The organism is Streptomyces sp. NBC_00536 (genome assembly GCF_036346295.1).
In the GTDB taxonomy this organism is placed as follows: domain Bacteria; phylum Actinomycetota; class Actinomycetes; order Streptomycetales; family Streptomycetaceae; genus Streptomyces.
Genome location: NZ_CP107819.1, coordinates 7,433,582 through 7,488,636, shown reverse-complemented (window position 1 = coordinate 7,488,636; position 55,055 = coordinate 7,433,582). Strand labels below are relative to the sequence as shown.

Here is a 55,055-nt window from a genome sequence, read left to right as displayed (position 1 = left end):
GTTGTTGATGTGCTTGGCCACCGCGCTCTCGCTGATGACGAGTTCGGCCGCGATGCCCGCGTTGGAGCGGCCCTCGGCCATCAGCGCGAGCACCTCGCGCTCGCGCGGGGTCAGCCGGTCGAGCGGGTCCAGTCCGCCGCCGCGGCGCAGCAGCAGCTGGGCCACGACCTGCGGGTCGAGCGCGGTGCCGCCGGCCGCGACCCGCTTGAGGGCGTCGATGAACTCCTCGACGTCCGCGACCCGTTGCTTGAGGAGGTAGCCGATGCCTCCGGTCTGTGTGGCCAGCAGGTCGGCGGCGTAGCGTTCCTCGACGTACTGCGAGAGCAGCAGCACGGAGGTCCCCGGCCACTGGCGGCGGATCATCAGGGCGGCCCGGACCCCCTCGTCGGTGAATCCCGGCGGCATCCGGACATCGACCAGCGCGAGGTCGGGGGCGTGTTCCTCGACGGCGGCGAGCAGACCCTCGGCGTCCCCGGTTTCGGCGGCCACCTCGAATCCCGCCATTTCGAGGACTTTGACCAGCCCTATTCGCAGCAGCACCGAGTCCTCGGCGATCACAGCGCGCACGGCAGCTCCACAGTCACGACGGTCGGGCCCCCGAGGGGGCTGTTGATCACGATGGTTCCGTCGACCGACCCTACGCGCTTGCGCAGGCCCACCAGTCCGGTGCCGCCCGCGGGGTCGGCGCCGCCCACCCCGTCGTCGGTGACGGTGATGCGCAGCCGGTCGCCGTGACGGCGGGCGACCACCTGACAGCGGTCGGCCCGGGCGTGTTTGGCGACGTTGGCGAGGGCTTCGGAGACGACGAAGTAGGCGACGGCCTCGACGGTGGGGCCCGGCCGGTCCGTCAGGTCCACGGTGAGTTCGACGGGCAGCGGGGCCCGGGCGGCGATGCCGGAGAGGGCCGCGTCGAGCCCGCGGTCCTCCAGGACGGCCGGGTGCAGGCCGCGCACCAGGCTGTTGAGTTCCTCGATGGCTTCCTTCGCCTCGCGGTGCGCCTCGTCGATGACGGCCTTCGCCTCGGGCGGCAGCCCGGTGAGGGTGGCGCGGGCGATGCCGAGGTTCATGGCGAGGGAGACCAGCCGTTGCTGGGCCCCGTCGTGCAGGTCCCGTTCGATGCGGCGGCGTTCGAGGTCGGCGGCGTCGAGGACACCGGCCCGGCTCTCGGCGAGGTCCTCGACCCTGCGCTCCAGTTCCCGGGCGCGGTTCGGGCCCAGGAGCCTGCGCGCGAGGCCGGTGTCCAGCCGGGCGAGGCCCGCGGCGAACCAGGGCATGAGGAGCAGCAGCAGCGCGCCGAGCACGGTGAGGAGGACCTGGTCGTCGGTCCAGCCCATGGCGCGTTCGCTGACGGGCCGCATCCACGACCAGGCGAACACGCTCGCTCCCGCGACCCCGCCCGCCCAGCCCAGTACGACCAGCGCCCCGCCCAGCCCGGCGAGCGGGCTGACCAGGAGGTGGTATCCGTACTGCCGCCAGGTCGATTCGGCCCGCAGCCGCTCCAGCCGGCCGCGCGGGGACCACCAGGGCCGCTCGTGGCGGACCTCCGGCACGTCCACGGCCAACAGGGACCACAGGCGGCTGCGTTGGAGCCCGGTGAGCAGGGGCTGGAGGACCAGCAGGAGGAGCAGCACGGCCGGGGCGCGGCCCGGGGCCACGAAGAGGGTGGCGATCGCGGCCGTGGCGGGCAGGGCCGTCGGGACGGCGGCGACGGTGAAGACGGTGTTGCGCCGGGCCCATGCCGACCCCGGCGTGTGCCCGGCGATCCAGGTGTACGTACGCCGCAGCGCGCCGGAAGGTGCCATGCGCATACGGTAATCGCACTGGTCAGGGACCTGCCACCACCCTGGTGCCCGCTCGGGGGTGTAGCTGGTGCCACCCCCCTTTCGGACAGTGCCGCTACTGACCGCGGGCCCCCCTGGCCAGCAGAGTTGTCACCGTGCCCGGGGGACGGACCGCCGGGCCGGAGGGAGTTCCACCGCCATGACGCTCGTCGCCCCGCAGTTCCGGACCCGCGGCGCCGCCCGGCCCGCCACCGTGCTCGCGGCCGTGCTCGTGGCCGCCGGGATGGCGCTGGTGCCGTGGATAGCGGTGCTCTCGAACACCCTGCCGCACACCGCCGAGGTCGCGAACTGGTCCACCGCGTGGATCGGTCTGGACGTCATGCTGGCCGCCGCCCTGTCCGGTACGGGGCTGCTCCTCAAGCGGGGCGACGCCCGGGCCGGGGCGCTGGCCGCGGCGACCGCCGCCCTACTGGTGCTGGACGCCTGGTTCGACGTGACGACCTCGGCGGCGGGTGACGCGCGGATGACGGCGGTGGTGCTGGCGGTGTGCGCGGAACTCCCGCTGGCCGCGCTGTGCGCCTCGGTCGCGGCCCGTCGCCCGGCCGCGACCCGGACTGCCTAAGCCGGAAGCGGGTGGCCGTCCTGGTCGGTCGCGTCCGCCTGGGTGGAGAAGCGGGACAGGAACGCGTCGTACCGGCCGTCCGGGCGCCGGACGAGGGTGGCGCCGTCCTGCCAGGTGCCGTTGTCGGCCCACCACTGGGAGCCGTAGGGGTCGCCCTGGTTCTGGTGGACGTTGTGCATACCGAGCCCCTCGTCGAAGGGCTCGCCGAAGACCAGTACCTCGCGGCCGGGCACGAGGAGCGGTTCCAGCGCCTGCGAGGCCTCCAGGTAGGAGCCCGAGTTCCACGGCCGCGGCGGACGGCGACGGAAGAGGCCGCGCGGCCGGTCCGCGAGCGCCGGATGGCGGAGGTAGTCGAGCGCGCCGGACCCGGAGGCGGGTGACAGGTCGTGGTAGCCGGGCGTCGGCGCGTCCACCGGTTCGAGCACCGACGGGTACAGGGTGAGGACCTTCCACCGCACGCCGGTGCTGGAGTGCTTGCTGTCGACGTCGATCGCGCACGCGTACCGGCCCGCCGGGGTGTCGACCTCCAGGTGGACGTGGAACCAGCGTCCCTGATCGTCGGGATCGTCGCGGAAGTGCCGGAACAGGGTCCCGGCCAGTACTCCGTAGTTCGCCAATGGCATGGCCCCAGTCAACCACCGGTGGCCGCGCGGGCGCCGGAAAAGAATCTTCCGGCGTGTGTCGATCCCGGCGAGCGCCGTTCGACGTATGAGTGAGGGGCGGGGAAGGACCCCCGCCCCCGTACGGAACGGCACAAGGAGTACGTCATGCCCCGCTACCTTTCGATGATCCGCCTCGACGAGGCCAACGCCCCGGCCGAGGGCCCCAGCGACGCGCTGATGGAGCGGATGGGCCTGCTCATCGAGGAGATGACGAAGGCCGGGGTCCTGCTGGACACCGCCGGTCTCACGCCCACAGCGCAGGGCGCCCGGGTGACCTGGGAGGGCGGCCGGACCTCGGTCGTGGACGGCCCGTTCACCGAGGCCAAGGAGGTCATCGGCGGCTACGCGATGCTGCAGGCCAAGGACCTGGCCGAGGCGATCGAGTGGACGAAGCGCTTCCTGGCCGTCCACGAGGACTACTGGACGATCACCTGCGAGGTCCGCGAGGTCGCCGAGGGCTAGGGGGTGTCTGATGGATCTCCGCGGCGTCGCGACGCCCGGCACGCGCTCTCGCCGCACCGGCCGAAAGCCCACGTACAACCAGTACGCGAGCTTCCGGCCGGCACGCCGAGAGCACGCACCGGACGCCGCTCCTTACCCACGGAGATCCACCAGACACCCCCTAGGCCGGACCCCGCAGACCCCGCGGTCCGGCCCGGCTTCGTTGCCGGGCCGGGCCGCGGGGTGCTCTGATGGGTCGCCGTGAGCAAAGACAGCACGGCCGGCCCGGTCACCACGGCCCGCACGGTGGAAACCGTCTTCCGGATCGAGTCCGCGCGGATCATCGCCGCGGCCGCGCGGATCGTGCGGGACGTCGGGCTCGCCGAGGAGATCGCCCAGGACGCCCTCGTCGAGGCCCTGGAGCAGTGGCCGCGCACGGGGGTCCCGGACCATCCGGCGGCCTGGCTGACGACCACCGCCCGCCGCCGGGCCGTCGATCTGGTGCGCAGGCGCGAGACCTACGCCCGCAAGCTCGCCGAGCTGGGCCGCGACCTGGACGAGGCGGCGTACGATCCCGAACCGGCCGGCCCGGACGACATCGACGACGACGTGCTCCGGCTGATCTTCACCGCCTGCCACCCGGTGCTCCCGCCGGACGCCCGGATCGCGCTGACCCTGCGGCTGCTGGGCGGGCTGACCACGGACGAGATCGCCCGGGCGTTCCTCGCCCCGGAGGCCACCGTCGCCCAGCGCATCGTGCGGGCGAAGCGGGCCCTGGCGAAGGCGGGCGTGCCCTTCGAGGTGCCGTACGGGCCCGAGCGCACCCAGCGGCTCGCGGGGGTGCTGGAGGTCATCTACCTGATCTTCAACGAGGGCTACTCGGCCACCGTCGGCGAGGACCTGATCCGCCCGGCGCTGTGCGAGGACGCGCTGCGGCTGGCCCGGCGGCTGGCCGCGCTGATGCCCGCGGAGGCCGAGGCGCACGCGCTGGCGGCGCTGCTGGAGATCCAGGCCTCGCGGACGGCGGCCCGCACCGATCCGCAGGGCCGCCCGGTCCTCCTGGCCGACCAGCGGCGCGGCCGCTGGGACCGGCTGCTGATCCGGCGCGGGTTCGCGGCGCTGGCGGCGGCGGGCGAGCTGGGGGGTGCGCCCGGGCCGTACGCGCTGCAGGCCGCCATCGCGGCCTGCCACGCCCGGGCCCGTAGCTACGAGGAGACCGACTGGACGGCCATCGCCGCGCTGTACGGGCGGCTCGCGGCGCTCGTCCCCTCCCCGGTGGTCGAGCTGAACCGTGCGGTCGCCGTCTCGATGGCCGAGGGGCCGGAGGCGGGCCTGGCGGTGGTGGACGCGGTGGCCGGGGCGCCCGTACTGAAGGCCTACCACCTGCTGCCCAGCGTCCGGGGCGAACTGCTGGCCCGGCTCGGGCGGCCCGCGGAGGCGCGGGCGGAGTTCGCCCGCGCCGCGGAGCTGACCCGCAACGCGCGGGAGCGGACCCTGCTGCTGCGCCGGGCCGAGGCGGTCGGCCGGGCCGGGGCGCCGGACCCCGCGGACGCTCCGGTCAGAGAGCCGCGTCCAGGAACTCCTTGAGCCCGGCCCGGTCCAGCGGCCCCTCCCGGGTGGCGACCACCTCGCCCGCCGTGACGAGCACGAACCAGGGCGCGCTGGTGACCCCGTAGCGGGCCGTCGGGCCCGGGCAGCGGGTCATGTCGGCCTTGACGGCGGTCAGCCGCCCGCCGTACGCGTCGGCCGCTTCCCGGACCAGGGCGTCCATTTCCTTGCACACGGCGGCGACCTTGGGCCAGGTCCCGGTGAAGTACGCGAGGACCGGGCCGGGGACGTGTCCGAGGATGAAGTCGAACTCCTCGTTCTCCAGCGGTTGGTGGACCCGGCTCGCCATCGGTGCTCCTGGGGTGGTGATCAGTGCGGCAGCACCATCATGCGAGCACGGGCCCCGCCCCCGCCAACCGGGGGCCCCGCCTCAGGCGGGCCGTACGGCGATGGCGCCCACCGGGCAGGCCCGGGCCGCCTCGCGCACCAGGGCGCTGCCGCCGCCGTCCTCCTTGCCGGGCAGCAGTTCGCTGAGCCCGTCGTCGTCCTGCGTGAACACTCCCGGTGCGGTCAGGGCGCACTGTCCGGCGCCGATGCAGATGTCCTTGTCGATGTCGATGCGCTGGGTCACGGCGGGGCTCACCAGGTCACGGGGAGTTCGAGCATCCCCTGGATGGTGTCCCCCGGTTTGAAGGGGATCCGTTCGGCCGGCGCGGCGAGGCGCAGCCCCGGGAGCCGCTCGAAGAGGGCGCCCAGCGCGATCTCCATCTCCGCGCGGGCCAGGTTCTGCCCCAGGCACTGGTGGATGCCGAAGCCGAAGGCGACGTGGTGGCGGGCGGGCCGGCGCCAGTCCAGGGCGTCGGGTGCGGGGTAGGCGGACTCGTCGCGGTTGATGACCGAGGTGGAGAAGACCACCCCGTCGTCCTTGCGGATGGTCGCTCCCGCGATGTCGATGTCGACGGAGGCGACCCGGAGCATGCCGTCCGCGATGGAGAGGAACCGGAGCAGCTCCTCCACGGCCGCGGGCATCAGTTCCGGCTCGGCGCGCAGTTCGGCCAGCTGCTCGGGATGGCGCAGCAGGGTGAAGGTGCCGAGCGAGATCATGTTGGCGGTGGTCTCGTGTCCGGCGATCAGCAGGATCGTGGCGAGGTCGACGAGTTCCGTACGGTCCACCTCGCCCGTGGCCAGCCGCTGCTCGATCAGCTCGTCGAGCAGTCCGTCCCCGCCGGGCTCCGCGCGCTTGCGGTCGATCAGTTCGCCCAGGTAGCCATTGAGTTCGTCGCGGGCGTCCTCGACCTCGGCAGCGTCCTTCCCGCGCAGCAGGCGGCGCGACTGGGCCTCGAAGAACTCGTGGTCGGCGTACGGCACCCCGAGCAGGGCGCAGATCACCATCGACGGCACGGGCAGGGCGAAGGCGCTGACGAGTTCGGCGGTCGGCCCGTTCTCGATCATGGCGTCGATCAGCCGGTCCACGGTCTCGCGGATCTGCGGCCGCAGGGCCGCCGTGCGCTTGAGGGAGAAGCTGGGGATCAGCATCCGGCGCTGGACGTTGTGCTCGGGGTCGTCGAACCCGAGCAGCGCGACCCGGCGGTTCTGAAGGCCCTTCAGCCGGGCCACGGTGTTGGGGAACGCCTCTTTCGTCCGGTCGGAAGAGAGACGGGAATCGGTCAGCAGGGCCCGCGCCTCGGCGTGGCCGGTGACCACCCACACGGAGCGGCCGTCGTAGAGGGTGACCCGGGAAAGGGGCCGCGCGTCGCGCAGCGGCTGGTAGGCGGCCGGCGGGTGGTAGGGGCAGGTGCGGTCCTGGGGAAAGGCAACGGCGGGTTCTGTCATGAGTTGACCTCACAAGCGATCGATCGGTCGTGTGCCGCTCCCATTAGATGCCTCAGGCACCTATTGATGCCATGTGAAGTTCGGCCAAATCACCCGGCCACATCACCCGGCCGGCAGCGAGGCCGGATCAGCCGCGCTCACCCGGGTCCGGTCCCGGGTCCGGCGGCGGCCATCCCTGCGCCGGCCGTCCCGGTACGAGGCTGTCCACCAGCTCGGCCATGTCCAGGCACGCCTGCTCGATCTTCTCCCGGATGTTCTGCTGCTCGGTGACCAGCGCCGACAGCAGCAGCCCGGTCAGCGCCACGGAACCGTTGAGGGCCTGGAGGTTGACCATCACCTGGAAGAGGGTCTGGTCCGCGAACGGCCCGACCCGGTCGTTCGCCGCCGAGATCGCCAGCACGGACACCAGCAGCACGCAGGGCGCGGCCCCCGGGAGCCGGAACCGCAGGGCGGCCCAGATCAGCAGCGGGAAGACCAGGAAGAGCAGGGCGATCGAGCTGCGGGTCACGAACAGCGACACGAGGACGACGCCGACGGCCAGCGCCCCCGCCTCCGCCCAGCGCAGCGGGTCCCGGGACAGCCCGTACGGCCGGCGCAGCACGAGCAGCAGCGGCGTGAGCACGAGGACCCCCATGGCGTCACCGGCCCACCACGCCGACCAGAACGACCAGAACCCGCTCAGCGGCAGGCTGCCGCTGAGGACCACCACCACGGACCCGACGGTGGCGCTGATCAGCATCGGCACCATGCCGCCCAGGAAGACCAGCGCCACCCCGTCGCCGAGCCGGTCCAGCTCGGCGCGGAAGCCCACCCTGCGCAGCAGCAGGAAGGCGCAGACGGGCGCCAGGGTGTTCCCGGCGAGGATCGCCAGCCCCGAGAGATGGAAGGGGCCGATGGTCTCGATCACGAGGTAGCTGCCGAGGGCGATTCCCGGCCACACCCGCAGTCCCATCCGCAGCAGGCAGCTCAGCGCGACGCCGGTCGGCAGGAACAGGGGCGTGACGACGGCGCCGTCGATCGCGACCCGCTGCAGCAGGCCGATCCGTCCCGTCACGTAGTACGCGACGGCCACGGCGAGGATCCGGAGAACCGCTCCGCAGAGACGTCGCCACCCCTCGTTGCGCACCGCACCATCAGAACACCGTCCCCGCGCCCCGGCGGGGCGTGACACGCGCCCGGACGCCTCCCCCGGGCCGGGGGCCCCACCCGGGACGGGGCCGGCTCACGCGGGGCGGGGCGGGCTCACGCGGGGCGGGCTCAGGCGGGGCTCCCGGCCTCCGCTTCGTGGCACAGGACGAGCACCGCGGCGTCGTCGGCGTGACCGGTGGAGTCCGCCACCTCCATCACCGCGGCGGCCAGCTCCCCCGGATCGGCGCCCGCGCCCTCCCTGACCACGCGCGCCACCCGCGCCAGCCCCTCGTCGATCGGGAAGGTCGGCCCCTCCACCACCCCGTCGGTGAGCAGGACGAACGCCCCCGCCTTGGTCAGCCGGCGGCGGGTCACCGGGTACACGGCGCCCGCCAGCATCCCCAGGGGCACCCCGCCCGCATCGAGGGAGATCCCGTACTCCCCGTCGACGGTCGCCCAGACCGCGGGGACGTGGCCCGCGCGGGCGCTCTCCAGGGCCCAGCTCCGCGGGTCGAAACGCAGGAAAGTGCAGGTCGCGAAGAGATCGGTGTCCACCGACAGGAGCAGGTCATTGGCCCGGCTCAGCACCTCGCCCGGGTCGGCCGCCGAGGCGGCCACCGCGCGCAGCCCGATCCGGACCTGCCCCATGAAGGCGGCCGCCTCGACGTCGTGGCCCTGGACGTCACCGAGGGAGAAGCCCAGCGCGCCGCCCGGCAGCGTGAAGCCGTCGTACCAGTCGCCGCCTATGTCCAGGCCGTGCCGGGCGGGCGCGTAGCGGGCGGCGGTCCGCAGCCCGGGGACGGTCGGCAGCGCGGCCGGGAGCATGCTGCGCTGCAGGGCCTCCGCCAGCTCCACCCTGGCCTGCTGGAACTCCGCCCGCTCGCGCGCCTGTGCGGTGAGCCGCCCGAGCCGGTTGAGCAGGTCGTCGGCGCTCGTCGGCCGCGGGGCACGTGGCGGGGCCATGGACCGCTCCCAGGTGTGAGGACTGCGCGCACATCATATTTCGGGGTGGCCCCCGGCGCCCGCCGGGAGCCGCCCCGAGGCGCCCTCAGCGGACGCGGCCCCGGGGCTTGAGCGGGACCGGGGGGAGTTCCGGCGCCGGGATCGGCGGGCCGTCGTAGCCCTTCACCTCGCCGTAGCGGGTGCCGCCCATCCACTCCGAACGGGCCTGCTGGATCTCCTCGTTGGTGCGGGCCACGAAGTTCCACCACATGAGGATCTCCTCCTCGAACGGCTCGCCGCCCAGCAGCATCAGGCTCGCGTCCGAGGCGGCCCGCAGCGGGAGTTCGGTGCGCCCGCAGCCCAGGTACAGCATCGATCCGGGCAGCACCGGTACGCCGTCCACCACGGCCTCGCCGGACATCGACAGGACCGCGTACTCGAAGTCGGGCTCCAGCGGCAGCCGCGCCCCGGCCCCGGCCGCGAGGCTGATGTCGGCGCCCACGAGGGGGCTGTACGTCGTCCCGGGCGAGGTCGCGGTGTCGAGGGTGCCCATGATCACCGTGGCGGTCAGCCCCGGGGCGGTGACGTGCGGCAGCTCGCCGTGGTGCTCGAAGTGCGGAGCCACACCGCGGTGCGCGTCCGGCAGCGCCACCCAGAGCTGGGCGCCGTGCAGGAAGCGGGCGTGCGGGCGGGGGCTCTCCTCGGAGTGGCTGATTCCGTGCCCCGAGGTCATCAGGCCCAGCTCACGGACCCCGACGGTCTGCAGGCTGCCCACGCTGTCGCGGTGCAGGACCTCGCCCTGGTGCAGCCAGCTGACCGTCTGCAGCCCCTGGTGGGGGTGCGGGGCCACCTGCATCCCGGGCTCGTCGGCGATGTCGTCCGGCCCGTAGTGGTCGACGAAGCACCAGGCGCCGACCATCCGGCGGCCCAGGTTCGGCAGCAGCCTGCGCACCTCGGTGCCGGTGCCGAGGGTGACCCGGCGCGGGCTGAGGAGTTCACGGACCGGTTCGGCGACGACGAAGCCGCGCCCGCCGCATGCGGACAGGGCGGGCTGGCGTTCGAGATTGCTCATGGGCACAACCTACGGTGTTCCGCGGAATGTCCGGCGGTACCTGCGTGTTGCAGCCACCGCGACCCCGCCGACCGAGTAGAGCGGGCAGACCGGCAGAGCCGGGAGGACCGATGAACACACCGACGAACACCTCCGCGACCCCCACCGCCCACGCCCCCGCCGCGTACTACGAGCAGGGCACGGCCGCCGAGCGCTGGACGCGCGCCGGACTGTTCTTCGACGCCAAGGAGTACGTCCCGGCCGCCCGTGTGCTGGAGACGCTGACCGCCGAGGCCCCCGAGCAGCTGGCTCCCCGGCTGCTGCTGGCCCGCGCCTACTACCACTCCGCCCGCCTCGCGCACGCCGAACGCGAGCTGCGCGCCGTGCTGGAACGCTGGCCGGTGGAGGACTACGCCCGACTGCTCCTCGGCCGCACCCTGCAACGCCGGGGCCGCCCCACCGAAGCCGCCCCCCACCTCCGCCTGGCCGCCGCCATGTCCGGCGACCTCCCCCAGCACTGACGGCCCCCGGAGGCGCAGGCACACCCAGCCTCCCCGGCGGGCCGGACGGCACAGCCAAACCCGGCCTCCCCGGCGGGCCGGAGGCGCAGCCACACCCGGCCCGGCGGGCGAGGCGGCGCAGCAACACCCGACCTCCCCCGCGGGCCGGAGGCGCAGCCAATCCCAGCCCGCCCGGCGATTGAGGGCCCGCCGGAGGCAGGAGCGGCTGCGCATCCGGCCGCCGCCCCGGGCTCTGCCCGGACCCGCGCCTCAAACGCCGGCGAGGCTGACAGAGCCCCTGGCGGGCCAGACGGCACAGCCGAACCCAGCCTCCCCGGCGGGCCGGAGCCGCAGCCACACCCAGCCCGGCGGGCGAGGCGGCGCAGCCACACCCGGCCTCCCCCGCGGGCCGAAGGCGCAGCCAATCCCAGCCCGCCCGGCGATTGAGGGCCCGCCGGAGGCAGATGCGCCGCACCTGGACACCACGCCCGGGCCCCGTACCCCACAGGCCCCCGCGGAGCCTCCGCGCCTCGGCACGCCGGACCGTACGCGGGTCGGCACCCGCCCCGACCCCCGCCGCGAGGACGGTCGCACGCCCCGCCGGGGCGGGCCGTGCGGGAGCGGGCCGCGCACTCGGCTAGCCTGGGTCCCATATGAACCGTCTCACCACGCCTTTCGGCTCCCACGAGCTCACCCGCTTCCCCGAGGACTCCCGCGACCGGCTCCGCGCCTGGGACGCCGCTGACGAGTACCTGCTGCGGCACCTCGCCACCGGCACCGGCGACCGCCCGCCGGTGGAGCTGGACGGGCAGGTCACCGTGCTCGGGGACCGCTGGGGGGCGCTGGTGACGGCGCTGGCCGCGCACCGGCCCGTACAGATCACCGATTCCTCGCTCACCCACGAGGCGACCCGCGCCAATCTCGAACGCGCCGGGGCGCACGACGCCGGGGTCAACCTGCTGACCACCCAGGACGCTCCGCCGGAGCGGATCGACGTCCTGCTCGTCCGGGTGCCCAAGAGCCTCGCGCTGCTGGAGGACCAGCTGCACCGGCTGGCCCCGCACCTGCACGCGGACACCGTGGTCGTCGGCACCGGCATGGTGAAGGACATCCACACCTCCACGCTGCGGCTGTTCGAGCGGATCATCGGCCCGACCCGGACCTCCCTCGCGGAGAAGAAGGCCCGGCTGATCTTCGCCACGCCCGGCCCGAAGGCCGGCCGCGAGGCCGCCGCGCCGGGGCCCTGGCCGCTGACCTACACCCTGGACGAGGACTCGGGCGTCGGCTCCGGGCTCACCGCGGTCAACCACGCCGGGGTGTTCTGCGCGGACCGGCTCGACATCGGGACCCGGTTCCTGCTCCAGCACTTCCCCACCCGCACCGGCGCCGCCCGGATCGTGGACCTGGGCTGCGGCAACGGCGTGGTCGGCACGGCCGCCGCGCTCGCCGACCCCGACGCCGAAGTGATCTTCACCGACGAGTCGTACCAGGCGGTGGCCTCGGCCGAGGCGACGTACCGGGCCAACGTCCCGGGCGACGACCGCAAGGCCGAGTTCCGGGTCGGCGACGGCCTCGCCGGGGTCCCGGACGGCTCGGTGGACCTGGTCCTGAACAACCCGCCGTTCCACTCCCACCAGGCGACGACCGAGGCCACCGCGATGCGGATGTTCGCACAGGCCCGCCAGGCCCTGCGGCCCGGCGGCGAGCTGTGGGTCGTCGGCAACCGCCACCTCGGCTACCACGTCCGGCTGCGCAGGCTCTTCGGGAACAGCCAACTCGTCGCGAGCGACCCGAAGTTCGTGGTGCTGCGCGCGGTCAAGCAGGCCCCCGCGGCCAAGGACCGGCCCGCCGGGGAGTGACCCGCCCCGGCGGCGGCCCGGGCAACCCCGGGTACCCGCCAGTACGCGCCAAGGGCGTCCTGATCACGCCCTAGACTCGCCCCGTGAGCAGCAGCCGGGTCGGGCCGACCCCATCGGCGGGCGAGGGCGCCGCGCACCCCGGCGGCGGGCACCCGGCCCGCTACCGCCGGGAGGAAGTCGCCCTCGCGGCGGGCGTGAAGGTGCGCAACCTGCGTTACTACCAAGAGCGCGGCCTGCTCCCGCCGCCGCTGCGCGAGGGCCGGATCGCCTGGTACTCCGACGACCACCTCGCCCGGCTGCGGCTGATCAGCGACCTGCTGGGCCGGGGTTACACCGTCAACGGCATCGCGGAGCTGCTGCGCGCCTGGGAAGAGGGCGGCGGGATCGGCCGACTGCTGGGCCTGGAGCGGGAGATGACCCGGGGCTGGGTGCACGAGGACCCGGTGACGATGACGCTGGCCGAGCTGCGCGCGCTGTTCGGCCCGGCTGCCACCCCGCAGGACACCCGGCGCGCGGCGGCCCTGCGGTACGTCACGATCGAGGGCGACACAGTGACCTTCCCGAGCCGCGGGCTGCTGGAGGCGACCGTGACCCTGGTGCGGCAGGGGGTGCCGCTCACGGAGATCCTGGACGCGGGGGACTTCGTACAGACTCAGGCGGCGGCGCTCGCCGACCGGTTCGTGGGGCTGTTCCGATCGTATGTGATCGGTCCGGACGGGCTGGAGCACCTTTCGGCCACCCAGGTCCAGCACATCACGGATGCGGTGGCGGCGCTGCGCCCGGTGGCGGGCGAGGTCGTGGCCGCCGAGTTCGCCCGCGCGATGGCCCGCCGGGTGGAGACCGAGGTCGCCGAACTGCTGCGTACGGAGCAGTAGGAGTCGGCCGAAACCGGGCGTTCCCGCAACCTTGCCAACCACCATTGGCACTCTTACATTCAACTCGTCGGTAACAACGGTGCACAGCCGATATTCAGGGGCAAACGGTGGAAGATTCCCAGCACTTACCTGACAACGCTGTCAACAGCCCCGACGGACGGGTCAGATGGCGCCGCTTCGCCGTCCTGACCCTCCCGGCCGTGGCGGTCACGGCGGGCCTCGGGATAGCCCTGGCGCAGGGCGCGCTCGCCGCCTCCTTCGCCGTGTCGGGCCAGCAGTTCAAGGTCTCGGCGAACAGCCTGGAGGGCGAGGGCTTCGCGCAGTACGGCAGCGTCGACGTCAACGCCCGCAACGAGCTCATCCCGGTGGCGGTCACCGCCATCAAGGAGGCCAAGCTCCACAGCCTCTGCCAGTCGGTGGTCACCACGCTCCCGCTGATCGGCGACATCTCGCTCAACCTCACGGCGGGCCAGAAGGATCCGGTCGAGGCCAGCAACCTCTTCGTGGACGCGACCCAGCTCTCCGGCGACGCGGTCTTCAGCAACATCGAGATCGGCCGGGACGCCTCCACCCTGGACAAGGGTCCGACCGAGGCCGTCGGCATGCAGGACCTCTTCGCCCAGCAGGCCGACAGCGTCACCATCAGCAACCTGCACCAGACGGCGTGGGCGACCAACGCCGGCACCTTCAAGCTCTCCGGGCTGAACATGAGCATCAGCAAGGGCAAGAAGGAATGCTTCTGACCCGGGGCGGCGGCGACCCGCGGACCGCGACCCCCGCGGGCGGCGGCCGGCGGTCCGGGAGGTTCCGCCGCTGGAGGCGGAGCAGACCCTTCTGGGGCGGAGTCTTCGCCCTGCTCGCGGGAGCCGAGATCTGCGCGCTGCCGCTGGCCCCGCTGAAGATCATGCTCCAGCAGGGCGTGGCGGGGATCCCGTCCGTCCTGATGGGCATCGTCATGATCGTGATGGGGCTCTCCGCCTGGTTCTCCCCTCAGCACCGCACCCTGGCGGGGATCCTCACGACGCTCATCGCCACCGCCGCGCTGGTCCTGTCGAACCTCGGCGGGTTCCTGATCGGCACCCTGCTCGGCATCCTCGGCGGCGGTCTGATGTTCGCCTGGCAGCCCTCCGCCGCGCCGCCCCGTACGTCCGCCACTCCCCCCACGGAGACCCCTCCTCCCGCGTCCCCAGCGCAGGACACCGATCCCCAAGGAGCGCCGTCATGACCCGTACGCGCACCCGCACCGCACTCGCCCTGACCGCCGTACTCGCGGCGGCCGGGGCCCTGACCCTGGGCGCGGTCCCCGCGACCGCGAGCCCCTTACCCCTGGCGGGCCCGACCACCGTCTCGCCCGCCGGTCACGCGTTCAAGGCCACCCTCAGCGGCAAGGCCACCCTCAAGGCCGGTTCGGTCACCGTGACCTGCTCGGTCTCCGTCTCCACGGGTTCGGTTCCGGCCGCGCCCGGCAACCACAACGCGGCCGGGGCCGTCTCCTCGCCCATCTCCCCGCCGACGTACACCTCGTGTACCTCCAGCATCCCGGGGGTGACGCCGACGGTCACCACGAGCGGCGCCTGGACCGTCTCGATGCAGGACGGCTCGCCGGTCACGGCGACGATGACCGTGCCGACCGGTGGTCTGGTCGTGCACACCACCGGCCTCGCCACCTGCACCGTCACCACCGCCCCGAGCGGCCCGGCCGCGGTCGCGGGCAGCTGGGCGAACGGCGCCCCCTCCAGCCTGACCTTCACGAACGCGACCGTGCCCGTCACGGTCACCGGCGGTTTCGGCTGCCCGACGAGCGCGACCAGCTCCACCTTCAACGCCGTGTACAAGGTGACGGACACCACGGACGCGGCGCAGCAGATCACCGTCGGCCCCTGACCGGACCGGCCCGAACGCGGCCCCGCCGTTCCCGGTGCGCACCGGGAACGGCGGGGCCTTCATGTCCCTGGTGGGTCAGCGGTGGGCCGGGAATTCCACCACCTGCTGGTACGTCGGCCGGTTCTGCCAGGTGGTCATCGGGTGGGTGAGCCCGCCCACCGGCCGCTGCACGATCCCGTCCGCGCACCACTGCTTGCCCGCGGCGCAGGTCCCGTCGGCCGGGTAGACGGCGGCCGGGGTCGCGGCCGCCGCCTGCTTGAGGGTGGCGAGCAGGACGTCACGGCAGCCGCTCAGCGAGCCGCCCCCGCAGTAGACCTTGGACGGCGGATCGGCCACCGGCCGCCCCAGGACCATCCGCAGGTCCTCGTCCGCGTAGCTCCACCAGCCGTACTGGAACGCGGACCCGGCGTGCGAACCGGTGGGCCCGTGGCCCGCGTTGGGCGCCTCGTCGATGGTCAGCGAGGCCCGCAGGACGTCGTACAGCGGCGCCCCGAGTCCGGGTTTGAACTCGGCCTCGATGAGCAGCGGCCACCAGGCGTCCATGATGCGGATCGCGTCGGCGTTCGCGTAGGTCTGCGAACCCGGGCTGGTCTCCGTGCGCTTGCTGCCGCCGTCCCGCCACGCGGTGAGCTTCTGCACGGCGGCGGCCGCCGCCGGGTCGGTGACGGCCGAGCTGTTCAGTATGTCGATCAGCTCGGGCAGCAGGTTCTCGCCGCGCAGGTCCGTGACCGCCGCGTCCTCCATGGCCCGGGTGAGCGAGGCACGGGTGACCCCGCCCGCCGCGACGAGGGGCTTGACCCGGTCGTCGAGGAGGCTGGCGCGGTGGACCGCGCCCATCCCGAACCCGGCCGCCCCGTACCCCTTGGCCTGCTTGTTGTTCCAGCTGATGTAGTAGTCCTGCCCGATGGACTGCGGATGTTCGGCGGGCGGGGTGTAGTCGGCCGTGTTCACCGCCGGGTCGAAGCCCTGCCACTCGTAGGCGGCCCGGCCGAAGACGGGGAGCGCGGGGTCGACCCCGGCGGCCCGGACGGGGTTCAGCCCGCTGTTGTAGTAGGCGGCCTCGCGGGAGTCGGCGTAGAACCAGTTGAAGGCGTAGCCGATGTGCTGCGCCGCCTGCTGGAAGGCGTGCGCGTCCGTGACGTACGCCGGGTCGTTGAGCATCTGGAAGCCGATCATCGAGTCGGCTTCGTGGCGGTAGGTCGAGCGCAGCGCGGTGTAGGCGACGGGCTTGCCCGCGACGGTCGCGCGGTGCGTGACGATGCCGTAGCCGGTGCGCCACACCTGCATCCGGTAGGAGCCCGCCGCGGTGCCGTCGGCGACGCTGGGGGTCCAGGCGTTGCTGTGCTCCAGCTTCTCCATGGGGGTGCAGGTCCCCCGGAAGAGGTAGGAGGTGGAGGCGGTGGTCGGGGTGCCCCCGCCCGGCTCGCACAGTTCGACGGCGAAGGTGTCGGTGATGTCCTGCCCGGCGGAGGTCGCGCTCCAGGCGTAGTCCTGGCCGCGCCCGAGCTGTACGTACATGCTCACGCCCGCGAAGGAGGCTCCGCGCGCGCTCAGCCCGGGCCCCTGGAGTTCCTGGAGCATCAGCAACTGGGGTGCCAGATAACCGGTTTGGGGGCCGAAGACGGCGACGGGGTGACCGCTCGCGGTCTTCGCGCCGGAGACCAGCAGCGCGTTGGACATGCTCTGCTTGATCGGCTTCGGCGGGCTGGCCGCGGCCTTCGTGGCCGCCGCGCCCGTACGGTCGTACACGAGCGGTTCGGCGACGACCGAGCCCGCGTCCGGGAGCGCCGTGCCCTGCGGGTTCGCGGGCTTCTGGGCGTAGGGGAAGCTCGTGCCGTCATGGACGGTCAACACGGCCTCGGGGTCCTCCCGTTCGCGGAAGGACTCCCAGACCCGGGTGCCCTCCTCCAGGCCGAACTTCTGCTGGGCGGCCAGGAGCGAGACCGCCGCCTGCACCTCGCCGCCGCCACCGCCGCCGAAGAGTCCGCCGACGACGGAGGCGAGAGCGATCAGGTCGGTGAGCTTGAAGGGCTGGATCTCGCCCGCGTTGGTGATCGAGTCGATGTGGCCGGTGAGCACGTACTCCCCGGGGAAGTAGCGGCCGTCCTTCGACTGCGTCCGGTAGGCGTTGATCCCGTCGACATACGCCTGCGCGTCCTCCATCGCCTGGCGGCCGCGGTCGCCCTCGGTGGTCCGGATCCGGTCCACCTGGGCCTGCAGATCGGCTTCGGTGTAGGGGGCCTGCGGCCAGAACTCCTGCTCCAGGCCCTGGTTGGCGAGGGCGCCGCCCGCGAAGGGGGTCAGGTCCCCGCGGCCGACGTGCCGGAAGAGGTCCATCTGCCACAGCCGGTCCTGGGCGGCCGCGTAGCCCGCGCCGTACTCGGTGCCGTAGCGGGTGGTGCCCTTGATGTGGGGGACGCCGGACTTCTTGTCCCGGGTGATGGTGACATCGGGGCGCGGGCTGACGGTGGATTCGACCTGCGCGGAAGGGACGCCGAAGGCGGCGTCGTTGAAGAAGTCGTTGATCTTGGCGTCGGTGAGGCCCTGGTACCCGCCCGCCAGCGAGGCGTAGCGCGCCAGTTGGTCGGAGGTGTGGGCGGGCAGGGTGCCGAAGGCCTTGTGGAGCAGGATCTGGGCCAGGGTGGCATTGCCGCTCTGGCCGGGCGGGAGGATGTCGGCGCACTGGCCGCCGCAGTAGTCCGCGACGGGGAGCGGGGCGGGGTCGGCGGCCGGTGCCGCCGTGGCGGACGCGAGGGGGGGGAGAACAGGGCGGCGCCGAGAGCGATGAGTCCGGCGGCGACCGCGGTGCGCAGCCGTGCGGTGGGGTGTCTCATACGTGCTCCTCCGGGAAGGGCGGGGAACGGTTCCCGGAGGGTACTGGCGGGGACTACCGCTCAGTAAGATGAAGGAGCGTCACTTTTTGCGGATGCAGGGAAAACCGGTTGCCGCGGACCCGGGCCCCGGGCGAGGCTGCCCCTCATGTCCGAGAACGCACCGCAGCACCCGCCCCGCACCCAGACCGCCCCTGAACAGACCCGCGCCGAACGGCGCGGGGTGGCCGACCTGTTCTCCCCCACGGGCCGCCTCAAGGCCGTCCCGCGCAAGCCCGCCCGCCGCGAACAGCTCCTGCGACACCTCGCCGAGACCCTGTTCGACCCGGACCGCGCGTACACCGAGCCCGAGGTCAACGAGGCGCTGCGCTCGGTGCACGACGACAGTGCCGCGCTGCGGCGCTACCTGGTCATCGCGGGCCACCTGACCCGCACCCGCGACGGCGGCAGCTACCAGCGGGGCACGGCCGCCGCCTAGTACCGCGGGTAGTACGCCGCGACCACGGCCCGTACCTCGTCGAGCAGCGCGGGCCCGTACTGCGGCACGGGCGGGCGGCCGCTGCCCGGCCTGATGTCGAGCAGCTGCTCGCCGGACAGCGCGAACACCACCCTTCGCAGTCCGGCCTGTTGGATGACCGCCGCGCACATGCCGCACGGCTCGCAGCTCGTGTACAGCGTGGTCGCCGCCGCCGTGGCCGCGTCCAGCTCCCGCGCGGCCCAGCGGGCCAGCTTCAGTTCCGGGTGCGCGGTGATGTCCCCGTCGGTGCGGGTGGTGTTGCGCTCCTCCGCGAGCACCGCCCCGTCCGGTCCCGCCAGCAGCGACCCGAAGGGCGGGTCGCCGCGCTCACCCGCCTCCCCCGCGAGCGCGATGGCCCGCCGCAGGAGGGCGTGGTCGGCGTGGTCGGCGTGGTGCTCGGGCATGGTGGTCATGGCTGCTCCGTTCCGGTGCGGGGTGCGTGGAGGGCGTACGCGGCCACCGTCTCCAGTGCCCGCCAGGCCAATTCCGGGTGGCGGGTCTCGCGGGGGTCGCCGCCGTAGGGGTCGAGGACGACCGCCTCCGCGCCCAACCGCCGCAGCTCTTCGAGGTCTTCGGCGATCTGGTCGATCGTGCCCTCCCCGGCGAGCCGGTCCGGTCCGGTGACCGGGGCCGCCGTGAGCCTGAGGGCGATCCTGGGCGCGAGGGCGGGCACGGGGAGCCCCTGCCCCCGCGCGTACGCCGCCAGCCGGACCGCGGCCTCGCGCAGCCACGGCACGGTGGGACGCAGCGGATGCCAGGCGTCCCCGAGCCGTACGGCCCGGCGCAGCCCCGCGTCGCTGTTGCCGCCGACCCACACCGGGATCGGCCGGTCCCCGTAGGCGGCGGTGTCCGCCCAGGCCGCGCGGACGTCCCGCAGGTGCTCCTCGGTCAGCCGGCCCCGCTGTTCGAACGGGATCCCGAGGGCGGCGAACTCCTGGCGCGCCCAGCCCACTCCGACCCCGAGGACCAGTCTGCCGCCGCTCAGTTCGTTCACGTTGGCCGCCATCCGGGCGGTGAGCAGCGGGTGCCGGTAGGGGGCGATGAGGACCGTCGTGCCGAGCCGCACCCGGGTGGTGAGGGCGGCCAGCCAGGACAGGGTGGTGAAGGGCTCGTAGAAGGGCGGCGGATAGCGCACGGCGACATCGGGCGTGATGGCCACGTGGTCCGAGACCATCAGCAGGTCGAAGCCCAGGCCTTCGACGGTCCGGGCCCAGCCGCGCAGGACCCCGGGGTCGGTGCCGGGGCCGAAATTGAGGACGTTGACTCCGATCTTCACACCGTCGAGCCTAGCCAGGCGCCACGGCCGCCAGAAGTGACTCCCGCCTGTCCAGGGAGCGTTCGGCCGTGGATCCGCCGGTAATCTGGCCCGATGACCGAGACTCTTGATGCGACGGACTGGGCGATCCTGCGGGAACTCCAGGGGGAGGGCCGGATCCCCTTCACGGAGCTGGCACGGCGGGTGAACCTGAGCGCGTCCGCGACGAAGGAGCGGGTGCGGCGGCTGGAGGAGGCCGAGGTGATCACGGGCTACCGGGCGGAGGTGGACCTGGAGCGCACCGGGTACGGAGTGCTGGCGGTGGTCCGGCTCAAGTACCCGGGCCCCGGGACCCGGCACGAGCCGCTGCGCCGCCTGCTGGCGGAGCGCCCGGAGATCCTGGAGTGCCTGCGCACCACCGGCGACGACTGCTACGTCCTCAAGGTGGCCACCTCCTCCATGGGCCACCTGGAGGCGGTGGTGGACGAACTGGCCGGCTTCGGGAGCACGACCACCAACCTCGTCCTCAGCCGACCGCTCCCGCTCCGCGGCCCGCGGGCCCCTGAGCGGTGACGCGGGTCCCCGCCCGCCTCCTCCCCCGCGTGGGGGAGGCGTTTCCCTCCGGCGGGGGACGCGGCCGGGACGGTCAGGCCCGACGCTGGGATTCCTGCTGGTGAAGGGGAAGTTCGCGGTGGAAGGGGAGTTCGGGTGGACCGCTGGGATCGGGTCGGGCGGAACGCGGCGTACGGGACGGCGCTGGCGCTGTCGCCGTACTTGCTGATCAAAGTCTCGTGGGTGATCGGCTCCCTCGTGGGGGTGCTGCCGATCGGCGAGGGGTTCGGCCTGGCGGGGTGGCTGGTGCTCAACACCGTCACGGTCGGCATGGCGGTGACGGGGATCGCCCTGGTGCTCGCGCTGGTGCGGCCCTGGGGGATGCGCATACCGGGGGCGCTCGTCACGTTCTGTTCCTGGGTGGGGTCGGGGTTCCTCGTCTCGGTGCTGCCGTTCGCCGCCTTCAGCGCGCTCCTGGGCGGCGGCGGTGAGCCGTCGGGCGGCGATGACACGGCCATGCCGGTCTGGGAGGGCGTGCTCATCGAGTTCAGCTTCGTGGGGATGGGGCTGGGGCTGGCGCTCGCCGTCCCGGCGTACCTCCGCCGCCGCTGGCCGGACGCGTTCGCCGGGCGCGTGGGGGACGGGCCGCGCGGGGCGGTACCGTGGGCGGCCGTCGTCGGCGCCGTGGTCGGGCTGGTCTGGCTCCACTGGGCGGCCGGGGGCACTCTGGGGATCGCCCACCCGGCCGAGCGGACCACCGACGGGGAGGTGCTGGCCGTCGCGTGGGGATTCTGGGCGATCGCCGGATCCGCCGCCGTCTGGACGCTCGCCCGGGCGCGCCCCGCCGGGTTGCCGCGCTGGCTCCCGCTGGTCATCGGGTGGGTCGGATCGGGCTCGCTGTTCGCGTGGAGCGCCTGGAAGGTGCCCCTGGTGCTGTACGTGGCGATGGCGCATCCGGCCGATGTCACGCCACCGGAGAACCCCGCGGTCGCGCTGGCCCTGCACCTCTGCGCCGTGGTGGCGGGCGCGGCGATGATGCGGACACTCGCCCGCACCCGGTACCGCGGATCGCGAGGAGCCGCGATCCACGACACCGGGCGCTCGACAGCTGTCAGTTGACGTTCACGCCCTTCCAGGCCGCGGCCACCTGCTGGTACTCGGCACCCGTCGTGCCGTAGAGGTCAGCCGTCGCCTGCAGGGTCGCGGTGCGCGCGCCAGCGTAGTTGGTGGTCGACGTCATGTAGGTGGAAAGCGCCTTGTACCAGATCTTGTACGCCTTGACGCGGCCGATGCCGGTGACGGTCGAGCCGTCGTAGGTCGGCGAGTTGTAGGAGACTCCGTTGACCGTCTTGGCACCGCTGCCTTCGGAGAGCAGGTAGAAGAAGTGGTTCGCGACGCCGGAGGAGTTGTGGACGTCGAGGCGGCCGACCGTCTTCGACCAGTAGTCGGCGGAGGCACCGTCCTTGCTGGGCTTGTCCATGTAGCGCAGCGGCGTGCCGTTGCCACGGATGTCGATCTTCTCGCCGATGAGGTAATCACCGGGGTCCGAGGGGTTGTTGGCGAAGAACTCCACGGAGGTGCCGAGGATGTCACTGGTGCCCTCGTTGAGACCGCCGGACTCGCGGCTGTAGTTGAGCTTCGCGGTGGCGGCGGTCAGGCCGTGGCTCATCTCGTGGCCGGCCACATCCAGCGCGGTGAGGGGCTTGAGGTTGTTGGCTCCGTCTCCGTAGGTCATGCAGAAGCAGCTGTCGGACCAGAAGGCGTTGACGTACGCATTGCCGTAGTGGACGCGGGAGTAGGCCGCCTTCCCGTCGCCGGCGATGCCGTTGCGGCCGAGTTCCGTCTGGTAGAAGTCCCAGGTCACGGCCGCCCCGTAGTGGGCGTCGACGGCGGCGGTCTGGCGGTTCGACGCGGTGCCGTCGCCCCACTTGTCGTCGGCGTCGGTGAAGAGGGTGCCGGTGGCGGTGGAGGTGGCGCCGTTCAGGTCGTAGGTCTTGTGGCCGCCGCGGGCGGCGTCGGTGAGGCTGTACGACGAGCCGCTCGGCGCGGTGCCGAGGGTGACGGTGCCGGAGTACTCGCTGGTGCCGGTGCCGGTGTCGATGGCCTCGTAGGCGTAGAGCTCGGCGCCGGTGGCGGCGTCCGTGACGACGTGGCGCTCGCTGGGCGTGCCGTCGGCCCGGGTCCCGGTGACGACGGCCTCGTAGGCGAAGACCGGCTTGCCGGTGGCCGCCCAGACGACCTCGCGGGCGCCGGCCGGCGCCGCCTTCAGGCTGCGGACTCCGGCCGGGGCCACGCGGGCCTCGGTCCCCTTGGTGGTCTTGCGACTGCCGTCCTTCTTCTGGTGGACCACCAAGTCACCGCCGAGCACGGGCAGTCCGGCGTAGGTGCGCTCGTACCGGGTGTGGACGGTGCCGTCCGCGTCCTTGATCACGTCACGGGCCACGAGGCGTTCGTCGCCGGAGAGGCCGATGGCGCGGGCGGTGTCCGCCGCCTCGGACTGGGCGGCCGATATCGCCTGGGCGCGCGCCCCGGCCGACAGCGTGACGGCGGTGGCTCCGGCCTCACGCTCGGCCGATGCGCTGGCGGAGCCGCTCTGGACGGCGATGGCGACCATCGCCGCCGAGGCGACGACGGCGGCGGTGCGCAGCGCTCGGGTCCTGCGGGGGGCGGGGGATGAGGACATGGGTCGGGTCACTCGCTCTCCTTGGTTGCCGTGGGGGAACGGCAGCGAGATTGCCAGGAAGAGGAGTGGAAATGACAGGGACGCAACAAGAATTTGACCTGTTGTTGTTCGGAGAGCGGGGTGCGATGTCCGCCCAACGGCCAAAAACGGAACATTCCGTTTCGACCAGAACCACCGGCCGGGAAGCGGCTATTGGACGCCGGGGATCTGACGGTTCTTGAAGGCGGTCCGCACCGAGTCCGCGGCGCTCGCGCCGTACATGCTCCGGGCGGTGGCGATGGTGGCGCGCGCCGCGTCCTGGAAACTGGTGTCGGGAGCGAAGGAGAACTGGGCGTTGACGATGACGCGGTCGGCCGTTCGCGCGCCCAGGGCCGCGCGGATGTCGAAGAGGGCGCGGGACCAGATCTCACCGTCCGCGTGGACCTCACCGACCCGGTCCGCGTAGACCTTGTTCCCGTCGATGCGGCGCAGGCAGTGCGGGGCGGTGCTGTAGGGGACCGAATCCCAGTCGGCCACGCACGCCAGATCCGTCCGGTGCGGCCAGCCGTGCACGGCGTCGGCGTGGTCGCCGACTTCGACGGCCAGGTAGTCGCCGAAGGCCTCGCCTATCGCCCCCGCTTCCGGGGAGGTGCCGAAACCGGGGACCTGCGCGTCGTGCACCGCGTGCCCGTACTCGTGGACGATGACCTCCGCGTCCTCGGCGTCGTCGACACCGCCCTTGCCGAAGCGGATCTCGGCCTTCTTGTCGCTGAAGAAGGAATTGTCGGCCCCCCACTGGTTGATGCGGACCGGCTGAGCGCGGTCGTTGGCGCCGGGCAATTCGCTCCCGAAGCCGAGGCCTTGCAGGTACTCCTGCGCCTCGTTGACCCAGAAGTAGGCCATGACCTGCTCGAACTGGTCGTCCGCCCTCGTGTACCGCCCGGCGTCCGAGACGGCGGCGGGAGCACCGGTCTCCGACCGGATGTACGCCCACCGGCCGGAGAGGCCTCCGCTGCCGTCGAGGTTGCGCAACGCGACCGTGGCATACGCGGAGTCGGGCACGGCGGCGGCGGAATCCTTGGCGTCGGCAAGCGTCTGATCGCCGGACGACTGCACGGGGTTGACCATGAAGACACGCCCCTGGGGCAGGCCGTCCGCGGATCCGGACGCGACGGCCGATGCCGGTACGGCCAGACCCAGCACTGCCATGGACGCGACAATGGCGGCGGTGCGGAGGCGAGAGGTGCGGCGGGGCATGGACATCCTCCTGTGATGGATGTGTGGCGCCGGAAGAAGGCCGGCGGTGAGGTGCGGACGCGATCCTTGCTCAACGCCCCCGGCTTTGACCAGCCCCAGACCGAGGGGAATCCGTCCCTGCCCTGACGCGGCACCCTAGCCCCGGTACGTCTCCAGCAGCCGGAGCCAGATCTCGCTCATCGTCGGGAACGCGGGAACCGCGTGCCACAGTCGCGCGATCGGCACCTCCCCGGCCACCGCGACCGTGGCCGCGTGCAGCAGTTCGGCGGTCCCCGGGCCCACGAAGGTGGCTCCCAGGACGACTTCGCGGTCGAGGTCCACGACCATCCGGGCCCGGCCGCGGTACCCGTCCGCGTACAGGCCCGCGCCGGAGACCTTCCCGAGGTCGTAGTCGACGGCGCGCACCCGGTGACCCGCGCGTTCGGCCTCCTCGGCGGTCAGCCCGACCGCCGCCGCCTCCGGGTCGGTGAAGACCACTTGCGGCAGGGCGGCGGTGTCCGCGGTGGCCGCGTACGGACCCCAGCGCCCCTCCTCGGCCGCGGTGGCGGTGCCCGCCGCGCGGGCGGCGATGGCGGCGCCCGCGATCCGCGCCTGGTACTTGCCCTGATGGGTGAGCAGCGCGCGGTGGTTGACGTCACCGACCGCGTACAGCCAGTCGGTTCCGGACACCCGGCAGCTCTCGTCGACCCCGATCCACCCGCCGGGCGCCAGCCCGACCGTGTCGAGACCGATGTCGTCGGTGCGCGGGACCCGGCCCGTCGCCATCAGCAGTTCGTCGCCCTCCAGGGTCTCCCCGCCGCGGAGCACGACCGTGACCGGCCCGGTCGCCCCGTCGCGCACGACGGCTTCCACGTCCACGCCCGTACGGACCTCCGCGCCCGCCTCCCGCAGCGCCTCGGCGACCAGCTCCCCCGCGAACGGCTCCATCCGGGGCAGCAGCCGCGCACCGCGCACCAGCACCGTCACCCGCGAGCCGAGCGCCTGCCAGGCGGTGGCCATCTCGGCGGCCACCACCGAACCGCCGACGATCAGCAGCCGCTCCGGGGCCTGCTGCGCCGAGGTGGCCTCGCGGCTGGTCCACGGCCGGGCATCGGCCAGTCCCGGGAGGTCCGGCAGCAGCGCCCGGGTCCCGGTGGCCACGACCACCGCGTGCCGGGCCGAGAGCACGTGGTGCTCCCCCTCGGGGCTGGAAACGGCGACCTTGCGGATCCCGTAGAGACGGCCGTGCCCCCGGTAGAGGTCGACGCCGATCGAGGCCAGCCAGTCGCGTCCGCCGTCGTCCTTCCAGTCGCTGGTCCAGTAGTCCCGGTGGGCGAACACGGCCGCCGCGTCCAGCGGCCCCCGCACGGCGCCCGCCAGTCCGGGCACCTTGCGGGCGTCCGCGCGCGCGAGCGCCGGGCGCAGCAGCGCCTTGCTGGGCACGCAGGCCCAGTACGAACACTCCCCGCCGACGAGTTCGCTCTCCACCAGCGCCGCGCTCAACCCGGCGGCCCGGACCCGGTCGACGACGTTTTCCCCCGCGGGGCCCCCGCCGAGGACCAGGACGTCGTACTCCACTGCTTCAGTCATACGGGCCAGTCTCGCCGCACCGCCGGGCCCGCGCGGCGCACTCGCACCGTCGCGGCGTGCCGCTACGCGTCTTCGCCGGCGGTCGCGGTCCCGGACGGTCCCTGGTCCGGGCCCCCGGCCTTGGCCTTCTCCTCGGCGATCTTCGTTCGGACCTCGTCCATGTCGAGCGCGCGGGCCTGGCCGATGACGTCCTCCAGCATGACCTCCGGCAGGGCGCCCGGCTGGGCGAAGATGGCCACCTGGTCCCGGATGATCATCAGGGTCGGGATCGACCGGATGTCGAAGGCCGCGGCCAGCTCCTGCTGCGCCTCCGTGTCCACCTTCGCGAAGACCAGGTCGGCGTGGGTCTCCGACGCCCTCTCGTAGACGGGGGCGAACTGACGGCAGGGTCCGCACCACGACGCCCAGAAGTCGATCAGCACGAACTCGTTCTCGCTGACCGTCCGGTCGAAGTTCTCCTTGGTGAGTTCGACTGTAGCCACGGTTTCCAGACCTCCGTATTTCGCGCTTCCTGTCCCTGGAACGAACGGAGCGCGCCCGGCATTCCGGCCCGGCCGGGCCGGGTCGGAACGCCGGTCGGAACACCAGGCGGAACGGAGGTCAGAACGGATGGCCGGCCGGGGTGCTGCGGACCGTGGTCCAGCGCAGTTCCGTGAAGGCGTCGAGGTTCGCCTCGCCGCCGAACCGGGCCCCGTTGCCGGAGGCGCCGACCCCGCCGAAGGGGGCGACCGCCTCGTCGTTCACCGTCTGGTCGTTCACGTGCACGATCCCGGTGGGGATCCGGTCGGCCAGCTCCAGCCCGCGCGCCGCGTCCCGGGTGACCACGCCGAGCGAGAGGCCGTACGGCCCGGCCGAGGCCAGCGCGACCGCCTCCTCCTCCGAGGCGAAGGACCGTACGGGTGCCACCGGGCCGAAGACCTCCTCGGCATAGGCGGGGGTGTCGTCACCGACGCCCGCGAGCACCGTCGGCCGGTAGAAGAGGTCCCGGTGGGTGCCGCCCGCGATCAGCTTCGCGCCGCGCTCGGTGCTCGCCTCGACCAGCGCGTGGACCCGTTCCAGCTGGGCGCGGTCGATGAGCGGGCCCATGTGCACCTGTTCGCGGTACGGGTCCCCCACGGCCAGCGCCTCGGCCCGCACGGCGAGCCGCTCGACGTACTCGTCGTACAGCGAGGCGTGGACGAGGTGACGGCCCGCGGTCATGCAGATCTGGCCCTGGTGGAAGAAGGTCCCCCAGGACGCCTGGGCCACGGCGGCCTCGACATCCGCGTCGGCGAGCACGATCAGCGCCGAGTTGCCGCCCAACTCCAGGTGGGCGCGCTTGAGGTGACGGCCCGCCAGTTCGGCGACGGCCCGCCCGCTCGCGGTCGACCCGGTGAACGAGACGACGCGCACCAGGGGTTCGGCCACCACCGCCGCCCCGGTCTCCGCGTCCCCGGGCAGCACGTGCAGCAGCCCGGCCGGGAGTCCGGCGGCGGCGAAGACCGCGGCGAGCGCGAAGCCTCCGCACACGGCGGTGCGCCGGTCCGGCTTGAGCAGGACGGCGTTGCCGAGGGCGAGCGCGGGCGCGACCGAGCGGATAGCCAGGATCAGCGGGGCGTTGAAGGGGGCGATCACCCCGACCACCCCGGCCGGGGAGCGCCGGGTGTACGAGAGCCGCGGCGCCTCGGTCGCCAGTACCTGCCCGGTCGGGCGCGAGGCCAGCGCCGCGGCCTCGTAGCACTCCTGGGCGGCGACGTGCAGTTCGAAGTCCGCCTTGCCGGGGATCGAACCGGATTCGCGGATCAGCCATTCGCGCAGTTCGTCGGCGTGGGCGGCGAACAGGTCGCCGGCGCGGCGGAGCACCGCGGCGCGCTCCAGGTGGGTGGCGCGCGCCCAGTCCCGCTGGGCGGCCCGGGCCCGTACGGCGGCCTCGGCGACGTCGGGCGCCGAGGCCAGGTCGAGGGTGGCGAGGGTGCGGCCGGTCGCCGGTTCGAGGACCGGCGCCGTACCCCCGGTCAGAGTCGGTCCGTCCTGCCAGAGCTGCGGATCGAGGAGCGGCATGGCGCGGGGCCTCCGGTGGGTGGGGACGGAGCGTGGGGTGGGGGGCGGCACGCGTCATCGTGCCAGAACGGAGTTGCCAATTCTGTTCACTTATTGGGCAGTTGCCAGCAGCGCATGTCCGGAATCGATCGACCACCCGTCCGGCCTGCACTGTTGATGCCCCGCCGATGCCCGCCCAGACCCCGTGCGCCGCCCCCGCGCCACCACGCTCCCGCCGACGCTCCCGTCAGCGCTCCAGGACGAGGGCGATGCCCTGGCCCACCCCGATGCAGAGCGCGGCCATGCCCGTACCCGAACCGGCCGCCGCCAGCTGGTGGGCGACCGCCCCCGCGAGCCGGGCGCCGGACGCGCCCAGCGGGTGGCCCAGCGCGATGGCCCCGCCGCGCGGGTTGACCACGCTCCGGTCCAGCTCGGGCCAGGCCTCCAGGCAGCCCAGCGCCTGCGCGGCGAAGGCCTCGTTCAGCTCCAGGGTGGTGAGGTCGGCGAAACCGCGGCCCGCCTTCTCCAGCGCTCGCCGGACCGCCTCGACCGGCCCCAGCCCGAAGAGCTGCGGCTCGATGCCGGTGACCGCGGAGGCGCGGATCCGGGCCAGCGGCTCGCGCCCTGTCTCCGCGAGCCCCGCCTCGTCGGTGAGCAGCAGGGCGGCGGCCCCGTCGTTGAGCGGGGAGGCGTTGCCCGCCGTGACGGTGCCCCGGCCGTCGGTGCGGAAGGCGGGCTTCAGCCGGGCGAGGGCCTCCATGGACGACCCCTCACGGACGCACTCGTCGCGCGTCAGCTCGGCTCCCGGGTACGGGACCACCTCGGCGTCGTACTCCCCCGCCGCCCAGGCCGCCGCGGCCTTGCGGTGGCTCTCCAGGGCGAAGGCGTCCTGCGCCTCGCGGGTCAGGGCGTACTTGTCGGCGACCAGTTCCGCGCCCTCGCCGAGCGAACCGGTCCACTCCTCGGGCATCCGGGGGTTGGTCATCCGCCAGCCCAGGGTGGTGGACCAGAGCTGCTGGTGGGCCGCGGGGAAGGCCCGCTCGGGCTTCTGCACCACCCAGGGGGCGCGGGTCATGGATTCGACCCCGCCCGCGATCGCCACGGAGGCGTCACCGAGGGCGATGGCCCGGGCGGCCTGGATCACGGCCTCCAGGCCCGATCCGCAGAGCCGGTTGACGGTGACCCCGGGGACCGTGACCGGCAGTCCGGCCAGCAGCACCGCCATGCGGGCCACGTCACGGTTGTCCTCACCGGCGCCGTTGGCGTCGCCGAAGACCACGTCGTCGATCCGCGTGGGGTCGAGTGCGGGCGTACGGTCCACCAGGGCGCGGACGACGTGGGCGGCCAGGTCGTCCGGGCGGACCCCGGCGTAGGCACCGCCGAACTTGCCGATCGGGGTGCGGACGGCGTCGACGATGTAGACGTCGCGGATGCGCATGCGGGGTCTCCTGGGCAGATCCGTGCGGGCGCGCCGGTGGGCGCGCCCGCAGTCTCCGTCCCCGGATCGCGGCCTGTCAACGCCTCCCCGGCGCCCCGGCGGACCCGCCGGCCGGGACGCGGCCCCGGGTGGGGCCCGGGTGAGGGCCCAGGTGGGGGCCCGGGTGCACGCTCAGGTGGACTCGCGGGGCACGGCCCGCGCGGCCATCAGGTCGTGCCGGGCCGGGACCTCGGACGGTTCCCGCACCGCCCGGTCCACCAGCGAGGCCAGGTGATCACCGGTGGGCATCTCGATCTGCACCGTGCTCAGCCGCGGCCGCAGCAGGCGGCCGATCAGCAGGTCGTCGGCGCCCATGACGGCCACGTCCTCGGGCACGCGCAGTCCCGCGTCCTGGAGGGCGCGCATCAGGAGCATCGCGTACTCGTCGTTGTAGGCGAAGACCGCGTCGGCCCCGGTCCCGGGCCAGCGGGCCGCGAGGGCGCGGGCGGACTCCTCGGTGTAGGCCATCGGCAGCGGGACGATCTCCGCCGCGCCGTCGGCCGCCGCCCGGGCGCCCGCCAGGCGCGGGGCGGAGAACAGCTCCATGCCCGCCTCCTCGGGGACGATCACGCCGATCCGGCGGTGGCCGCGCTCGACGAGGTGGGCGGCGGCCCGGGCACCGACCTCGGCCTGGTCCATGACGAGCGCGTGCGCCCCGGCGACGCTGACCGGGCCGAGGGTGATCACGGCGCGGGCACCGGCCCGCTTGAGGGTCTCGACGTTCTGGGCGCTCAGCACGATCTCGCCCAGCGAGATCACGGCCACCGGGCGCAGCTCGGCCCAGGCGCGGGCGGCCTGGTCCCCGGTGAGGCCGAGGCTGCCGTACTGGACCACGGTGTAGTCGAGGCGGCGCAGCGCCCACTGCAGCTCGTTGAGGAACGCGCTGTACAGCGGCCCGGCCGGGACGTGCGAGGTGGGCAGCAGCACGATGCGGGTGTGTCCGGCGCGCAGGCTGCGGGCGGCGGCGTGCGGGACGTAGCCCAGTTCCTCGGCCGCCGCGCGGACCTTGCGGCGGGTCGGCTCGCTGATGCGCACGGCTTCGGCGTTGTTCAGGACGTACGAGACCGTGGCGCGCGAGACCCCGGCCAGGCGGGCGACATCGGCGCTGGTGGCCGCGGCGGGCAGAGGCGGTGACGACTTCGGCAGCGGCTTGGGTGGTGACTTCGGTGGTGACTTCGGTGACTGAGGCATTGCCTGGGCATCTTTCCAGACCGGTTGGGCCCGGGGGCTAGCGGATGGCCGGAATCGAATGCTACACAGTGGTTACACGATTCATTGACACGTGTAACCCAGCTGTCACACCGCCTTCACCGGCCGTGCCACACCACGTGTCGCACCGTGCCGTCGCCCTGTCGTGTTCCGACGCACCCCCGCCGTCACGACAGGGCGGCGCGCACCCCCTCATCCGCTCGACATCCCTGCCCAGGAGGGCACCGTGGCCCTTTCCTCCCCCGGCACCGGCACCGCCGACGCCACCTCCGCGACCTCCGCCGACCCCGCCGCCGCGCGCCCGGAGTCCGCGCCCGCACGCGGCCTGCTCCCCCTGCTCCTCGTCGGCAACACCGCGATGTACTCGCTCTACACAGGGGTCGCCGGAATCCTGCTCGCGCTCCAGGTCGAACACATCGACCCGGCGAACAAGGTCTCCAACTTCGGCCTGATCGCGGGGGTGTCCGCGATCTTCGCCACGGTCTTCAACCCGGTCGCCGGCGCCCTCTCGGACCGCAGCGGCCGCCGCAACCCCTGGATCCTGGGCGGCGGCCTGGCCGCCGTACCCGCGATGTTCCTGCTCGGGCTGGCCGACACGATCCTGCTGATCACCATCGCCTGGTGCCTCGGCCAGGCCGTGATGAACGTCTACCAGGCCGCGCTCACCTCGGTGGTCCCCGACCGGGTCCCGGTCGGCGCGCGCGGCAAGGCCTCGGCGGCGGTCGGCCTGGGCCTCCCCTTCGGCTCGACCCTGGGCGCCCTGCTCGGCGCGGCCTTCTCCGACGACTACCGCACCGGCTACCTGCTCTTCGGCGCGATCGTGGCGGGCGCGGCCGTGCTGTTCACCGCGTGCGGCCGCGAGCAGCGCCTCCCCGTCCGGGCCCCGCTGCCGGTCCGCGCCCAGCTGGCCGCCTTCGCGGGCGCGCTCAAGGACCACGACTTCCGGTGGGCGTTCATCGGGCGCGCCCTGCTGGTCCTCGGCTACTTCGCGGTGAGCGGCTACCAGCTGTACATCATGCAGGACCACACCCGGCTGCCCGAAGGCATGGAGCCGGAAGCGGCGGTGGCCATCCTGATGCCGCTGACCAGCGTGGCGATGGTGGTCTCGACGGTGCTGGGCGGTTACCTGTCCGACCGGTTCGACCGCCGCAAGCTGTTCGTCGGCGCCTCCGCGCTACTGTCGGCGCTCGCGCTCCTCATCCCGGCCCTGTCGACGAGCTGGTCGGCGATGCTCGCCTTCGCGGTGGTCAACGGCCTGGCCTTCGGCAGTTACATGGCCGTGGACACCGCGCTGGTGACGATGGTGCTCCCGAAGGCCGAGGACGCGGCGCGGGACATGGGCGTCCTCAACATCGCCAATGCCGGTCCGCAGATCGTCGCGCCGTTCATCGCCTCGGTGATCGTGTCCGTCAGCGGCGGGTACACCGCCCTGTTCGTCATCGCGGCGGTGCTGTCCGTCGCGGGCGCGCTGGCCGTGAAGCCGATCCGCAGCGTCCGCTGACAGCCACCGGGACGACCTCGAGGGGTTCATGACCTCGCTTGAAGGATGGATATAGCAAGCTTCAAGATCCCCCCGTTACCGTCTGTATACCGATGAGTAACGGGGAGGTCCGGTTTCGATGACCACAGTTCCTGGCACGGCTCTTGGCACGGCTCCTGGCACGACGACCGTCTCGGCTCCGGGCACGACGGCCGTCCTGGCTCCCGGCTCTCCGCCGGGCGCGCCCGCCGCCCGGCCCCCGTACGCGGTGCCCGGCCTGGGCGACATGGCCCGGGCGCTCGCCGACGGCAGCGTGTCCTCGCGCTGGCTGACGGAGCAGTGCCTGGAGCGGATCGAGGCCTCGCAGCCCGAGCTGAACGCCTTCCGCATCGTGCATGCCGAAGCCGCCCTGGCGGAGGCGGACGCGGCCGACCGGCGGCTCGCCGCCGGTGAGCGGCTGCCGCTGCTCGGCGTCCCGCTCGCGGTCAAGGACGACATGGACGTGGCCGGGCTGCCGACCGCCTTCGGCTGCGCCGGGGACTTCCCGCCGAAGGCCGAGGACAGCGAGGCGGTACGCCGCCTGCGCGCCGCGGGCGCGGTCATCGTCGGCAAGACCCAGACCCCGGAACTGGGCCAGTGGCCGCACACCGAGGGCCCCGCCTTCGGCGAGACCCGCAATCCGTGGAACCCGGCGTTCACTCCCGGCGGTTCCTCCGGCGGCTCGGCGGCCGCCGTGGCCGCCGGCCTGATCCCGGCGGCGCTGGGATCGGACGGCGCCGGGTCCATCCGCATCCCGGCGGCCTGGACCCACCTGGTCGGCATCAAACCGCAGCGCGGCCGCATCTCCACCTGGCCGGAGCCGGAGGCCTTCCGCGGGCTGACCGTCAACGGCGTGCTGGCGCGTACGGTCGCGGACGCGGCCCTGCTGCTGGACGCGGCCAGCGGCTCCCACCCCGGCGACCTGCACCGGCCCGCGCCGGTCTCGGCGGCCCGGGCGGCGCGTACCGCGCCGGGGCGGCTGCGGATCGCGCTCTCCTTCGGGATGCCGTTCACGGGCACCTCCAAGTCCCTTGATCCGGCGATCCGTTACGCCGTGGAGCGGCTCGCGGGGCGGCTGGAGGCGCTGGGGCACGAGGTGGCCCTGGAGGACCCCCGGTACGGGAAGATCGGGCTGAGCTTCATACCCCGCGCGACCGGGGGCGTACACGAGTGGGCCGCCCGGGTGCCGGACCCCTCGCTGCTGGACCCGCGCACGAGCGAGGCCACGCTGATGGGCCGGATCCTGAGCGGCCTGCCGCTGCGGGCGGCCCGCCGGGCGGAGGCCCTGCACCAGCACCGGATCGGGGAGATCTTCCAGCGCTTCGACGTGGTCCTCACCCCTACGACCGCCACCGCTCCCCTGCGCGTCGGCGCCCTGGCGGGCCGCGGGGTCCTGGAGACGGACCGGGTGATCATCGCGGCCTGCCCGTACGCGTGGCCCTGGAACGTCCTCGGCTGGCCGGGTGTGAACGTCCCGGCGGGCTTCACCCCCCAGGGCCTGCCCGTGGGCGCCCAGCTCCTGGGCCCGGAGGCCTCGGAGCCCCTCCTCATCTCCCTCGCCGCCCAACTGGAGGCGGCGGAGAACTGGCAGTCCCACTGGCCCCGTTGGTCGGCCCCCCTGCGCGCGGGCACCGAGACCTCCCCGGCACACCACCCGGTGGGGGCGCGCTGAGCCGCCCCGCAGGGCGAACCGGCGCCGTACGGCGGCTGGTTCAGCCGAGGACGGTGAGCGGACCGAGCCCGCGCAGGCCCGCTTCGACGGCGTCGGCGTCCCCCACCGCGACGACGACCAGCTCGTCGAGGGGCAGGGCGGCGCGCAGTTCCCGGGTCGCCTCGTCGGTGGTGACGGCGTCGAGCCGCCGGTGGAGCGTGGACAGGTAGGCGGCGGGCAGCCGTTCCGCCTCGACGTCGGCCAGCACCCGCGCCGTGGCCGCGGACGTCAAGTACTGCATGGGGGTGATCCCCTTGAGGGTGCGCAGGGCCGTGTGGTGTTCGGACGCGGTGAGTCCGGGGGCGGCGGACCCGATCGCCGCCATGATCTCGGCGACCGCGTCGGCGGTGACCCGGGTCTCGACCGAGCCGGTGACCGAGACGTGCGCGCCGGTGCGCACGGGGGCCGCGAAGGCGCTGATCCCGTAGGTGTAGCCCTTCTCCTCGCGCAGGGTCCGGTCGAGCCGCGAGGTGAGCGGACCGCCGAGGCACTGGAGGGCGATGGCCTGGGCGGGCCAGCGGAGCGAGTGCCGGCCCGGTCCGGCCCGGCCGATCAGGAGGTGCGTCTGGACCGCGCCGGGCCGGTGGACCAGTACGGTGCCCGGGGACGCCGCCAGGACCGGGGCCGGCGGCCGGCTGGGGGCCGCGGCGGGGCGTACCCAGCGGCCCAGGGTGGATTCGAGGAGCCGGGGCAGCGCGACGCCGGTGAAGTCGCCGACCAGGACGGCGGTCGCGGTCGCGGGCCGGGCGTGGGTGTCGTGGAACGCCCGGACGGCCGCGCTGTCGATGCGCACCACGGTCTCGGCGCTGCCCTTCGCGGGGCGCGCGGCGCGCTGCCCGTCGTCGTAGAGCCGTGTGTGGAGGGTGAGGGCGGCGAGCCGTGGGGGACTGGCCTGTTCGTGGGCGATCTCGTCGAGCCGCTGGCGGACCAGCCGGGCCACGTCGTGGGGCGTGAAGGCGGGGCTGCGGAGGGTCTCGGTGAGCAGGTCCAGGAGCCGGTCGAGGCCGGAGACGGGGACTTGGACGGCGAGCCGGATCCCGTCCGGGGTGGCCTGGGCCTGCAGGGTCGCGCCACAAGTCTCGATGGCGGTGGTGAAGTCGCGGGTGTCGCGGGCGCGGGGCCCGTGGCCCAGGGCGCGCGCGGTCAGGGTGGCGATGCCCTCCAGCTCGCGCGGTTCGGCTTCCCTGGGTGCGTCGAGGAGGAGTTCGAGGGCGATCACCCGCTGGCCGGGCCGGTGCAGGTGCACCACGCGCAGGCCGTTGCCCAGGGTGTCGGTCCGCGCCGGGGGCGGCTCCCACGGCGGGGCGGCCGACGGGACGGGCCGGGGGTGGAGGGTGCGCGTGGGCCGCGGCGGCGGGAGCGTGGCGGGGCGGGTCATCGGGGCGCTGTCCTTCCGGGCGGGGTGGCGGGGCGTTCGTAGACCAGGAGGGACCGGTTGTCGCGCTGGAGGTGGGCCGCGCCGACGGCCCTGACCTCCGCGGCGGTGATGTCGTGCAGGGCTGCGAGGGCCCGGTCCGCGGTCCGGGCGGAGCCGAAGAAGGTGGCGTGGCGGCACAGCAGGTCCGCCCGTCCGCCGACGGTGGAGGTGGCGTCCAGGTGCCGGCGCTCCAGGTGGGCGCGGGCGCGGTCGAGTTCGGCCGGGGTGGGACCTTCGGCGGCGAAGCGGGCGAGTTCCTCGTCGAGGGTGCGCTCCAGGGCGCGGATGTCCGCGCCTCCGGCGGCCTTGATGTCGAGCCAGCCGAGCGAGGGCGCGTGGGCGAACCGCATCAGGCCCATGGAGACGTTCATCGCGATCTGGTCGTCGCGGGTCAGCCGGGTGGCGAGCCTGCTGGACTCGCCCGCGCCGAGTACGGACAGGGCGAGGTCGGCCGCGTCCGCCTCGCGCGTACCGTCGGGGGGCATCCGGTAGGCGCACATCAGCGCGTCGGCGGGAACCGGCTCGCGCACCACGGCGCGCTGTTCGGTACGGGTGTGTGCGGGCAGGGGGCTCGGGACGGGGGGCCTGGCGGCGGGCTCACCGGGGAGGGAGCCGAAGTACCGGTCGATCCAGGCGCGGGTCTGCTGCGGGTCGATGGCGCCGACCACTGCCAGGACGGCGTTGGAGGGGGCGTAGTGGGTGCGGAAGAAGGTGCGGGCGTCGTCCATCGTGGCCGCGTCGAGGTCGGTCATCGAGCCGATCGGCATGTGGTGGTAGGGGTGCCCGGCCGGGTGGAGCATGGCCATCAGGCGTTCCCAGACGGTGCCGTAGGGGACGTTGTCGTAGCGCTGGCGCCGTTCGTTCTTGACCACGTCGCGCTGGTTGTCCAGGGCCTGTTGGGTGAGGGACTCCAGGAGGCCGCCCATCCGGTCGGCCTCCAGCCACAGGGTGAGTTCGAGCTGCTGGACGGGCACGGTCTCGAAGTAGTTGGTGCGTTCGAAGCTGGTGGTGCCGTTTGCGGTGCCGCCACCGGCCTGGACCGCTTCGAAGTGGCCGTTGCCGGGGACCTGGGCGGAGCCCTGGAACATCAAGTGCTCGAAGAGGTGGGCCAGTCCGGTCCGGCCGGGCCGCTCGTCGCGGGAGCCGACGTGGTACCAGACGCACACGGCGGCGACGGGGCTGAGATGGTCCTCGGCGAGGACCACGTGCAGCCCGTTGGCGAGGTGGTACTCCTGGCAGGTGGCCGGGGACTCGGCGGTGGGCGCGGTCACGACCGGACCGGCTTCGGCGTACGCGCCACGGGGACCGGGCTCTCGGGACGGGCCTCGGGCCGGCGGCGCAGGTCGGGGATGTGGTGCAGGCCGCGGCCGAAGGTGCTGAAGAACGCGAGGGCGACGAGCAGGAAGCCGAACACCAGCAGGCTGAGCGAGGCGGAGGCACGGTCCGTCAGCAGCCCTGCGGCCAGCGGGCCCAGCGGGCCGATGAGCGCGGGCAGGAGCGCGCAGGTGGTCTGGACGCGGCCTTGCAGGTGGTCGGGCACGGTGTGGGTGACCGCCGCGGACAGTGCGATGTTGGCCGCGGGGGTGGCGATGCTGGATACGCCGATCAACGCCAGGGTCCACCAGAGCGCGTCGCTGAGCGTCATGGCCGGAACGAGCAGGGCGGTGCTCCAGCAGACTCCGAGGACCAGGCGGCGGGGGCTGAACAGCCGGTTCAGCCGGGGGGCCAGGACCGCGCCGAGCAGGTTGCCCGCGCCGGACACCGAGATGAGGACGCCGGTGCTCATGGGGGCGGCGCCGCCCCTGGCGTGCAGCGAGATCAGCGTGATCACCACGGCGGACAGGGCGAAGCCCATCATGGCGGCGTTGACCACGCTGTAGCGCAGGAACGGGCTGGTGCGGATGAAGCGCAGACCGGTGACGAGGTCGCTGCGCAGCCGGGGGCGCCGGGCCGGGGCCTCGGGGCGCGGGGACCGCGGCGCGCGGAGGAACAGCACGCAGGCCGCCGAGGCCAGGAAGCTGACCCCGTCGACGAGGAAGGGCAGCACGGGCCAGACTCCGTAGAGCGCGGCCCCGATCAGCGGACCGGCCAGGGTGATCGCCGAGTTGCGCGCCTGGTTGACCGAGTACGCCGACACCAGCTGCTCCGGCGGCACGACGGTGCGCAGCACCGCGCCCGCGGCGGGACCGAACGGGCTGCTGAGGATCCCGGTGACGGCACTGACCCCGATGATCAGCGGCATCGACGCGTGCCCGGTGGTGAGGGCGATGACGAACACCGCGCTGACCGCGGCGCGCAGCACGTCGCAGGCCAGCATCACCTTCCGGCGGTCCAGCCGGTCGACGAGGATGCCGGCCGGGATGCCCGCGGTCACCGCGACGGCCGATTCGATGAACATGACCAGCCCGAAGGCGGTGACGGAGCCGGTGAGCGAGAGGACCAGCAGGGGCACGGCGATGAAGCCCGCCTGCGAGCCCAGGGTGGACAACGCGTTCGCGCTCCAGAGCAGCCGGAAGTTCCGGTTCTTCCCCAGGGGTACGGGAGCTGAAGGTGCGGGAGCTGACACAGGATTCCTCCTTTCGGTGAGGGGTACGGGGTCCGGAGGTCCGGGAAGGGTGCGCGAAGAGCAGCGGGCGGGGGCGGGCACGTGCCCGCCCCCGCCCGGCCTGGGTGGAGCTCACTTCACGCGGTCACCGCTGTCAGACGTTGGTGTTGGTGCAGTAGGCGAGGCTGTAGGAGCTGTTGGCCTCGTCGTCCTGCGGGCCCTCGGGGGTGCCGTCCAGGTTCTGCAGTTCGAGGATCTTGTTCATGGCGTTCTCCTTCTCGGGGTGGGGTGGAGCGGGTGGTTCGTGCGACGGGGGTGGAGCCCGACTACATCGGGTCCTTGCCGGTGCCGGTGCAGAAGGCCACGCTGAGCGAGCTGTACTCGCCGTCCTCCTGCGGGCCTTCGGGGGTGCCGTCGAGGTTCTGCAGGGCGAGGATGTTGTTCATGGTGTTCTCCTTCTCGGGGTGGGGTGGGACGTCAGTTGATGGTGGCGGTGCACTGCGGGCCGAGGCTGATGCCGCTGCCTATGTGCACGGTGGTGGTGATGTGGGTCTCGCCGTCCTGGGGACCGTTGTCCGAGGCGAGGTTCTGCAGGGCGAGGATCTTGTTCACGGGGGGCCTCCGTCGTGGTGGTCCGGGTGGGGGGAAGCGACTTAGTCCTCTTCCGGAATGCAGTGGATGTAGCTGACGGTGCTGCGAACGGGATTCCAGGCGCCTGCGTCGTCTGCGGGACCGTTCTGCGGGGTCATGTTCTGCAAGGCGAGGATCTTGGTCATGAAGTTCTCCTTCCCGGGGTGGAGTGGGACGTCAGTTGGTGGTCGCGGCTTACTCCTCCGGAGCGCAATGCGCGACGCTGACCGTGCTGCGACGGGGGTCCTCGATGGCGACGTCCGCGGGACCGTTCTGCGGGGTCATGTTCTGCAGGGCAAGGATCTTGTTCATGGCGTTCTCCTTACGAGGGGTACGAGGGGCGGGGTGGAGCGAGTGGGCCGTGCAGCGGAGCGGGACCTACTCCTCCCGGTCGCACGCGAACGTGCTCGCGGTGCTGTAGGGGAGGCCGCCGACGATCAAGGCGTCGCCGTCGCCTGCGGGACCGTTCTGCGGGGCCATGTTCTGCAGGGCGAGGATCGCGTTCATGGTCGTGCTCCTTCGTTCGGGGAGTGCTGGGTGCGGAGGGGGAGGACGTACTACGCGTCGGTGCCGGTGCAGAAGGCCACGCTGAGCGAGCTGAGGCCGGCCTCGTCCTCCTGCGGGCCGTCCTGACCGTCGAGGTTCTGCAGTTCGAGGATCTTGTTCATGGGCTTCTCCTTCTTGGTGGTGTCGAGATCCGGCGGGGTGTGGGAGGTGGGGCTCAGGTGTCGGTGTTGCCCTCGCAGATGTGGGCGTACGAGCTGATGCTGCTGCGCGGGCCGGGGCCGGCGAGGCCGTCCGCGTCGTAGGCGCCGTTCTCGGGGGGCATGTTCTGGAGGGCGAGGATCGTGTTCACGAGGGTGCTCCTTGTGGGTGGTGGGTTACGGGTGCGGCGGGGCGGAGGCGATGGTCACGTGTCCCGGTCGCCGCACATCAGGCTGATGGTGCTGCCGTGACAGAAGCCGCTGTTCATCAGCTCGGCTCCGTCTTCGGGGTCGTTCTCCGAGGTGACGTTCTGCAGGGCGAGGATCGCGTTCACGGGGCGTTCTCCTTCTCGGGTGGGTGGGTGAGTGAGTGGGCAGTGCGGTGCGGTGCGGGCTCAGGCTTCGGTGGCGGTGCCGCCACCGCCACCGTTGGTGCAGCCGAAGACGCTGTAGGAGCTGTTGAGTTCGCCGTCCTTCGGGCCGTCCGAGCCGACTGTCCCGTCGGTGTTCCGCAGGTTCTGGAGGGCGAGGATCGCGTTCATGGTCTTTCTCCTTGAGGAGGGGTGAGGTGGGTCAGGGAGTGGCTTCGGTGCCGTCGCAGGCCCAGACGCTGTTCGGGTCACCGGTACTCGCCGGCTCGCCCACGGCGGCCGAGTGCAGGGCGAGCGGCCGCGGCGCGCTCCGGTCCTGCTCCGGGCGGGCGGGGACGCCGGGGCGGTCGAGGAGGGGCAGGGCGGGCAGCCGGCCCGCGACGGTGTGCAGGGTGTGGAGGATGCCCGCGGTGCCGGTGGCCAGGTCCATGGACAGCCGCATGTTCTGGTCACCGGTGGTGGCGATGCCGTCGGCGTGGGCCATGGCGTGCCAGGACAGGTCGCGGATGTGCCCCTTGAAACCGGCCTCCAGGTGGGGGCTGGTTTCGATCACCCGGTTGTGGGCGATGGCGGCGGCCAGTCCGGCCCGGCCCGCGAAGAGTCCGCTCTGGATGGTGAAGTTCAGGTCCGTGGCCTCGTGCAACGAGTCCAGGGTGACGGCGAGTTCGCCGTCGGGACGGTGCTGCAGGTAGGCCGCGAGGGCCACGGCGATGCCCGCGCTGCCCGCTCCCAGGTACGGCAACAGGCGCGTGCCGTCATTGAGGTTGAGCACCGAGTCGATCTGCTGGCAGTGGTCCAGGTCGAGTTGGAGGCATTCCCTCGCCAGGTCGAGGAAGCCGGTGTCGCCGGTGTCCTCGTACAGGCTCAGGAAGAACAGGGCGGGGCCACTCCAGCCGCGCAGGAGTCCGGCGCGGGCGGCGGGGGCCCGGGTGACGCCGGCCAGCCGCGTCACGAGGCGTTCGGCGGTCTGCAACACGTGGGCGTGCAGGCCGGGTTCGTCCAGGGCGTGCGCGAAGTGCCGCAGGTTCAGGCCGATGCCCGCCAGTCCGTCGTGCAGGCCCACGGGGGTGAGGTCGGTGGTGAGGTCGATGGCGCGGTCCAGCACCTCCAGCGCCTGTGCGGTGCGGCCGACCAGGTGCAGGGTGTGTGCGGCGCCGTGCAGGCCGTCGTACAGGCCGGGCCTGGGTTCGGAGGCGCGGTGGGTGGCCTGCCACAGCCACTCGTGGTGTTCCGGGTCCGTGGCGTGGCCGGTGACGGCCAGTGCGTACAGGACGCCGGCCGCGCCGTGGGCCATGGTGTAGCCGCCGTCGTGCAGGGCCGCGGGGTCCCCGGGGAAGAGACGGTCCTGACGGTCCGGGGTGGCGCTGGCCCGGATGGCCGCGACGAGGGCGCGTTCCAGCTCACGGGCGGGGGCGGAGACCGGTGCGGCGGCGGTGGCGGCGAACAGGTCGGCCACGGTCCGGTCGGTGCGCGCCGTGTGTCCCGGTGGCGTCAGGCCGGTGGTGATCCGCTCGACCACCTCCGTGGGCAGGGAGAACAACTCCCCTGTGGCCTCGGCCAGTTGACCAGCGCGGTCCGGGTCGAGGTCCAGCGTCATGGTCAGCGGCAGGAAGAGGCCGAGACGCAGGCAGTCGAGGGCGTAGCGGTCGCGGTCGAAGCCCGTGGCGTGCTTGGCGATGTAGCCGGGCGTGCCGATGCTGGGATCGGGGTCGTCGGTGCCGGGCCGGTGCGCGATCTCGAAGTCGACCAGGGCGACCCGGCCGTCCGGACGCACCATGACGTTGTTGGGGCTGAGGTCGCCGAAGACGGTGCCGGTGGCGTGGACCGCTTCCAGGACCCGTTCGAGCTGGCCGAGGACGTCCAGGACGGTGTCGGCGTACGCTTGGCGTTCGCTCGGCCCCGAACCCGGTTTGATCGTCGGGTTGGTGGTGGACATGTACCGCTGGAGGGTCTGCCCCTCGATGAACTCCTGTACCAGGAAGTGGTGTTCCCAGGCGGTGAAGGTGCCCAGTATGTCCGGTACGGAGTCCAGGTGGGCCAGCCGGCGCAGGGTGTCGGCCTCCCGGTGCAGCCGGGTGACGGCGTCGTCGCCGGAACCGTCCAGGCCCGCCAGCGGCCGGGCTTCGCGCAGCACGACCTTGCGGCCGGTGTCGTTGTCCGTGGCCAGGTAGATGCCGCCGCCGTTGGAGTAGTGCAGCGCCTTCTCCACCGTGTACGGGAACGCGTCGTCGTCCTGGGCCGCGGCGCGGGCCTCGATCTGTTCGGCGATGAAGCCGGGAACCGGGGCCCAGTCGGGCACTTGGAAGACGGGGGCGCGCTCGTCGGGCACCAGCACCCCGTCGGGGCGGGCGATGGCGAGGGTCCGCTCACCGCTTTCGGAGAGGCATTCACGCCGGGCGAAGCCGCCGTACCGGAGGTAGAGCGGCCCTTCCCGCCACCGCAGGTCGCTGAGGATGTACGGACCTTGCCGTCCCCGCAGCAGGGAGCCCAGCTCGTCGAGGGTCCGTTCCAGCGAGGCGTCGTCCGCGGGGTAGAGGGTCAGGAGCTTGCCGCTGCCGCCGCGGGGTGCGTATTTGCTGTTCATCGCCTGGTGCACCTGTGGGTGCGGCAGGAACTTGAAGGACAGCGAGCGGGGTACGCAGTACTCCCACACCGTGTCGATGACCTCGGCGGCGTCCGCCGCCGTGGCCGAGACGTGGATCTTCCATCCCTGCGCGGGGAGTTGTACGTGCTCGGGGTGCACGTACAGCCAGCTGCTGGTCTCGCTGCGGCGCCAGCCGTCCGGGGCGGGGCGCTCGGTGGCGGGGAACGGTGCGCCGGTGCGTGCGGTGTCGGAGTTCTCGTAGAACCGCTGGTCCGCACGGCAGTAGGCGAGGTGGTTGATTCTTTCCACGGGGTTCTCCAGGAGGACGCGGCCGGGCACGGCGGCGGGACGGGACCGCCTGCCGTCGGGAACGCGGCGCGCAGGGGCCGGGCGGGAAGGAAGAAGGGGAGCGCGGGCGCGGGATGGTCACCGCGGGGCGGTCACCGCCGGGTGGCGGGTGCGGGGCGCGGGGCGCGGGGAGTGCGGCGGGGCCGCTGCGGGGCTCGCCGGGAGCGGGCCGGGCGGGATCACCCCGGGGCGGGAGGAGAGGGCCTCGGGGGAAGTCTGGTGGGCGGGCGCCGCCGAAGGGGCGCGGGCCGGATGTCCTGGGCCGGGGCCAGTGGTCCTGAAGCCGGGACCGGGGTCAGTGGTCCTGAAGCCGGACCGGGGTCAGAGGACTACGACCTGTTCCGGGCCCGTGGGCGGCCAGGGAAGGGCGCCGTCGGCCGTCGGTCCGCCCTCGCCGTCCTGCCGGGGGTCGTAGAAGCGGTCGTGGAAGGGATCGTGATCGGAGTGTGAGAACGCGTGCACGGCTGTCATCTCCTCGGACGGGCTGGACTCAGGCGGATGGGGTGGGCGGCGGCGCGGATTCCGGAGGGGACCGGGGCGGCGTGACCGCGAAGGACCGGGAGCTGGCCTAGATCTGCGGGCAGGAGGCCGGGCGCGGCACCGACTGGCAGGAGATCTCGCCCCAGCCGGTCTCGTCTGACTGGATTCCGGCGCTGGTACCACCGGCGAGCAGGTCATTTCCGGCCAGCGGCGCCGCGTGGGAGACACCGGCCGCACCGAGGACGAACGTCGCGCTTGCCGCGACAGCTGCCATTCGGAAGATGTTTCGCATAACGTATCCCCAGATCTTGATCGGTTAGCTCCCGGTTCTCCGGGCTGCTTCCTTCTGGGGGAAACACTGCCGTGTCCGCGCCGCTCGGACCATGCGGTGGATCCGCCCTGAACGTGCAGGCCAGTTGAGAGGGGAAGGCAAAAGTGGACATAGACAGAGAAAACGCCAGTCTGGGCACCCCCCACGAACCCGCCCACAAGCTGCAGGCCCTTTCTGGCCAGGGAGACAAAACACCCCAAAATTCCGGGCTGGCCGAAACCGCGGGCCTTCCCCCGCTCTCCCGGGACGCCGTGACGCTCTACCACCAGGCCTTGGAACAAGGAGAGTTGACCGGATCACCGGCGGAATCCACCGGATTACGCACCGACGCCCACCACGAGCACCTGGCCGCACTCCAGGCGTGGCAGCTCTTGCGCCCCGCCCCCGAAGGGGACGCCTGGGAACCGGTCAGCCCCCACCACGCCATCGCCACCCTCCTCGGCCCTCGGGAGGAAGAACTACGCGCGGCGCACGTGCAGTTGAAGATCCATCAGGAGCAGGCCGCCGCACTGCGCGCCACCCTTGAGGCACTCCCGCTCCCCCGCGCCCACGACGGACCGTCGTCCGCGGAGGTGCTGGAACTCCTGCCCGACGTGCACGCCGCCCGCAACGCCATCAGTTCCTGCGTCGCCGACTGCCGCACGGACGTCGTCTCCTTCCAGCCCGGCGGCGGCCGGCCCGCCGAGATCCTCGCCGACGCGCTGCCCCGCGACCTGGCCATGCTCGACCGCGGCATCGAGATCCGGTGCATCTACCAGCACCCGGCCCGCTTCCACCAGCCCACCCAGGACTATGTCCGCACCGCCGCGGCGGCCGGATCGCAGATCCGCACCCTCGACGAGCTCTTCGGCCAGATGATCATCGTGGACCGGCGGGTCGCGTTCATCCCCGACCACGCGCGCCCCCGCGGAGCCGTGGTCATCCGCCAGCCCTCCGCCGTCGCCTTCCTCTACGACGCCTTCCAGCAGTCCTGGAACCGGGCGACCCCCTACCTCAGCGGCCCGGCCGCGGCCCGTACCGTGACCGAGGAGATCAAACGCACGGTCGCCGTCCTGCTCGCCGACGGCATCAAGGACGAGGTCATCGCCCGCCGCCTGGGCCTGTCCCTGCGCACCTGCCGCCGCCACATCTCCGAACTCATGGACCAGCTCGGGGCCCGTAGCCGCACCCAGGCCGGTGTCCTCATCCACGCCCACGGCCTGCACCTCTCCGCGGCCGCCGCGCAGACGCCCCCCACCGACGGGACGGCCGCGCGAAATCCCGCGCCCACCGGTCCCGCACCGCTAACCTCACCCGAATGACGGCACTTTCACACCACAGCAACGGTCACGTCGAGCAACCAGGCCGCGACGGCTCCGGCGCCACCGCCGAGGTCGATCCGCACGCCATCGGGCCCGTCCGCACCTCGTACGCCCCGGACCACGACGGGGACCCGGATCCCGGCGAGATCGTGTGGACCTTCGTTCCGTTCGAGGAGAACGACGGGCGGGGCAAGGACCGCCCCGTCCTGGTCGTGGCCCGCGAGACCGGGCGCGGCACCGTGCTCGCGGTCCAGCTCTCCAGCAAGCGGCACGACCACGACCGCGAGTGGGTCCCGATCGGCACCGGCCCCTGGGACGGTGCCGGGCGGGAGTCCTGGGTGGACGTGGACCGGGTGCTGCGGGTGCACGAGGACGGCATGCGGCGCGAGGCCTGCGCCCTGGACCGGGGCCGCTTCCAGCTGGTCGTGGACCGCCTGCGCGAGCGGTACGGCTGGAGTTAGCGACTCCCCCCGGCCCCGCGCCCCTCAGCCCGGGAAGGCCGCCTCGAAGGCGCGGCGGGGGCCGGGGGCGCGGTCCAGGATTCCGAACGCCACCCGGTCGAAGACCCCCGCGAAGCGGCCCGTCAGCAGGGCCCGGAAGGCCTCGGCGACCTCGGCCGGGTCGTTCATGAACACCCCGCACCCCCACGCCCCCAGCACCAGGCGCGGGTAGTCGTGCAGGGCCGCCACCTCCAGGACCCGCTCCGCCCGCCGGGCCAGCGCCGCCGGGATCTCGCGGGCCCGCTCGGGTTCCTGGCGCCGGATCGTGCCCGCGTTGGGCGCCGGGGAGGTCAGGAAGCCCGCGCGGAAGGGTTCCTCCAGGAGGTCACCGCGGTCGTCGCGGAAGACGGGGACACCGGGCGAGTGAATCACCCGGTCGGTGTAGAAGGTGCTCCGCTCGGCGCGGTGGACCTCGTAGTACTCGCGCGCCTCCAGCAGGGTCTCGTAGAGGGCGGAGGCGCGGCACAGGGCTTCCTCCTGGGCCTTGGCCCCGCGGACGTAACCGCCCCCGGGATTGCGGGCCGAGGCGAAGCTGAGGACCGCGACCGGGCCGTCGGCGGCGAGCCTGCGGGCGGCGACGGTGCTGCTCTCGCCGGTCACCTCGAACACGGTCGCCCGGCTCCCCGTGCCCTCCGGTTCGCCTGGAATGAGTGGATTGGGGCCATATATCCTGGTTCCTGCCTTGGCCTCCGCCACGGCGGCGGCGAGCGGAACCTCCCGTCCCGACCTCGACCGATATCCCCCGGCCGTCACGATCTGCGCGTTTTCGAGCGCGATGGCCCGCAATCTACTGCTCATCCCCCGATTCTCCGGAACGGGGAGCGCAAGCGGCAACGCAATTCCTTGCGCGATCCGACACCGGTTTGCGCGATCTTGATGCGAACCGCACGATTCACGGCCCGACCACGACGGGTAGGCAACGGTGATGTCACGGCTCACGACAGGAGATGAGGATCCGGTCATGCCCCAGGACTCACCCATGGCACACGTCCGCGAGCATCCCCCCGAACGTCCCCCGGGATGTCCCCCCGGGCATCCCGCGGAGCACCCCGCGCACCCGCTCACCGAGACCGCCGCCGAGGACCTCGTACGCGGCATCTGTTTCAAGACGGGCCCGCCCCGGCTGGTCGGTGCCGAACTGGAATGGCTGCTGCTGGACGCGGAGGACCCCGCCCGACCGCTGCCGCCCGCCCGGCTCACCGCCGCGCACGACGCGGCGGCCGCCCTGCCCCTGCGGTCCCGGTTCACCGTCGAACCCGGCGGCCAGCTCGAACTCAGCTCGCCGCCCGCCACCTCCCTGATGGGGTGCGTCGGCGACCTCCAGACCGATCTGACGGCCGTACGCGCCGCCCTCGGCGCCCAGGGCGTCGTACTCGACGGTCTCGGGCACGATCTGCGCCTGCCGCTGCGGCGGCTGCTGGACAGCCCGCGCTACACCGCGATGGAGACCTACTTCGACCGCACCGGACCGGCCGGACGGGCCATGATGCGCGCGTCCGCCTCCGTACAGGTCTGTGTCGACGCCGGCCATGAGGAGCCCGGGCCGCTCGGGTACGGCAGGCGCTGGCGGTTCGCGCACCTGCTGGGCGCCGTGCTGGTGTCGGCCTTCGCCAACTCCCCCGCCCCCAGCGGCCCGTACGCGGGCTGGCGGTGTTCCCGCCAGGGCGTCTGGAGCGACCTCGACACGGCGCGCGCCCTCGCCCCGCCGCTGGACGCCGACCCGCGCGAGGCCTGGACCCGGCACGCGCTCGACACCACGGTGATGTGCGTACGGCCACCGGGTCCGGACCACGAGAAGGCGGCCGGGGCCTGGGAGGTCCCCCGGGGCCTGAGCTTCCGCGGGTGGCTGCGCGGCGCCGGGCCCCGGCCGCCGACCGCCGCGGACCTCGACTACCACCTCACCACCCTGTTCCCGCCGGTCCGGCCGCGCGGGCACTTGGAGCTGCGGATGATCGACGCGCAGCCGGGTCCGGACGGCTGGCTGGTCCCGGTGGCCGTGGTGCACGCCCTGTTCGACGATCCGGAGGCCGCGGAGACGGCGTACCGCGTGGCGAAGGGGCTCGCCGATTCCTACGGCCCGCGGCCCGCGCCGCGCAATCCGCTCTGGCGCTCGGCCGCCCGGTTCGGGCCGCGCGACCCGGAGCTGCGCGCCGCCGCCCGCGCCTGCTTCCGGGCGGCGGCCGAGGCGCTGCCGCGCCTCGGGGCGGACACCCGGGTGCGGGACGCCGTGGGCGAGTTCACCGACCGGTTCGTGCGGCGCGGCCGCTGCCCCGCCGACGAGGCCGAGGAGGCGCGCACCCGGTCCGGCGCCACGATGGCGTCCCCGGCACCCGCCCCGGCTCCATCTCCAGCTCCCGCCCTTGACCGGAAGGAGGCGCGCCCGTGAGCGCCGAAACCGACCGGGCGCCCCAGGCGCCGCCCGGGGACCTGCGCGAACGGGCGGCCGCCGCGCTGACCGCCGCCCGGGTCCGGACCGCCGGGCTGACCGACCCGGTGACCGACGCCGACCTGACCGCGCAGCACTCGCCGCTGATGTCCCCGCTGGTGTGGGACCTCGCGCACATCGGCAACCAGGAAGAGCTGTGGCTGCTGCGCCGGGTCGCCGGCCGGGAGCCGCTCCTTCCCGGGATCGACCCGCTCTACGACGCGTTCGCGCATCCCCGCGCGGAGCGGCCCGCCCTGCCGCTGCTGGGCCCCGCCGAGGCGCGCGGCTACAGCGCGCGGGTGCGGGACCGGGTGTTCGACCTGCTGGAGCGGACCCCGTTCGAAGGCTCCGCGCTGCTCGACGACGGCTTCGCCTTCGGGATGATCGCGCAGCACGAACAGCAGCACGACGAAACGATGCTGATCACCCATCAGCTGCGGCCGGGCAGCCCGGTGCTGACCGCCCCGGAGCCGGAACCGCCGAGCGGGCCTCCGCCGCCGGCCGCCGAAGTCCTGGTTCCCGGCGGGCCGTTCACCATGGGCACCTCCACCGAGCCGTGGGCACTGGACAACGAGCGTCCCGCGCACACGCGGGACACCGGGCCCTTCTGGATCGACACGGTCCCGGTCACCAACGCCCGGTTCCGCGCCTTCATGGCGGACGGCGGCTACGGCGAGGCCCGCTGGTGGGCGGCCGAGGGCTGGGAGCAGATCCGCCGCCACGGGATCGAGGCCCCGCTGTTCTGGTACCGGGAGGCGGGCCAGTGGCTGCGCCGCCGCTTCGGCGTGGTGGAGCCGGTGCCCGACGACGAGCCGGTGCTGCACGTCAGCTGGTACGAGGCGGACGCGTACGCCCGCTGGGCCGGGCGGCGGCTGCCCACCGAGGCCGAGTGGGAGAAGGCGGCCCGCCACGACCCGGCGGCCGGCCGGTCCACCCGCTACCCGTGGGGCGACGCCGATCCCACGCCCGCGCACGCCAATCTCGGCCAGCGCCACCTGCGCCCGGCCGCCGCGGGCAGCTACCCGGCCGGGGCGTCCGCGCTCGGCGTGCGCCAGCTGATCGGCGACGTGTGGGAGTGGACGTCGAGCGATTTCCTGCCCTACCCGGGGTTCCGGGCGTTCCCCTACCGCGAGTATTCCGAGGTGTTCTTCGGTCCGGAGCACAAGGTGCTGCGCGGCGGCTCGTTCGCCGTGGATCCGGTGGCCTGCCGGGGCACCTTCCGCAACTGGGACCTGCCGGTGCGCCGCCAGATCTTCGCCGGTTTCCGCACCGCGAGGGACATCTGATGTGCCGTCACATCGCATGGCTGGGACCGGTGGTGCCGCTCGGCAGACTGCTCACCGAACCGGATCACTCGCTGGTGCGCCAGTCCTGGGAGCCCCGCCGCCAGCGCTTCGGGACGGTCAACGCCGATGGTTTCGGAATGGGCTGGTATGCGGAGGGGGACCCTATACCGGCCCGCTACCGCAGGGCGGGCCCGGTGTGGGGCGACGCCTCCTTCAGCGATCTCGCGCGGGTGGTGCGCAGCGGGGCCGCGCTGGCCGCCGTCCGCGACGCGACCCTGAGCGGCGCCGACGGGGAGGCCGCGGCCGCGCCCTTCGCGTCCGGACCCTGGCTGTTCAGCCACAACGGCGCGGTGCGGGACTGGCCCGATGCGGCCGCCGGGCCCGCCGCCGCGCTGGCGCCGCTGGAGCTGCTCCAGCTGGCCGCCCGCTCCGATTCAGCGCTGGTGTGGGCGCTCGTACTGCGCGTGCTGCGGGCGGGCGGGAGCCTGGGCGAGGCGCTGACCGGCCCGGTGTACGAGCTGGCGGCGGCCTCGCCCGGGTCCCGGCTGAACCTGCTGCTCACCGACGGCCACGCGATCGCGGCGACGGCCTGGGGCGATTCGCTGTGGTACCTGGCGGACGACCGGGCGGGGCGCACGGTCGTCGCGTCCGAGCCCTACGACGACGACCCCCGCTGGTGCGAGGTCCCCGACCGGACGCTGCTGACCGCTTCCCGTACGCGCGTCGACCTGACCCCACTCAAGGAGACCCAGTGAGTGAATTCCCCATGGGCGGCTTCCGGTTGACCCGGACCCTCGACGAGAACGCGGCGGAGGCGGCGCTGCGCGCCGATGTGCGCGAGGGACTGACCGCGTCCCCCAAATCGCTGCCGCCCAAGTGGTTCTACGACAGCCGGGGCAGTGAACTCTTCGAGGAGATCACCCGGTTGCCCGAGTACTACCCGACGCGCGCGGAGCGGGAGATCCTGCTGGAACGGGCGGGCGAGATCGCGGCGGTCAGCGGCGCCCGGACCCTGGTGGAGCTGGGTTCGGGGTCCTCGGAGAAGACCCGGCACCTGATCGAGGCACTGCCCGCGCTGGACACGTACGTCCCGGTGGACGTGAGCGAGAGCGCGCTGCGGGGCGCGGCCGGGGTGCTGCTGGCGGACCGGCCGCGGCTGCGGGTCCACGCGCTGGTGGCGGACTTCACCCGGCCGCTGGCGTTGCCGCCGTCGCCGGGGCCGCGGCTGGTGGTGTTCCTGGGCGGGACGATCGGGAACCTGCGGCCCGCCGAGCGGGCCGCCTTCCTGGCGTCCGTACGGGCGATGCTCTCGCCGGGGGACGCGCTGCTGATGGGGACCGACCTGGTCAAGGACGAGGCGGTGCTGGTGGCGGCGTACGACGACGCGCAGGGGGTGACGGCCGAGTTCAACCGGAACGTACTGGCCGTCATCGACCGGGAGTTGGGCGCGGACTTCCACACCGCCGATTTCGCGCACGTGGCGGTGTGGAACCGGGAGGACGAGTGGATGGAGATGCGGCTGCGCGCCCGGACGGACGCCGTGGTGAAGATCCGGGCGCTGGACCTGGTGGTGCCGTTCGCGGCGGGTGAGGAGATCCTGACCGAGATCTCCGCGAAGTTCCGTCAGGAGGGGGTGCGCGGTGAACTGGCGTCCGCCGGACTCGAACTGACCCAGTGGTGGACGGACCGGGCGGGCCGGTTCGCGGTGTCCCTGTCCGTCGCCGCGGCCACGGCGGAGGACCAGGTGCGCGGCGCCGGGGAGGTGCGGGGCGCCGGGATGCCGTTCAACGGTTCGGAGCCGGACGCGACGGCCGCCTGAGCCGCCGCGGCGAGGTCCCGCCGGTCCGGGTGACGGCCCGGCGGGATCCGCGGCAGCAGGGTGATGTCGGCCCGCACTCCGCGGGCCCGGGCGATCCGCCACAGCGAGGCGGTCAGCGGGTCGTCGCCGACGAAGGCGGGCGCTCCCGCGAGCCGCCCGTCGGCCAGCCGGTATTCGATGCGTACGGGCTGTACGGCGACCCGCGCGTCCAGGGCCGCCTGGAAGGCGGCCCGGCGGAAGGGCCCCCGGCCGCGCCCGCACCAGGTGCTGCCCTCGGGGAACACGGTCACCCGGTCCCCGGCCCGCAGCGCGGCGGTGAGCTGCCCCACCGTGTCCGGCAGGGCCCTGATCCGCTCGCGTTCGATGAAGAGGGTCCCGGCTCCGGTGGCGAGCCCCCCGAGGACCGGCCAGTCGCGGATCTCGCTCTTGGCCAGCATCCGGGAGGGCAGCGCGGCCGCGACGAGCGGGATGTCGAGCCAGGAGATGTGGTTGGCGACGACGAGCCGGCCCCCGTCCGGTCCGGGGGTCCCGTGGACGGTGATCCGGATCCCGAAGGACCGGACGAACCCGCGCGCCCAGGCCCGTACGAGCGCACCGCGCGGCCCGGCGGGCAGCGGCCGCAGGGCGGGCGCCGCCAGGATGCCGAGCAGCAGCACCAGGACGGCGGTGAACAGGCGCACCGCCGCGTGCGCGGCACCCGCGGCCGGGCCGCGGTGGGCGGCGCAGGCTTCGGGGGTACAGGGCGAGGTGGGCAGCCAGGCGCTCATGCGCCGGGGGCGAGCGAGAGGAAGTGCCGGAGGTAGCGCGGGTTGGTGCGGCGCAGCGAGAGCAGGACGTAGAGGTCGGCGACGCCGAACTCGGCGTCGAGCGCGGGCTCCCCGCACACCCAGGCCCCCAGCCGCAGGTAGCCGCGCAGCAGCGGCGGCAGCTCGACGCGGTCGGGGAAGGTGATGCCCTCGGGGCTCCAGGGGCGGTGCGGGGTGACCCGGTACTCCTCGGGGGCGAGGCTGCGGGTGAGGACGTTCTCCCGGGTGGCGGCGGCGAGGACCCCGCCGTCGGCGAGCGGGACGGAGCAGCACCCGGCCAGCCAGTTGTGCCCGGAGCGGTCCATGTAGCGGGCCAGCCCGGCCCAGATCAGGGCGATGACCGCGCCGTTGCGGTGGTCGGGGTGGACGCAGGAGCGGCCGACCTCGACCAGGTCGGGCCGGATGGGCGCGAGGGCGGAGAGGTCGAACTCACCCTCGGAGTAGAGCCGCCCCGCGACCGCTGCGCGCTCCGGGGGCAGCAGCCGGTAGGTGCCGACGACCTGCTCGGTCTCCTCCTCGACGACGAGGAGGTGGTCGCAGTAGGCGTCGAAGGCGTCGGCGTCGAGGCCCGGCTCGGGGCCGTCGAGGCGGGCGCCGAGCTCGCCCGCGAAGACCTGGTGGCGCAGCCGCTGGGCGGCGCGCACCTCGTCCTCGTCACGGGCCAGGCGGACGGCGTAGCGGGGCGCGGGGAGGGCGGGGACGGCCTGCGGGCGTGCGGGGCGCGGGGCCACGGGGAGGGTGGTGAGGTCGGCGGGGGAAAGGGGGGCGATGGTCATGACGTGGCTCCTGATCCGGAAGCGGGAGCCAGGCCGGCGGCGTATCGGCCTGACTCCTTTACTTCTTCCGTGACCGGCTGGATTCGACATGACCGAGCGGCGGCACCTGGATGTGCGAACGCTGAACTCAGCGGTCGGGCTCAGGTGCCGGAACTCAGCGGCCCGAACTCAGCGGTCGGAGCTGAGGATCTTACTGAGGGCCTCGGAGGCCGTCTTCGCGGCTTCCTTCGGGTCCTGACCGGACAGGACGGCCGTCATGTAGGGCTTCATGGGGTTCTTGGCCTCGACCTCGGCCCAGCGGGCGGACTTCGGGGTGGCCCGTCCCTGGGCGGCTCCCGGAGCCATCGCGGTGGCGCCGTCGTTGCCCTCGACGACGTGCGCGAGGGTGGTCTTGTTGGGGACGTAGCTCATCTCGCGGGCCAGTTCGGTCTGCCACTTCTCGCTGACCAGGGCCGTGATCACGTCCACGGCGGCCTTCCGGTCGGCGGTGTGGTCCGGGATGATCAGGTCGGAGCCGCCGGTGAAGACGGCTCCGGGCTTCTCGCTGGTCTTCCCGGGTATCGAGAAGAAGCCGAGCTTGCCCTTGAGGGCCGGGTTCAGCTCCTCGATCTGCGCGGCCTGCCCGGGCGGGGCGATGATCTGCGCGATCTGGCCGCGCGCGAAGACCTCGGCCTGCGAGGGGCTCTCCTCGTCGGCGCTCTTGGGGCCGTCGCCCAGCGCCTGGAGCTGCTTGTAGAAGTCCATGCCGGCCAGGGCCTCACCGGTGTCGAGGGTGCCGATCCACTGGCCGCCGGTCTCGACGGCGAGGTCGCCGCCCTCGTCCCAGATGAACCCGGACAGCACGTACCAGTTCTGGCCCGGCAGGTAGATGCCCTGCTGGGCGCCCTTGTCGAGCTTCTGGGTGGTGGAGATCCACTCCGCGCGGTTCTTCGGGGGCGTCTTGATCCCGGCGCTGGTGAACATGTCCTTGTTGTAGATCACCACCCGGTTGGCCGCGTACCAGGGGACGCCGTACTGGGCGCCGTTCACGCTGCCGGGGTCGGCCAGGCCCTTGAGCCAGTCCTTGCTGCCCCACTCGCGCAGGCCCTCCAGGGTGAGTTCGGACAGGCCGCCGGTCTCGATGTACTGCGCGACCTGGGTGTTGCCGACCTCGATGACGTCGGCCTTCTCCTTGCCCTTGCCCTTGAGCACGGCGTTGACCTTGTCGCCGATGCCCGTCCACTCCTGGATCTTGATGTCGAGGTCGACCCCGGGGTGGTCCTTCTCGTAGGCGTCGGTGAACTTCTTGATGAAGCCATCCGAGGCGCTGCCCTTCATGAGCCACAGCGTGACCTTCTGGGGCCCGCCGTCCGAGCTGCCGAGCGCACTGCAGCCGGTCAGTGCGGTGGCGGCCACGAGGGCGGTGCACACGGCGAGGAAACGCATTTTCACGAAGGTCACCTTCTGGTGGGTTGATCTCAGATGGCTTGAAATTGGCATGGACCAATGGGCGGGTCAAGGGGCTCGGGCGCTGGATTCTCTGCACAAATGCGACGAACCGGTACGTCTCCTCCACCTGGTGCACACACAGGGTTCACAGGAACGTCGCATGCGGGCCGCACGGCTCCTCCGGGCCCCCTCCGCCTCGCGGACCGGGACGTACTGGGGCACCGTGGAACGAGGCACCAGCCCCCACCCTCGGGAGAGCCCCATGTCCAACCACACCTACCGCGTGACCGAGATCGTCGGAACCTCCACCGAGAGCATCGACCAGGCCATCCGCAACGGCATCGCCCGCGCGGGCCAGACCGTCAGGAACCTGGACTGGTTCGAGGTCTCCCAGGTCCGCGGGCACATCGAGAACGGCGAGGTCGCGCACTTCCAGGTGGGGCTCAAGGTGGGCTTCCGCCTCGACGGCGAGGACTGACCCGACGGCGAGGCCCGAGCGCGGGATCGGGCGCGCGGGATCGGGCGCGCGGGATCAGGTGCGCCCCTCGCCCTCCTGAGCCTCGCGCAGCTCCGGCGCGTCCGCCGCCCAGTCCGCCCGTACGACGCGGAACCCCGCGGCGCGCACCGCCTGGCAGACCAGCTCGTCGTCGTCCACGAGCATCCGCACCTCCCGGCCCCGGGCGATCCGGCGGAGCACCTCCAGCTTGGTCGTCCGGGCCGGGCGCCGGTCCTGGTCGCCGCGCATCCACACCCGCCCCTCGGGCAGCCCGTGCCGCGCCAGCCACTCCAGGGTGTCCGCGCGGCACCGCTCCGGCCGCCCGGTCAGGTAGACCACCTCGCAGTCGGCGGCGCTCCCGACCGCCATCGCCACGCCCTTGGCGAGCGGCGGGTCGTCCTGGGCCGCACCGAAGAAGCCGTCCCAGTCCCGGGGCCGGCGCTCCAGGAAGTGCTGGCGGTGCGCGGTGTCGGAGAGGGTCCCGTCGATGTCGAAGACGGCCAGCGGCCGGCCGTTCGTGTGTGCGCTCATGCGGGCCAGCGTAGGCGCGGGCACCGACAGCGACGAAGGAAGCCTTCGCTTAAGCGAATTAAGCGCCCTGCGTACGTTGCATACGCACGGGCGATTCGAGCGCCGCGCAATGCGCCATCCCGGGCACAAGCGTGCGAACTTCATTCCTACGGGTGAATCTCATCAGGCCTTCCAGGCCCCCCGCAACACCCGGATCTCCGCTGGGCAAGAGCCCTTTCCGAGCCCGCGCGGGCCAGGCCAGGCCATATGCCGCATTGACAGCGGCAGACCGATCATAGGGGGATTCGAATTCCCACGAGGGGCCCTTTCGCACGTTCTGCCGGGACGTCACTTCTGTTGAGGAGAAGGTAGATTCGGCCCCGCTTCCAACAGAGCAAGACGGCCCCGGGCGTTCCAGCGCCCAGGGCCGTCCGTCAAGCCAAGGGAAAAGGAATCGCCTTGCTCAACCCGCCACGCCGGGGGCTCCTCGCATGGATCCCGGTGCAACGTAAGCGCAGTATCCCGCAGCAGTCCGGCGGGCAAACCCTCCTGCGCATCACCCTGGCCATCGGCCTCGTCCTCCTCTGCCTGCTC

56 protein-coding genes and 2 pseudogenes (2 of these 58 running past the window's edge) are annotated in these 55,055 nt (G+C 73.1%); 22 read left to right on the top strand and 36 right to left on the bottom strand.

Annotated features, from left to right (window positions below; translation table 11 throughout):
- Positions 1–567 carry the 5' portion of a response regulator transcription factor gene (locus tag OHS33_RS31985; protein ID WP_330333896.1) on the bottom strand. 87 nt of this gene lie to the left of the window's left edge, so 567 of the gene's 654 nt are visible here — the first part of the coding sequence; the start codon lies at positions 565–567; its stop codon lies beyond the left edge, outside the window.
- Positions 555–1,802 (bottom strand): sensor histidine kinase, encoded by a 1,248-nt coding sequence (locus OHS33_RS31980; RefSeq protein ID WP_330333895.1) that lies wholly within the window; start codon positions 1,800–1,802, stop codon positions 555–557. The genes OHS33_RS31985 and OHS33_RS31980 overlap by 13 nt, the downstream gene beginning before the upstream one ends.
- A gap of 178 nt (positions 1,803–1,980) precedes the next feature.
- Here OHS33_RS31980 and OHS33_RS31975 point away from each other — a divergent pair, with 178 nt between their 5' ends.
- On the top strand, positions 1,981–2,403 hold the full coding sequence (locus tag OHS33_RS31975; protein WP_330333894.1) for an LPXTG cell wall anchor domain-containing protein: 423 nt from the start codon (positions 1,981–1,983) through the stop codon (positions 2,401–2,403).
- Here the strand turns inward: OHS33_RS31975 and OHS33_RS31970 are convergent.
- On the bottom strand, positions 2,400–3,026 hold the full coding sequence (locus OHS33_RS31970; protein WP_330333893.1) for a DUF2278 family protein: 627 nt from the start codon (positions 3,024–3,026) through the stop codon (positions 2,400–2,402). The genes OHS33_RS31975 and OHS33_RS31970 overlap by 4 nt on opposite strands.
- Positions 3,027–3,170: 144 nt before the next feature.
- Between OHS33_RS31970 and OHS33_RS31965 the strand changes: the two genes are divergently transcribed.
- Together OHS33_RS31965 and OHS33_RS31960 are read left to right on the top strand one after the other, a co-directional pair.
- Entirely contained in the window at positions 3,171–3,527 is a 357-nt protein-coding gene (locus tag OHS33_RS31965; protein WP_330333892.1) for a YciI family protein, read from the top strand.
- A 240-nt stretch (positions 3,528–3,767) separates the two neighbouring features.
- Positions 3,768–5,093, top strand: a complete 1,326-nt coding sequence (locus OHS33_RS31960) for an RNA polymerase sigma factor (protein WP_330333891.1) — start codon at positions 3,768–3,770, stop codon at positions 5,091–5,093.
- On the opposite strand, the gene OHS33_RS31955 is transcribed toward OHS33_RS31960, so the two are convergent.
- From OHS33_RS31955 to OHS33_RS31930, 6 genes are all read right to left on the bottom strand, one after another.
- Entirely contained in the window at positions 5,065–5,403 is a 339-nt protein-coding gene (locus OHS33_RS31955; protein ID WP_330333890.1) for a thioredoxin family protein, read from the bottom strand. The genes OHS33_RS31960 and OHS33_RS31955 overlap by 29 nt on opposite strands.
- 81 nt (positions 5,404–5,484) lie before the next feature.
- A complete protein-coding gene (locus OHS33_RS31950) occupies positions 5,485–5,685 on the bottom strand; it encodes a ferredoxin (protein WP_330333889.1) in 201 nt (66 codons plus the stop codon).
- Positions 5,686–5,693: 8 nt separating this feature from the next.
- Positions 5,694–6,887: a cytochrome P450 gene (locus OHS33_RS31945; RefSeq protein ID WP_330333888.1), complete on the bottom strand. Its 1,194-nt coding sequence runs from the start codon at positions 6,885–6,887 to the stop codon at positions 5,694–5,696.
- Positions 6,888–7,014: 127 nt separating this feature from the next.
- Positions 7,015–8,013: an MASE1 domain-containing protein gene (locus OHS33_RS31940; RefSeq protein ID WP_330333887.1), complete on the bottom strand. Its 999-nt coding sequence runs from the start codon at positions 8,011–8,013 to the stop codon at positions 7,015–7,017.
- A gap of 131 nt (positions 8,014–8,144) precedes the next feature.
- Positions 8,145–8,978, bottom strand: coding sequence for a PP2C family protein-serine/threonine phosphatase (locus OHS33_RS31935; protein ID WP_330333886.1), 834 nt, complete (start codon positions 8,976–8,978; stop codon positions 8,145–8,147).
- A gap of 85 nt (positions 8,979–9,063) precedes the next feature.
- Complete coding sequence (locus tag OHS33_RS31930; RefSeq protein ID WP_330333885.1) at positions 9,064–10,029, bottom strand: pirin family protein; 966 nt, start codon at positions 10,027–10,029, stop codon at positions 9,064–9,066.
- Positions 10,030–10,139: 110 nt separating this feature from the next.
- Here OHS33_RS31930 and OHS33_RS31925 point away from each other — a divergent pair, with 110 nt between their 5' ends.
- The 6 genes from OHS33_RS31925 (at position 10,140) to OHS33_RS31900 (ending at position 15,126) form a co-directional block, all read left to right on the top strand.
- Positions 10,140–10,529 (top strand): tetratricopeptide repeat protein, encoded by a 390-nt coding sequence (locus OHS33_RS31925; protein WP_330333884.1) that lies wholly within the window; start codon positions 10,140–10,142, stop codon positions 10,527–10,529.
- A gap of 632 nt (positions 10,530–11,161) precedes the next feature.
- A complete protein-coding gene (locus tag OHS33_RS31920; RefSeq protein WP_330333883.1) occupies positions 11,162–12,367 on the top strand; it encodes a methyltransferase in 1,206 nt (401 codons plus the stop codon).
- An 83-nt stretch (positions 12,368–12,450) separates the two neighbouring features.
- The gene (locus OHS33_RS31915; protein ID WP_330333882.1) at positions 12,451–13,242 is read left to right on the top strand and encodes a MerR family transcriptional regulator; all 792 of its coding nucleotides are present in this window, start codon (positions 12,451–12,453) and stop codon (positions 13,240–13,242) included.
- Positions 13,243–13,349: 107 nt separating this feature from the next.
- A complete protein-coding gene (locus tag OHS33_RS31910; protein ID WP_330333881.1) occupies positions 13,350–13,985 on the top strand; it encodes a DUF6230 family protein in 636 nt (211 codons plus the stop codon).
- On the top strand, positions 13,976–14,467 hold the full coding sequence (locus tag OHS33_RS31905; RefSeq protein WP_330333880.1) for a DUF6114 domain-containing protein: 492 nt from the start codon (positions 13,976–13,978) through the stop codon (positions 14,465–14,467). Before OHS33_RS31910 ends, OHS33_RS31905 begins: the two co-directional genes overlap by 10 nt.
- A complete protein-coding gene (locus tag OHS33_RS31900) occupies positions 14,464–15,126 on the top strand; it encodes a hypothetical protein (RefSeq protein ID WP_330333879.1) in 663 nt (220 codons plus the stop codon). Before OHS33_RS31905 ends, OHS33_RS31900 begins: the two co-directional genes overlap by 4 nt.
- A gap of 75 nt (positions 15,127–15,201) precedes the next feature.
- Here OHS33_RS31900 and OHS33_RS31895 read toward each other — a convergent pair.
- A pseudogene (locus tag OHS33_RS31895) lies at positions 15,202–17,960 on the bottom strand (penicillin acylase family protein).
- A 145-nt stretch (positions 17,961–18,105) separates the two neighbouring features.
- Between OHS33_RS31895 and OHS33_RS31890 the strand changes: the two are divergent.
- Positions 18,106–18,435: a DUF2087 domain-containing protein gene (locus OHS33_RS31890; RefSeq protein ID WP_330333878.1), complete on the top strand. Its 330-nt coding sequence runs from the start codon at positions 18,106–18,108 to the stop codon at positions 18,433–18,435.
- Here the strand turns inward: OHS33_RS31890 and OHS33_RS31885 are convergent.
- Positions 18,432–18,887: a nucleoside deaminase gene (locus tag OHS33_RS31885; protein ID WP_330333877.1), complete on the bottom strand. Its 456-nt coding sequence runs from the start codon at positions 18,885–18,887 to the stop codon at positions 18,432–18,434. The two genes, OHS33_RS31890 and OHS33_RS31885, sit on opposite strands and share 4 nt — an antisense overlap.
- A complete protein-coding gene (locus OHS33_RS31880; protein ID WP_330333876.1) occupies positions 18,884–19,750 on the bottom strand; it encodes an LLM class flavin-dependent oxidoreductase in 867 nt (288 codons plus the stop codon). The genes OHS33_RS31885 and OHS33_RS31880 overlap by 4 nt, the downstream gene beginning before the upstream one ends.
- A gap of 93 nt (positions 19,751–19,843) precedes the next feature.
- Here OHS33_RS31880 and OHS33_RS31875 point away from each other — a divergent pair, with 93 nt between their 5' ends.
- The gene (locus OHS33_RS31875; protein WP_330333875.1) at positions 19,844–20,302 is read left to right on the top strand and encodes an Lrp/AsnC family transcriptional regulator; all 459 of its coding nucleotides are present in this window, start codon (positions 19,844–19,846) and stop codon (positions 20,300–20,302) included.
- A 135-nt stretch (positions 20,303–20,437) separates the two neighbouring features.
- Entirely contained in the window at positions 20,438–21,400 is a 963-nt protein-coding gene (locus OHS33_RS31870; protein ID WP_330333874.1) for a hypothetical protein, read from the top strand.
- Here the strand turns inward: OHS33_RS31870 and OHS33_RS31865 are convergent.
- The 7 genes from OHS33_RS31865 to OHS33_RS31835 all read right to left on the bottom strand — a co-directional run bounded on the left by OHS33_RS31865 (position 21,393) and on the right by OHS33_RS31835 (position 30,456).
- Positions 21,393–22,964, bottom strand: a complete 1,572-nt coding sequence (locus OHS33_RS31865) for a M4 family metallopeptidase (RefSeq protein ID WP_330335287.1) — start codon at positions 22,962–22,964, stop codon at positions 21,393–21,395. The two genes, OHS33_RS31870 and OHS33_RS31865, sit on opposite strands and share 8 nt — an antisense overlap.
- Before the next feature lie 189 nt (positions 22,965–23,153).
- A complete protein-coding gene (locus tag OHS33_RS31860; RefSeq protein WP_330333873.1) occupies positions 23,154–24,152 on the bottom strand; it encodes a M4 family metallopeptidase in 999 nt (332 codons plus the stop codon).
- 183 nt (positions 24,153–24,335) lie between these two features.
- On the bottom strand, positions 24,336–25,769 hold the full coding sequence (locus tag OHS33_RS31855) for a dihydrolipoyl dehydrogenase family protein (RefSeq protein WP_330333872.1): 1,434 nt from the start codon (positions 25,767–25,769) through the stop codon (positions 24,336–24,338).
- A 62-nt stretch (positions 25,770–25,831) separates the two neighbouring features.
- Positions 25,832–26,251 carry a thioredoxin gene (trxA, locus tag OHS33_RS31850; protein ID WP_330333871.1) on the bottom strand — a complete coding sequence of 140 codons (420 nt, stop codon included), beginning with the start codon at positions 26,249–26,251 and terminating at the stop codon, positions 25,832–25,834.
- 118 nt (positions 26,252–26,369) lie between these two features.
- Complete coding sequence (locus OHS33_RS31845; RefSeq protein WP_330333870.1) at positions 26,370–27,809, bottom strand: aldehyde dehydrogenase family protein; 1,440 nt, start codon at positions 27,807–27,809, stop codon at positions 26,370–26,372.
- Between the two features lie 226 nt (positions 27,810–28,035).
- Entirely contained in the window at positions 28,036–29,226 is a 1,191-nt protein-coding gene (locus OHS33_RS31840) for a thiolase family protein (RefSeq protein WP_330333869.1), read from the bottom strand.
- A 171-nt stretch (positions 29,227–29,397) separates the two neighbouring features.
- Entirely contained in the window at positions 29,398–30,456 is a 1,059-nt protein-coding gene (locus OHS33_RS31835; protein ID WP_330333868.1) for a LacI family DNA-binding transcriptional regulator, read from the bottom strand.
- A 244-nt stretch (positions 30,457–30,700) separates the two neighbouring features.
- Here OHS33_RS31835 and OHS33_RS31830 point away from each other — a divergent pair, with 244 nt between their 5' ends.
- On the top strand, positions 30,701–31,975 hold the full coding sequence (locus OHS33_RS31830) for an MFS transporter (protein ID WP_330333867.1): 1,275 nt from the start codon (positions 30,701–30,703) through the stop codon (positions 31,973–31,975).
- Between the two features lie 118 nt (positions 31,976–32,093).
- A complete protein-coding gene (locus OHS33_RS31825; RefSeq protein ID WP_330333866.1) occupies positions 32,094–33,665 on the top strand; it encodes an amidase in 1,572 nt (523 codons plus the stop codon).
- Between the two features lie 40 nt (positions 33,666–33,705).
- Here OHS33_RS31825 and OHS33_RS31820 read toward each other — a convergent pair whose 3' ends face one another.
- From OHS33_RS31820 to OHS33_RS31765, 12 genes are all read right to left on the bottom strand, one after another.
- Positions 33,706–35,082, bottom strand: coding sequence for a M16 family metallopeptidase (locus OHS33_RS31820; RefSeq protein ID WP_330333865.1), 1,377 nt, complete (start codon positions 35,080–35,082; stop codon positions 33,706–33,708).
- Positions 35,079–36,392, bottom strand: coding sequence for a M16 family metallopeptidase (locus tag OHS33_RS31815; protein ID WP_330333864.1), 1,314 nt, complete (start codon positions 36,390–36,392; stop codon positions 35,079–35,081). Before OHS33_RS31815 ends, OHS33_RS31820 begins: the two co-directional genes overlap by 4 nt.
- A complete protein-coding gene (locus tag OHS33_RS31810) occupies positions 36,389–37,687 on the bottom strand; it encodes an MFS transporter (protein WP_330333863.1) in 1,299 nt (432 codons plus the stop codon). Before OHS33_RS31810 ends, OHS33_RS31815 begins: the two co-directional genes overlap by 4 nt.
- 456 nt (positions 37,688–38,143) lie before the next feature.
- Positions 38,144–38,278, bottom strand: a complete 135-nt coding sequence (locus OHS33_RS31805; RefSeq protein WP_330333862.1) for a class III lanthipeptide — start codon at positions 38,276–38,278, stop codon at positions 38,144–38,146.
- A 41-nt stretch (positions 38,279–38,319) separates the two neighbouring features.
- The gene (locus OHS33_RS31800) at positions 38,320–38,442 is read right to left on the bottom strand and encodes a hypothetical protein (RefSeq protein ID WP_330333861.1); all 123 of its coding nucleotides are present in this window, start codon (positions 38,440–38,442) and stop codon (positions 38,320–38,322) included.
- 232 nt (positions 38,443–38,674) lie between these two features.
- Complete coding sequence (locus tag OHS33_RS31795) at positions 38,675–38,803, bottom strand: hypothetical protein (RefSeq protein WP_330333860.1); 129 nt, start codon at positions 38,801–38,803, stop codon at positions 38,675–38,677.
- Positions 38,804–39,017: 214 nt separating this feature from the next.
- The gene (locus OHS33_RS31790) at positions 39,018–39,152 is read right to left on the bottom strand and encodes a hypothetical protein (protein ID WP_330333859.1); all 135 of its coding nucleotides are present in this window, start codon (positions 39,150–39,152) and stop codon (positions 39,018–39,020) included.
- Positions 39,153–39,206: 54 nt separating this feature from the next.
- The gene (locus tag OHS33_RS31785; protein WP_330333858.1) at positions 39,207–39,335 is read right to left on the bottom strand and encodes a hypothetical protein; all 129 of its coding nucleotides are present in this window, start codon (positions 39,333–39,335) and stop codon (positions 39,207–39,209) included.
- 60 nt (positions 39,336–39,395) lie between these two features.
- Entirely contained in the window at positions 39,396–39,542 is a 147-nt protein-coding gene (locus OHS33_RS31780) for a hypothetical protein (RefSeq protein ID WP_330333857.1), read from the bottom strand.
- 31 nt (positions 39,543–39,573) lie between these two features.
- Entirely contained in the window at positions 39,574–42,264 is a 2,691-nt protein-coding gene (lanKC, locus tag OHS33_RS31775; protein WP_330333856.1) for a class III lanthionine synthetase LanKC, read from the bottom strand.
- Between the two features lie 360 nt (positions 42,265–42,624).
- Complete coding sequence (locus OHS33_RS31770; protein WP_330333855.1) at positions 42,625–42,765, bottom strand: hypothetical protein; 141 nt, start codon at positions 42,763–42,765, stop codon at positions 42,625–42,627.
- Positions 42,766–42,871: 106 nt separating this feature from the next.
- Complete coding sequence (locus OHS33_RS31765; protein ID WP_330333854.1) at positions 42,872–43,057, bottom strand: hypothetical protein; 186 nt, start codon at positions 43,055–43,057, stop codon at positions 42,872–42,874.
- Between the two features lie 344 nt (positions 43,058–43,401).
- Here OHS33_RS31765 and OHS33_RS31760 point away from each other — a divergent pair, with 344 nt between their 5' ends.
- Together OHS33_RS31760 and OHS33_RS31755 are read left to right on the top strand one after the other, a co-directional pair.
- Positions 43,402–44,415: a helix-turn-helix transcriptional regulator gene (locus tag OHS33_RS31760; RefSeq protein WP_330333853.1), complete on the top strand. Its 1,014-nt coding sequence runs from the start codon at positions 43,402–43,404 to the stop codon at positions 44,413–44,415.
- The gene (locus OHS33_RS31755) at positions 44,412–44,876 is read left to right on the top strand and encodes a type II toxin-antitoxin system PemK/MazF family toxin (RefSeq protein WP_330333852.1); all 465 of its coding nucleotides are present in this window, start codon (positions 44,412–44,414) and stop codon (positions 44,874–44,876) included. The genes OHS33_RS31760 and OHS33_RS31755 overlap by 4 nt, the downstream gene beginning before the upstream one ends.
- 24 nt (positions 44,877–44,900) lie before the next feature.
- Here the strand turns inward: OHS33_RS31755 and OHS33_RS31750 are convergent, their stop codons facing one another.
- A complete protein-coding gene (locus OHS33_RS31750) occupies positions 44,901–45,713 on the bottom strand; it encodes a TIGR02452 family protein (RefSeq protein WP_330333851.1) in 813 nt (270 codons plus the stop codon).
- 163 nt (positions 45,714–45,876) lie between these two features.
- Here OHS33_RS31750 and egtA point away from each other — a divergent pair, with 163 nt between their 5' ends.
- Genes egtA through egtD form a run of 4 tightly spaced genes read left to right on the top strand, consistent with a single transcriptional unit; the run spans position 45,877 to position 50,445 of the window.
- The gene (gene egtA / locus OHS33_RS31745; protein ID WP_330333850.1) at positions 45,877–47,301 is read left to right on the top strand and encodes an ergothioneine biosynthesis glutamate--cysteine ligase EgtA; all 1,425 of its coding nucleotides are present in this window, start codon (positions 45,877–45,879) and stop codon (positions 47,299–47,301) included.
- Positions 47,298–48,626: an ergothioneine biosynthesis protein EgtB gene (gene egtB / locus OHS33_RS31740; RefSeq protein ID WP_330333849.1), complete on the top strand. Its 1,329-nt coding sequence runs from the start codon at positions 47,298–47,300 to the stop codon at positions 48,624–48,626. Before egtA ends, egtB begins: the two co-directional genes overlap by 4 nt.
- A complete protein-coding gene (egtC, locus tag OHS33_RS31735; RefSeq protein ID WP_330333848.1) occupies positions 48,626–49,381 on the top strand; it encodes an ergothioneine biosynthesis protein EgtC in 756 nt (251 codons plus the stop codon). The genes egtB and egtC overlap by 1 nt, the downstream gene beginning before the upstream one ends.
- A gap of 11 nt (positions 49,382–49,392) precedes the next feature.
- Positions 49,393–50,445 carry an L-histidine N(alpha)-methyltransferase gene (egtD, locus tag OHS33_RS31730; protein ID WP_330335286.1) on the top strand — a complete coding sequence of 351 codons (1,053 nt, stop codon included), beginning with the start codon at positions 49,393–49,395 and terminating at the stop codon, positions 50,443–50,445.
- Between the two features lie 236 nt (positions 50,446–50,681).
- Here egtD and OHS33_RS31725 read toward each other — a convergent pair.
- The 3 genes and pseudogenes from OHS33_RS31725 to OHS33_RS31715 all read right to left on the bottom strand — a co-directional run.
- Positions 50,682–51,212 (bottom strand): annotated as a pseudogene (locus OHS33_RS31725) (lysophospholipid acyltransferase family protein); the annotation flags it as partial.
- Positions 51,209–52,027 (bottom strand): GNAT family N-acetyltransferase, encoded by an 819-nt coding sequence (locus OHS33_RS31720; RefSeq protein WP_330333847.1) that lies wholly within the window; start codon positions 52,025–52,027, stop codon positions 51,209–51,211. The gene OHS33_RS31720 and the pseudogene OHS33_RS31725, both read right to left, overlap by 4 nt.
- A gap of 168 nt (positions 52,028–52,195) precedes the next feature.
- Positions 52,196–53,458 (bottom strand): extracellular solute-binding protein, encoded by a 1,263-nt coding sequence (locus OHS33_RS31715; RefSeq protein WP_443065376.1) that lies wholly within the window; start codon positions 53,456–53,458, stop codon positions 52,196–52,198.
- Between the two features lie 259 nt (positions 53,459–53,717).
- Here OHS33_RS31715 and OHS33_RS31710 point away from each other — a divergent pair, with 259 nt between their 5' ends.
- On the top strand, positions 53,718–53,933 hold the full coding sequence (locus OHS33_RS31710; protein ID WP_330333846.1) for a dodecin: 216 nt from the start codon (positions 53,718–53,720) through the stop codon (positions 53,931–53,933).
- Positions 53,934–53,987: 54 nt separating this feature from the next.
- On the opposite strand, the gene OHS33_RS31705 is transcribed toward OHS33_RS31710, so the two are convergent.
- The gene (locus OHS33_RS31705; RefSeq protein ID WP_330333845.1) at positions 53,988–54,482 is read right to left on the bottom strand and encodes a phosphatase domain-containing protein; all 495 of its coding nucleotides are present in this window, start codon (positions 54,480–54,482) and stop codon (positions 53,988–53,990) included.
- A gap of 480 nt (positions 54,483–54,962) precedes the next feature.
- Between OHS33_RS31705 and OHS33_RS31700 the strand changes: the two genes are divergently transcribed.
- On the top strand, positions 54,963–55,055 hold the 5' end (the start) of the coding sequence (locus OHS33_RS31700; RefSeq protein ID WP_330333844.1) for a hypothetical protein. It continues 156 nt past the right edge of the window; only the first 93 of its 249 coding nucleotides appear in the window; the start codon lies at positions 54,963–54,965; its stop codon lies off the right edge, out of view.

What these genes read in the sequence shown, in the direction of transcription:
- OHS33_RS31980 (WP_330333895.1), bottom strand. Translation starts at nt 1,802, where the DNA reads ATGGCACCTTCCGGCGCGCTGCGGCGTACGTACACCTGGATCGCCGGG.
- OHS33_RS31975 (WP_330333894.1), top strand. Translation starts at nt 1,981, where the DNA reads ATGACGCTCGTCGCCCCGCAGTTCCGGACCCGCGGCGCCGCCCGGCCC.
- OHS33_RS31970 (WP_330333893.1), bottom strand. Translation starts at nt 3,026, where the DNA reads ATGCCATTGGCGAACTACGGAGTACTGGCCGGGACCCTGTTCCGGCAC.
- OHS33_RS31965 (WP_330333892.1), top strand. Translation starts at nt 3,171, where the DNA reads ATGCCCCGCTACCTTTCGATGATCCGCCTCGACGAGGCCAACGCCCCG.
- OHS33_RS31955 (WP_330333890.1), bottom strand. Translation starts at nt 5,403, where the DNA reads ATGGCGAGCCGGGTCCACCAACCGCTGGAGAACGAGGAGTTCGACTTC.
- OHS33_RS31945 (WP_330333888.1), bottom strand. Translation starts at nt 6,887, where the DNA reads ATGACAGAACCCGCCGTTGCCTTTCCCCAGGACCGCACCTGCCCCTAC.
- OHS33_RS31935 (WP_330333886.1), bottom strand. Translation starts at nt 8,978, where the DNA reads ATGGCCCCGCCACGTGCCCCGCGGCCGACGAGCGCCGACGACCTGCTC.
- OHS33_RS31930 (WP_330333885.1), bottom strand. Translation starts at nt 10,029, where the DNA reads ATGAGCAATCTCGAACGCCAGCCCGCCCTGTCCGCATGCGGCGGGCGC.
- OHS33_RS31925 (WP_330333884.1), top strand. Translation starts at nt 10,140, where the DNA reads ATGAACACACCGACGAACACCTCCGCGACCCCCACCGCCCACGCCCCC.
- OHS33_RS31920 (WP_330333883.1), top strand. Translation starts at nt 11,162, where the DNA reads ATGAACCGTCTCACCACGCCTTTCGGCTCCCACGAGCTCACCCGCTTC.
- OHS33_RS31905 (WP_330333880.1), top strand. Translation starts at nt 13,976, where the DNA reads ATGCTTCTGACCCGGGGCGGCGGCGACCCGCGGACCGCGACCCCCGCG.
- OHS33_RS31900 (WP_330333879.1), top strand. Translation starts at nt 14,464, where the DNA reads ATGACCCGTACGCGCACCCGCACCGCACTCGCCCTGACCGCCGTACTC.
- OHS33_RS31890 (WP_330333878.1), top strand. Translation starts at nt 18,106, where the DNA reads ATGTCCGAGAACGCACCGCAGCACCCGCCCCGCACCCAGACCGCCCCT.
- OHS33_RS31885 (WP_330333877.1), bottom strand. Translation starts at nt 18,887, where the DNA reads ATGACCACCATGCCCGAGCACCACGCCGACCACGCCGACCACGCCCTC.
- OHS33_RS31875 (WP_330333875.1), top strand. Translation starts at nt 19,844, where the DNA reads ATGACCGAGACTCTTGATGCGACGGACTGGGCGATCCTGCGGGAACTC.
- OHS33_RS31865 (WP_330335287.1), bottom strand. Translation starts at nt 22,964, where the DNA reads ATGTCCTCATCCCCCGCCCCCCGCAGGACCCGAGCGCTGCGCACCGCC.
- OHS33_RS31860 (WP_330333873.1), bottom strand. Translation starts at nt 24,152, where the DNA reads ATGGCAGTGCTGGGTCTGGCCGTACCGGCATCGGCCGTCGCGTCCGGA.
- OHS33_RS31855 (WP_330333872.1), bottom strand. Translation starts at nt 25,769, where the DNA reads ATGACTGAAGCAGTGGAGTACGACGTCCTGGTCCTCGGCGGGGGCCCC.
- OHS33_RS31845 (WP_330333870.1), bottom strand. Translation starts at nt 27,809, where the DNA reads ATGCCGCTCCTCGATCCGCAGCTCTGGCAGGACGGACCGACTCTGACC.
- OHS33_RS31840 (WP_330333869.1), bottom strand. Translation starts at nt 29,226, where the DNA reads ATGCGCATCCGCGACGTCTACATCGTCGACGCCGTCCGCACCCCGATC.
- OHS33_RS31835 (WP_330333868.1), bottom strand. Translation starts at nt 30,456, where the DNA reads ATGCCTCAGTCACCGAAGTCACCACCGAAGTCACCACCCAAGCCGCTG.
- OHS33_RS31825 (WP_330333866.1), top strand. Translation starts at nt 32,094, where the DNA reads ATGACCACAGTTCCTGGCACGGCTCTTGGCACGGCTCCTGGCACGACG.
- OHS33_RS31820 (WP_330333865.1), bottom strand. Translation starts at nt 35,082, where the DNA reads ATGACCCGCCCCGCCACGCTCCCGCCGCCGCGGCCCACGCGCACCCTC.
- OHS33_RS31800 (WP_330333861.1), bottom strand. Translation starts at nt 38,442, where the DNA reads ATGACCAAGATCCTCGCCTTGCAGAACATGACCCCGCAGAACGGTCCC.
- OHS33_RS31795 (WP_330333860.1), bottom strand. Translation starts at nt 38,803, where the DNA reads ATGAACGCGATCCTCGCCCTGCAGAACATGGCCCCGCAGAACGGTCCC.
- OHS33_RS31780 (WP_330333857.1), bottom strand. Translation starts at nt 39,542, where the DNA reads ATGAACGCGATCCTCGCCCTCCAGAACCTGCGGAACACCGACGGGACA.
- OHS33_RS31765 (WP_330333854.1), bottom strand. Translation starts at nt 43,057, where the DNA reads ATGGCAGCTGTCGCGGCAAGCGCGACGTTCGTCCTCGGTGCGGCCGGT.
- OHS33_RS31755 (WP_330333852.1), top strand. Translation starts at nt 44,412, where the DNA reads ATGACGGCACTTTCACACCACAGCAACGGTCACGTCGAGCAACCAGGC.
- OHS33_RS31750 (WP_330333851.1), bottom strand. Translation starts at nt 45,713, where the DNA reads ATGAGCAGTAGATTGCGGGCCATCGCGCTCGAAAACGCGCAGATCGTG.
- egtA (WP_330333850.1), top strand. Translation starts at nt 45,877, where the DNA reads ATGCCCCAGGACTCACCCATGGCACACGTCCGCGAGCATCCCCCCGAA.
- egtC (WP_330333848.1), top strand. Translation starts at nt 48,626, where the DNA reads ATGTGCCGTCACATCGCATGGCTGGGACCGGTGGTGCCGCTCGGCAGA.
- egtD (WP_330335286.1), top strand. Translation starts at nt 49,393, where the DNA reads ATGGGCGGCTTCCGGTTGACCCGGACCCTCGACGAGAACGCGGCGGAG.
- OHS33_RS31720 (WP_330333847.1), bottom strand. Translation starts at nt 52,027, where the DNA reads ATGACCATCGCCCCCCTTTCCCCCGCCGACCTCACCACCCTCCCCGTG.
- OHS33_RS31710 (WP_330333846.1), top strand. Translation starts at nt 53,718, where the DNA reads ATGTCCAACCACACCTACCGCGTGACCGAGATCGTCGGAACCTCCACC.
- OHS33_RS31705 (WP_330333845.1), bottom strand. Translation starts at nt 54,482, where the DNA reads ATGAGCGCACACACGAACGGCCGGCCGCTGGCCGTCTTCGACATCGAC.